Here is a 55,966-nt window from a genome sequence, read left to right on the forward strand (position 1 = left end):
ACAGCCTCGGGGTGCGGATGCCGGGGAGCACCGGAGCGTCCCCGCGCCGCAGCCCCCGTGACCCGACGGTCAGCGGCCGAGTTCGCCCAGGGCGGTGAGCCGGTCGGCGAGTTCGGCGGCCGACGGACGGTTCCTGGCGTCGGCGAGCAGCACGTCCTTGAGCACCTGCTGGAACTCGGGCCAGACCTCGGTGCCGACGAGCGGCGCGGTCCGCTCCCCGACGGCTCCGAGCAGCGCTACCGGTCCGGCGGACTTCCGGTCGATGCCGACCGCCTCGTAGTCCAGCGGCCAGTCTCCCGTCACGGCCGTCCACAGGGAGGCGGCGAGGGCGTACACGTCGGACGCGAAGCTGGTGAGCACGGGCTGGCTGCCGACCGTGATCTCGGCGGCCGGCTCGGGCGCGGTGAGGTGCGCCATCGTTCCCCGGAACGCCGACCAGGGCGTCTCGCCGAGATGGCGGGCCCACGCGAAGTCGATCAGTCGTACGCCGTCCACGGTGCGGATGACGTGGGCGGGTTGGAGGTCCCCGTGCATCCAGCCATGCCCGTGCAGCTCCGCCACCGCCCGGGCGACGTGCACGGGGGCCGGACTGCCCATCGCGGTGCAGGGAGTCCCCCGAGGCGATCAGCTGCTCTCGCAGCCACTTCGGGCCGCAGCCGTACAGCTGGTCGAGGACGACCAGCCCCAGCCCAGTGCGGTACCGAGCGGAGACTCCAGGGAGCGCCGTGCGGATCAGCCTCTTCAGCATGGCCTGATACTCAGGCCCGGTAGTAGTCGGCCCACATGAGGTCCCCGAAAGAGGGGAGGCCCCGCCCCGTGGCTGCCTGGGAAGGCCATGGGGCGGGGCCTGAGCCCGCCGGAGGGGGGGAGACCGACGTGGGTGGTGCGGGATGGGTCAATGCGTTTCGTAGTCCTGGACGCCGTCTCAGACGGCCGGTGCGGCGGTTGGCTCGGCTTGGGTTACGCCGGGGCCGGGGGGAGGTTCGTGAGGGCACGCCGGGCCTGATCCCGTGCGCGGAAGCCGAGGCTGATCAAGGTGATGCTCTCGCCGACCCCGAGCGGCGTCCGCCCGTGTGGCGTGAGTGCGCCGTCGAAGACGACACTGCTGCCCGCTCCGAGGTCGCATTCGAGGTAGCCGGCGGTGCTGATGAAGACGGTGGTGCTGGCCTTGTCCGCTTGGGTGGGGCGGGTGCGCTGGAGGCAGATGATCAGGTTGGCCTCGCCGAACCCTGCCTCGTCCAGGTGGAAGTCGAGGGACTGCCCTTCCGTGTAGCCGATGTAGACGCCGGTGTGCGGCTGCTCGACGGCGAGGCCGGTGAACCGCGCTACGAGCGCGGCCAGGTCGACCTGGGTGGCGAACTGGTTCGCGGCCTCGCCGACGGCCGCGTTCCGCTTGCCGTTGTGCAGGTATCCGTCGGTGAAGAGAGCCTTCTCGGCCTCCGCCGCCATGGCGGCGACCGGCTCGGCGGGGAACGGGTGGTCCCGCAGGTGCCGGGGCTGCATCCGCTGGTGGGCGGCGAGACCCCGCACCTGCTCTCTAATGGCGGGGAACCCGGCGTGCCACTGCGACGGGTCGGCGACGCTGGTACGGGTCTGTAGCCACGCCGTCCACCGACGACTCCACTCGTTCGGTGCCGCTGCGGGGGTGCTGCCGAGCAGGGTGTCGACCCGGTCGAGTGCGGCTTGCGTGGACTCGACCAGTTCGGTGTTCCCCTTGGCGATCCGCAGCCGCAGCGCCTCTTGCAGGTGCGTCCGGGCGCCGGTGAGGTCGCCGCGTTCCGTGAGGTGCTTGCCGGTGTGCTGGAGCGCGAAGTCGAGGAGTTCCGGGCACGTGCCTCGCGCGGTGTCCAGGGCGCTGCGGTAGAACGTCTCCGCGGTCTCGATGTCGCCCGCGTAGCGGTGGGCGTCGCCGAAGTTGAGTTCGGTGGCGATGACGGCCCGGACGTTCCCGCTGGTGATGGCGAGTTCGAGCGACTGTCGGAGGGACGTGTGTGCCTCGTCGTAGTTCCCGAGGCTCATCTGGGCGATGCCGATCCACCGGGTCAGGACCCGGGTCCGGTCGGGATCGGGGCTGGTGGCCAGTTCCTCTCGAAGCCCCTGCAATGCGGTGGTCAGCTCGGCCCGGTCGGTGGGGACCATCCGCAGGTCTGCGTCTTGTCTGATGAGGTGCTGGAGCACTGGGCCCTCCCTCGTTCGGTTGCGGTCAGCCTGGCACTACAGCTGGTCGATCTGCTGGCGCAGGCCGGTCAGCAGGTCTGCCCCGTGCGGGGTGAAGTGCGCCCCCAGGATTTCGAGTTCGCGCATGAGGTAGCGGGCGGCCGGCAGCCCCTCGTCGTAGGCGCTCCGGAAGCACGCACGTTCGTCGGCGGTCAGGTCGTCTCGGTCCAGCTCGGTACGGCGGAAGCGCAGCAACTGGTTGTCGACGCAGGTGGCGTGGAAGGCGCGGTCGATCTCCCAGAACTGGTTGCGGGCGACGCCCTGCCCGGCCCGCCACGCGATCTCGATCTTCGGTGAGGTCTCGGACGAGTACCCGTCGGCGAAGACCTGGTGTTGGTGGATGTGCAGGGCGATCGACTGGTGCGTTCCCTCGTGCAGCAGGTTCTCCGCCAGGAAGAGGGGGGACGGCTCCGGGCTGAGGGTGTTCGGCGGGATGTGGTGCCGGGCCTTGGCGTAGCGGACAACCTTACACCTGGGCACTGAACTGCGGGTTTCCGGCGAATGGCAGGTGTGGCCGGTAGCCGGCTCCAGAGGGCGGGCATGATGGTTCAGCTCGGACCGGTCGCGTCCGGGGGCTCGTCGACTTCCATCCAGACGATCCTTGTACGGGACGAGTAGCCGTAGCGGTTTGACAGCGCCATGGCCGGCAGCGTGGCTGCCTCGGCGTCTCGGTCACTGTTGCTCTGCCAATGCAACCGGTAGCCGCCCCCGTCCAACCGGGACAGCCTCACCTCCTGCCCCGTGATGCCCTTGATCCGCTGGGCCAGCGTGAACGCCTTCATCCCCGCGCCCATTCTTCCCTCCAAGGTGAAGGCCCCGCCCGCGGGCCTCGGGGGGTGCGCGCGGACGGGGCCGGTCGGTGTGTGGCGGCCGAGCAGCCGTCGCCGATTCGGCGAGCGGTCAGGGAGCGTGGCCCCAGAGCGGACGGCTCCTGGCCCTCGACCACGTCCGCAGGCCACCGGTCTGGATGCGCCCGCCGCCGGTGCTCTTGCTCCGGCCCAACTCGATGCGCTACTCCTCCGGTTGCCCAGGGCGTCCGTCGAGCGGGTCGGGTGGGCCGGGTCAATTCCGGGACGTGATGACCAGACGGAGGCTCAACCCCTCCCGCCACAGCTCGACCGTGCGGGGCGGGGTCACCCGGAGCCACCGCAGACGGCCGGGCTTCCGGTCGTCCCGGTCGAAGTCGACGCCACCGACCACCAGCAGGACCAGGACGGCCAAGAACAGTAGGTGTCCGCTCACGGATCACTCCCCGTCCCAACGGCCCGGGGTCACGAGCACGTGGTCGCCCGTGGTCCGCAGGAACGACCTGTGGGCGGTGTCGGCGGTGTGCTGGGCCATCGCCTTGTTCAACGCCACCATGTCCAGCGGCACGTCGGAACTGGTCCACGCGCAGGCCCCGTTCGGCCCGCCCTCGCATCGCGCGCTGCCCACCGTCGACCTCTCGTCGTCATGGGCCACCTTGAATTCCCGGAACCGGAGCACCCCCGATCCCGTGCTCACTCGCCCACCTCCCCAAGTGGGTGGCCGGTACCGCCGCTGTCGAAAGCCCCGGATCGCGGGTAGTCGTCGTTCACGGACACGGGTTTCCTCACTCGAATCACTCGAAGATCCAGCGCCAGTCAGCGGCGCGATTCGCTCGCAACTCCCGGGCACGGGCCCTCAGGAGGCGCATGGTGTCGGATTCGGTGGGTTTCCGGGCCGGGCCGGACCCGACCGTCCCGGCGGCTGACGAACCGTCGTCCGACGTGGTCGGCGGGGCCGTCCCGGGAAGGTCGTCACCCACGCCCACCGCCCCCGGGGAACCCGCACTCGCCCCGGTGCCGTTGCCGGAGGATCTTCACGTCCAGGAGCAGGGACTCATTGGTGTACCTGCCCGCCGAGTCCTCCGCTCTCCTCGCCGCCGCCGCCATCACCGCCAGCTCGGCGCAGCGCGCACAGCGAGGCCCGACCGAGGCGACAGTTCTCCTGCCCTGCTTCTCGGCGGGACGCCCCGCCACCGTGGTCTCACGCAACAACGCGCACCAACTCCCCACCGGGGTGCGCCGGGCAACCGGGGCACACGTACCGGTACCCCCTCGCCCGCCGCTCCGCCTCCCCCACCCGGTAGTCGGCCGCCATCTGCGCCATCTGCGCCCGCGTCGCCCTACCACCGGGCCGAACGGCGCGCTGCTCCCTGCTTCCCTCCGGCATCGTCCTGCCTCCCGTCCACCGGCACCTGCTTGCCTGTCAGCAGGACCGTAGGGATTGGCCGGAGCGGGTCGCCACGAAATTCCACGGGATTCCACGCGAATCGGCGCAGCTCAGGCGATGCCCCGCCCGGCCCGCCGGAGCAAGTCGCGCGCGGCGGCTCCGTAGACGGCCTGCTCAGCAAGCTCGGCGAACGTGTTCGCATAGGTGCTGATCTCGGATGGTCGAGTGATCGTCAGGTAGCCAGAGACAAGCTCCACGTTCACCTGTGCAGCATCGAAGATCCAGAAGCCTTCCACCGGCATGCGCACCCGACCGACTGCCATCGGGATGATTCCGAGGCTGACGTTCGGCAGGGCCGCGACCGTAGCGAGGTGGTCGAGTTGCCCACGCAGCACTTCGGCGTCACCGAGACAGGATTGCAGCACCGACTCCTCCGTCAGGAAGGCAAATTGGTGGTCGCCCTCGTAGAGGATGCGTTGCCGGTCCATTCGGGCGGATACGGCGGCGTCGACGTCGTCCACGGCAACTCGACGGCGCTGAACGGCGCGGAGCACCGAGGTCGTGTAGGCCCGGGTTTGGAGCAGGCCGGGTACCAGCCACGAGGAGTAGGCCCGGAACCGGCGGGTGCGGTCGAATAGCGGAAGGACGGCCAGCTGAGCCTGTTTCAACCCGGCCCGCTCCATGCGCCGCCAGTCGATGAACATGCCGGTGACGGCCCGGAGGGAGGCGATCAGGTCAGCCGCCCGCTCGAGCACCCCGCATGCCTGGCACCACTGCTGGACGTCCTCTTCTGAGGGAGGGGTGTGGGCGTTGAGCAGACGGCTGACCTTGGACGGGTACCAGCCACAGGCGGCGGCCAACTCCTGGCCGTTGAGCCCGGCGTCCCGCTGTATCTCGCGGAGCTGAGCGGCGAGAGCCTGCCGGGCATGCTGGACGCTTGACGATGATGTTGCAGCCACGGTGAGAGCAGATCAGCGCGGCCGGTAGTCCTCGTGCGGTACAGCCCGGTCCCACACCGCCTCGAACGCGGAGCCGCACAGGCCGGCCAGCGCCGGATCGGTCAGGTACTCGCGGCCGTCCTGGTCCAACTGGCCCTCTCCGGTGAAGTGGTGGAGCAACACCGTCTCACCGTCGAACACCCAGAAGTCCGTACCCGGCAGGGCCAGGCCCACCGTGTTCCGTCTCGGCAGCCACCGGACCTGCTCGCCAGCCGCCACGTTGGCGAACGTGCCGTCGTACTCGTACCGGACGTAATCGCTGATCGGCTCGGACACGATCCGGGCCCGCCGAACGACGACACCCCGGCCGACCGCTTCGGCCACTACGTCGTGCCATGAGTTCCACCAGGTGGCACGATCGGCCTGGTCCAGCCGCTTGCCTCCCTTCCAGGCAATGAACTCCGGGTCGTCCAGCATGTATGCGTCGCGCCAGATCGTCGGCGACTCGTCGGTAGGGGTGTTGGGGGTGATGCCCACAAACTCTAGATCCACGTTGGCCTCCACTGCCTAGCTGATTCCACGTGGTTCCAAGGATGCGGGCCGATGGTGCCCCTGTCAGGCGTATCGCGTCCTGATGGACTGTCAGGTGGTGGCACCAATGATCCGACGGTCTGTCAGGGCCACGCAGGGTCTATGGCCGACGGAGCGGGGGGTGACGGGGCCGGAACGAGAGAAAGGCCCCGCTCCGCCTCCGGGGTGGGGCAGGGCGGGGCCACGGGGCGCTCGTCGGTTCGAGGCTGCGGCGGTCGGGTCAGTGCCGTCCCCAGTGGCGGGCCGGCGCGGCGTCGCGGGCGCTGTACCCGCGCGGTGCGGTTTCCGGCTGGGGGGCGGGAGACGCAGGATGCGGTCGGCGGCGGTGCGGTGGCGTTCGGCTTGGGCGATGGCGGGGTGGATGACCTTGACTCCGGTGCGCATGCCGCCGTCGATCGTCCGGCTGTCGCAGTGCACCTGGTCTTCGAGTGCTTCGGCTTCGGCGAGCAGGGCGGTGGCGTTGTCGAGCAGGACGACGTCGAAGATCAGCCGCTTTCCGGCGTCCGGCACCCCGACCCGGTACCCCTCCTAGGCGGCGAACGCCCGGCCGCGGCTCTCCTGCGCGTCCACGGACGGCTCGCGCTTGTGGCTGCCCTTCCGCAGTTTCTTCGACGTGCGGCGTGTCCCACCTCTGGTCAGGCCATGCTCACCCGCAACATGTCGTGCGCGAGCGAGAAGGCTGTTCCGTCAGCCTTGGCGCGGAGGTAGCGGAGGTTGCTGGGGGAGAGGTGGACGCCGGTGGGGACGCGTTCGGTGATGGTGATGCCGAGGGCGGTGAGTTGGGCGGCCTTGTCGGGGTTGTTGCTGAGCAGGCGGATCGCGGGGGCGGCGAGGGTGGTGAGCATCTGGGCGGCGGGGGTGTAGTCGCGGCCGTCCTCGGGGAGGCCGAGGGCGGCGTTGGCCTGGTAGGTGTCGAGGCCGGAGTCCTGGAGGGCGTAGGCGTCGAGCTTGTTGTAGAGGCCGATGCCGCGGCCCTCCTGGCGGAGGTAGAGCAGGTAGCCGCCCGTCTCGGCGATCCGCTGGACGGATTCGCGCAGCTGGGGGCCGCAGTCGCAGCGGGCGGAGCCGAAGACGTCGCCGGTGAGGCACTCGGAGTGCAGGCGCACCAGCGGGGCGGCGGTCGGGGACGGGTCGCCCAGGGCGAGGGCGAGGTGTTCGGCGCCGTCGGCCAGGCCGTGGAAGGTGTGCACGTCGGCCTCGACGCGGTAGCCGTCGCCGAAGGCGAGCGGGACGCGCACGCGGGAGCGCACGGTGGCGGCGGGGAGCTGTCGGCTGGTCTCGGGGTGCGTCATGTCGGGTCCCTCCGGGGCCGCGGGTGGTGGTCGCCTGCGCTCGCGGTCCGGTACGAGCCGTCACCAGGTTGTTCAAATTCGAACCGGATCGTGCTCGCCCGACGCTACACCGTGGTTCCAATTTGAACAACCGGCTTTCCCGGCCGCATTCCCCCGTCCCGCCCGTCCCGCCGTTCGTACGGACGCGCCGCCCGCGCGGACGCACCGCCCTCCCGTTCGGCCCACCAGCCCCCGGCTACCCGTCGGTATCCCGGCAAGGTGGAGGGGTGAGGCGGAGGGGCGGAGCGCGGGCCCGTCCGCGGCAGAGCGGTGCAGAGCGACCCTGGAGATGAACCGACCGTGAAGATCACCCAACCGAGCCCCGGCGCGCCCTGCTGGGTGGAGCTCGCCACCAAGGACCCGGCCGCCGCGAGGGCCTTCTACCACGAGCTGTTCGGCTGGCGCGCCGAGGCGGTGCCGGAGGAGGGGGCGGCGGGCTACAGCCGGCTCTACCTGGGCGAGCAGCTCGTCGCCGGGCTCAGCGGCCTGATGCAGCCCGACCAGCCCACCGCGTGGACCATCGGCTTCCACACCGCCGACACCGACATCACCGCCGACGAGATCGCCGACGCCGGCGGCAGGCTGATCGCCGGGCCGATGGACGCCCTGGACTGGGGCCGGTTCGCGGTCGCCGCCGACCCCGCCGGCGCGGTCTTCTCCACCTGGCAGCCCGCCGCGATGCGCGGGGTCGACGTGCGCGACGAGCCCGGCTCGCTCGGCTGGGTCGAGCTCGCCACCCGCGATCCGCGGGCCGCCGCCGAGTTCTACGGCCGGGTGTTCGGCTGGAGCGTCAACACCGGTGAGATGTACACCGAGTTCGGCCTGGGCGGCCGGGACTTCGGCGGCATGATGGACATGTCCGACCAGTTCCCGGCCGAGGTCCCGCCCTACTGGATGCCGTACTTCGCGGTCGCCGACGCCGACCTCGGGGCCGAGCGCGCCGCCCTGCTCGGCGCCACCGTCACCCTCCCGCCCACCGACGTCCCCGACGGGCCGCGGCTGGCCGTCCTGCGCGACCCGCAGGGCGCGCTGTTCGGCATCCACGTGGTGGAGCCGGGCGACCGCGAGTAGCGCGGCGGGCGCGGCTCAGACCCGGGCCGCGGGCGCGGCTCAGACCCGGGCCGGGGGCGCGCCGGTGGGCGCCGAGGACGGCGGCGGGCCCGGGCGGCGGCGCTCGCGCAGCAGCGGCCCGGCGGCGGTCGCGGCCGCCGCCAGCACCACCGCCAGCGCCGTCAGCGGCACCCAGTCGCCCAGCCGGACGTACCAGGTGCGGGCCGCCGGGTCGGCCAGCGCCAGCCGGACCGTCGCCGCGCCGGTCTCGTCGGTGCCCAGCCGCACCAGCCGCCGGCCCTGCGCGTCGTACGCCACCGACTCGCCGGTCAGCGCCGCCTGCACCACCGGCCGGCCGGTCTCCGCCGCCCGCAGCGCGCCCAGCGAGGCGTGCTGGGCCGGGGCCCAGGTGGACTGGAAGGTCGAGGTCGCCGACTGGTAGACGATCAGCGCGGCGCCCTGCTGCGCGCTGGTGCGCGACAGGTCGGGGAACGCCGACTCGAAGCAGATCAGCGCGCCCACCGGCAGCGGACGCCCGTCCCGGTCGGCCACCGGCAGCAGGTGCACCGAGCTGCCCGGGGCCCGGTTCTCGCCCGCCGCCGCGCTCACCCCGGCGATCCAGCCCAGCAGCGGGCGCAGCGGGATGTACTCGCCGAACGGCACCAGCCGGATCTTCCGGTAGCGCGCCACCAGGCCCGAACCGTCCACCAGCACCGCGTCCTTGGAGATCCGGCCGTCGGCCTTCCGGGCGTCCTCGCCGACCAGCAGCTGCGCGCCCGTGGTGCGCGAGAGCGCCGCCAGCCGCTGCACCGTCGCGGCGTCCCGGTCCAGGTCGTCGGTGGTCGAGCTCTCGCCCCACACCACCAGGTCCACCGGGCTGCCGACCAGGCTCCGGGTGATCTTGACGTTCGCCTCCAGCCGGGCCTGCTCGTCCGCGGTCGAGCCGACCTGGACGAGCGCCACCGACGCCGAACCGGAGGTCGCCGGGGCGGCCTGCTCGGCGAACGCCAGCGGGCCCGCCAGGGCGACGGCCAGCGCGGCCGCCCCCGCCGCCGCGCGCAGCCGCAGCTCGTGCGCGCACAGCAGCACCAGCAGCGCCGTGTTGACCGCGACCAGCGCCCAACTCACCAGCCACACCCCGCCGATCGAGGCCAGGCCGAGCACCGCCGGGTGCTCCCACTGGGTGGCGCCGAGCAGCGCCCACGGCCCGCCCAGCGCGCCCCAGGAGCGGACGAACTCGGCACTCACCCACACCGCGGGCAGCACCGCGAGCGCCGCCGCCGCCCGGCGCGGCGCCGGCTCGCCGTGCAGCAGCCACCACGCGGCCAGGCCCAGCGGCGCCTGCAACGCGCCGAACAGCACCGCCAGGACGGGCAGCGCCGGGCCGATCGACGGGATCAGCCAGTACATCCCGGTCAGGATGAACCCGGCGCCGAACCACCAGCCGCGCACCGCCGCCTCGCGCGGCCCGTCCGCCGCCCGCATCAGCAGCAGGCCGGGCACCAGCGCCGCCCAGGCCAGCCAGGCCAGGCCGACGCCGGGGAAGGTCAGGACGGGCAGTGCGCCCGAGGCCAGCGCGCCGTAGCGGGCGGGTCGGGTGAGTGCGGTTCGCAGGCTCATGCGGAGATTGTCCGCCCGGGAGGGCGGGAAGACACCCCTATTCGATCATCGGCATGTCAGGGACGCCCCCCTCATGCCCCGGTCCCGCGGACTCACTCGCCCTCCAGATCACCTTCCGTCTCCAGCAGCACCTGCCGCAGCTCGTCCAGCAGCGCCGCGTCCGGCTCCGCCCACAGGCCGCGCCCCGCGGCCTCCAGCAGGCGCTCGGCGATGCCGTGCAGGGCCCACGGGTTGGCCTCGGCGAAGAACTCGCGGTTGACCGGGTCGAGCACGTACTCCTCGGTCAGCTTCTCGTACATCCAGTCGGCGACCACCCCGGTGGTCGCGTCGTAGCCGAACAGGTAGTCGACGGTCGCGGCCATCTCGAACGCGCCCTTGTAGCCGTGCCGCCGCATCGCCTCCAGCCAGCGCGGGTTGACCACCCGGGCGCGGAAGACCCGGGCCGCCTCCTCGGTCAGGGTGCGGGTGCGCACCGTCTCGGGGCGGGTCGAGTCGCCGATGTACGCGGCCGGGCTGCTGCCGGTCAGCGCCCGGACGGTGGCCACCATGCCGCCGTGGTACTGGAAGTAGTCGTCCGAGTCGGCGATGTCGTGCTCGCGGGTGTCGGTGTTCTTCGCCGCCACCGTGATCCGCCGGTACGCGGTCTCCATCTCCTCGCGCGCGGGCCGCCCGTCCAGGTCGCGCCCGTACGCGTAGCCGCCCCACACCGTGTACACCTCGGCCAGGTCGGCGTCGGTGCGCCAGTCCCGGCTGTCGATCAGCTGGAGCAGGCCCGCGCCGTAGGTGCCCGGGCGGGAGCCGAACACCCGGACGGTGGCCCGGCGTTCGTCGCCGTGCTCGGCCAGGTCGGCCTGCACGTGGGCCCGGACGAAGTTCTGCTCGTCCGGCTCCTCCTGGCGGGCGGCCAGCCGCACCGCGTCGTCCAGCAGCGCCACCACGTGCGGGAAGGCGTCCCGGAAGAAGCCCGAGATGCGCAGCGTCACGTCGATCCGCGGCCGGCCCAACTCGGCCGCCGGGATCGGCTCCAGGCCGGTCACCCGGCGCGAGGCGTCGTCCCACACCGGGCGCACGCCCAGCAGGGCCAGCGCCTCGGCGATGTCGTCGCCCGCGGTGCGCATCGCCGAGGTGCCCCAGAGCGAGAGGCCCACCGACGGCGGGAACCGGCCGTCGTTGTCGGCCCGGTAGCGCTCGACCAGCGAGGCGGCCAGCGCCTGGCCGGTCTCCCAGGCCAGCCGGGACGGGACGGCCTTCGGGTCCACCGAGTAGAAGTTGCGGCCGGTGGGCAGCACGTTGACCAGCCCGCGCAGCGGGGAGCCGGACGGGCCGGCCGGGACGAAACCGCCCTGGAGGGCGTGCAGCACCGCGTCCAACTCGTCGGTGGTGGCGGCCAGTCGGGGCACCAGCTGGGCCGCCGCGAAGTCCAGGACGTCGGCGACGGCGGACGGCAGCCCGGCGGCGACCTTCTCCACCGCGGCCGGGTTCCAGTCCTCCGCCTCCATCGCCTCCACCAGCGCGCGGGCCTTCGCCTCCGCCGCGTCCGTCGCGCCCAGCGACAGCGCCGCCTCGTCCAGGCCCAGCGCCTCGCGCAGGCCCGGCAGCGCGCTCACGCCGCCCCAGATCTGCCGGGCCCGCAGGATCGACAGCACGATGTTCACCCGGTCGGTGCCCGCCGGGGCCTGGCCCAGCACGTGCAGGCCGTCGCGGATCTGCGCGTCCTTCACCTCGCACAGCCAGCCGTCGACGTGCAGCAGGAAGTCGTCGAAGCCGTCGTCCTCCGGGCGCTCGTCCAGGCCCAGGTCGTGGTCGAGCTTGGCGGCCTGGATCAGCGTCCAGATCTGCGCCCGGATCGCGGGCAGCTTCGCCGGGTCCATCGCCGCGATGTTCGAGTGCTCGTCCAGGAGCTGCTCCAGGCGGGCGATGTCGCCGTAGGAGTCGGCGCGCGCCATCGGCGGCACCAGGTGGTCGACCAGGGTGGCGTGCGCCCGGCGCTTGGCCTGGGTGCCCTCGCCCGGGTCGTTCACCAGGAACGGGTAGACCAGCGGCAGGTCGCCGAGCGCCGCGTCCGGGCCGCACTCCGCCGACAGCGCCGCCGTCTTGCCCGGCAGCCACTCCAGGTTGCCGTGCTTGCCCAGGTGCACCACCGCGTGCGCGCCGAAGCCGCCGTCCGCGCGGTCCGCCGCGATCCACCGGTAGGCCGCCAGGTAGTGGTGGCTGGGCGGCAGGTCCGGGTCGTGGTAGATCGCCACCGGGTTCTCGCCGAAACCGCGCGGCGGCTGGATCAGCACCAGCAGGTTGCCCGAGCGGATCGCGGCCAGCACGATGTCGCCGTCCGGGTTGTGCGAACGGTCCACGTACAGCTCGCCCGGCGCCGGGCCCCAGTGCTCCTCCACCCGCTCGCGCAGCCCCTGCGGGAGGGTCGCGTACCAGCGCCGGTAGTCGGCGGCCGGGATGCGCACCGGGTTGCGCGAGAGCTGGTCCTCGGTCAGCCACGCCTGGTCGTAGCCGCCCGCCTCGATCAGCGCGTGGATCAGCGCGTCGCCCTCGTGGCCGCCCTCGGTGCCGGTGTCCAGGCCGGGCAGGCCGTCGCCCAGGTCCATGCCCTCCGCGCGCAGCCGCTCCAGCAGCCGGATCGCCGACGCCGGGGTGTCCAGGCCCACCGCGTTGCCCACCCGGGCGTGCTTGGTCGGGTACGCGGACAGCACCAGGGCGAGCCGGCGCTCGGCCGCCGGGGTGTGCCGCAGCAGGGCGTGCCGCACCGCGATGCCCGCGACCCGCGCCGCCCGCTCCGGGTCCGCCGCGTAGACCGTCAGGCCGTCCTCGTCGACCTCCTTGAACGAGAACGGGACGGTGATCAGCCGGCCGTCGAACTCCGGCACCGCGACCTGCGTCGCCGTGTCCAGCGGCGACAGGCCGTCGTCGCTGTCCTCCCACCGGGCCCGCGACCAGGTCAGGCAGAGCGCCTGCAGGATCGGCCGGTCCAGCGCCGCCAACGCGCCCGCGTCCCAGGCTTCTTCGTCCCCGCCCGCCTGCGCGTCCGCCGGGCGGGTGCCGCCCGCCGCCAGCACGGTCGTCACGATCGCGTCGGCCGCGCCCAGCTCCGCCAGCAGCTCCGGCTCCGCGCCGCGCAGCGACGCGCAGAAGTACGCCCTGGCCCGCGCGCCCCGGTCCTCGACCGCCCGGCAGAGCGTCTCGACGAACGCCGTGTTGCCACTCATGTGGTGCGCCCGGTAGTACAGCACCGCGACGACCGGGCCCTCGCTGGTGCGCGCCTCCCGCTCCAGCGGACCCCAGGCCGGGGCCGAGGCCGGGGGCGCGAAGCCGTGGCCGGTCAGCAGCACCGTGTCGGACAGGAACGCGCCCAGCTCCGCCAGGTTCGCCGGACCGCCGTGCGCCAGGTACACGTGCGCCTCCGCCGCGATGCCCGCCGGGACGGTCGACAGCTCCATCAGCTGCGCGTCCGGCGCCTGTTCACCGGTCAGCACCACCACCGGGCGCGGCCCCGCCAGCAGCGCGTCCAGCCCCTCCTGCCAGGCCCGGCGCCCGCCCAGCAGGCGCACCACCACCAGCTCCACGCCCTCCAGCAGCGCGGGCAGCTCCTCGGGCGACAGCCGCGCCGGGTTGCCCCAGCGGAACGGCACCGGGCCGCTCGACGCCCGGGCGCTCAGCAGGTCGGTGTCGGACGTGGACAGCAGCAGGATCATGCGGAGGCCCTCCCGGGCGTCTCGGACAGCTCGGACAGCGCGGGGCGGACGGCGTGGGGCAGCCCAGCACGGGCGGCGTGGGACGGCCCGGCGACGGCGGGCGCCCGCCGGGGCACGGGCATGCGGCAGCGCATGGAACAGCCTTCCTCGGGGTCCTCGCCCCGGGCGGTGGAGGACGGCCGGAGTTCCTGGCTCCCGCGGCTCACTGAGCCGCGGTCACAGTGGCGGGACCGCCCCGGATTCGCACCGGACTTCCTCCGCTGTGCCGTCGCTGGCAGCGGACGCCCCGAGAGGCGCCCGGCAGCATCGTACGGGGTGATCGGCCCCCGGGGGAGTGTGACCTGTGACGCTGACCGAAACCCGACCGTCCGCACCCCCGCCCCCGGACCGCCCCGCCCTGAGCTGCGCAATCGCCCGCCCGGCCGGACCGCGGGTGTGACCCACGAGCGGACCGCGGGTGTGACGCACGAGGCGGTGGCGCGTCCGCACCCGATGGGTATGCTCGCCGCCATGCCACCCACACCCGACGCCGCCCAGGCACCCTCCGTCGGGCCCGACCGAGGCCGCGCCGACGCCTGCCCCGGCGCGCTCCGCCTGCACCCCGCCGAGGACGGCAACCTCGCCCGACTCCGGCTGCCCGGCGGGTTTCTGACGCGCCGTCAGCTGCTCGCGGTCGCCGACGCCACCGACGCCCTCGGTGACGGCGAGGTCGAGATCACCTCGCGCGGCAACGTCCAGCTGCGCGGCCTCGCCGACGGCTGCGCCGCCGACCTCGCCGAACGGCTGCGCGCCGTCGGCCTGTTGCCCTCCGACACCCACGAGCGCGTCCGCAACGTGGTCGCCTCGCCGCTCGCCGGGCTCGACGGGCGGGGCGTCGGCGGCGGCGAGATCGCGTACTGGGTACGGGAGTTGGACCGGGCGCTGTGCGCCGCGCCGTGGGCCGCCGGGCTGTCCGGCAAGTTCCTGTTCGCCCTCGACGACGGCCGCGGCGACGTCGCCGCGCTGAACGCCGATGTGACCTTGATCGCAGTCGGCGCCGGCCGCGCCCTGCTCCGCCTCGGCCGGGCCCGCCGCGCCACCGCCGTCGACGCCCCCGTCCCGGCCGCGCTCGACGCCGCCCGCCGCTTCCTCGACCTCGCCGCCGGCCGGGCCTGGCACCCGCGCGAGCTCCAGGCCGAGCTGCCCGAGGGCGACGTCCCGCTGCCCCCGTTCGCCGGGGAGCCGCCCGCGCTCGGCGCGGTGAGGGCGGCAGGTGCGGTGGGCGCGGTGGTCGGCGGCCTCTCGGTCGGCCTGCGGTTCGGGCGCGCGAGCAGCGCGCAGTGGCGGCTGCTCGCGGCGGCGCTGGGCGAGGCGGCGCTGGGCGAGGGGGCTCCGGACGAGGGGGCTCCGGGCGGGGGGGCCCGGGACGGTGAGGGCCCGCGGGCCGCCCGGCTCACCCCCTGGCGCGGCGTCGTGCTGCCCGGCGCCGACGGCTCCTGGCTGGCGCGGCTGGCCGACGCCGGATTCCGCACCGCCCCCGGCGGCCCCTGGGAGGGCGTCACCGCCTGCACCGGCCTGCCCGGCTGCGGGAAGTCCCTCGCCGACGTCCGCGCCCAGGCCGCCCGGGCCGTCGCCGACGTCCCCGCCGAGGGGCTGCCCGTCCACTGGTCCGGCTGCGCCCGCCGCTGCGGACACCCCGCCGGCCGCTGGGTCGACGTGCTGGCCACCGCGGCCGGACACCGCGTCACCGTCGACGGCACCGTGCGCGACACCGAAGAGAACGAAACGGCCGAGGCAGTCGCCGAAGCCCGGAACACCCCATGGCGGAGGCCCAAATGATCGACTACGAGAAGGACGGCGCGGCCATCTACCGCCAGTCCTTCGCCACCATCCGGGCCGAGGCGGACCTCGCCCACCTGCCCGCCGACGTCGCCCGGGTCGCCGTCCGGATGATCCACGCCTGCGGCATGACCGACCTGGTCGACGACCTGCTCTGGTCGCCGAACGCCGTCGCCGACGCCCGCCGCGCCCTGCTCGACGGCGCGCCGATCCTGTGCGACGTCAACATGGTCGCCAGCGGGGTGACCCGCAAGCGGCTGCCCGCCGACAACGAGGTGCTCTGCACCCTCACCGACCCCGCCGTCCCGGAACTCGCCCGCGCCATGGGCACCACCCGCAGCGCCGCCGCGATGGAACTGTGGCTGCCCCGGCTGGAGGGTGCGGTCGTCGCCGTCGGCAACGCCCCCACCTCGCTGTTCCGCCTGCTGGAGCTGGTCGAGGCGGGCGCGCCCCGGCCCGCCGCCGTGATCGGCGTCCCGGTCGGCTTCATCGGCGCCGCCGAGTCCAAGCAGGCCCTCGCCGACCACCCCTCCGCCCTGGAGCACCTGGTGGTCCGGGGCCGCCGCGGCGGCAGCGCGATCGCCGCCGCCGCCATCAACGCGATTGCGAGCGAAGAAGAATGACGGACAGTCAGCAAGGCGGCCGCGGCGTCGGCCGGCTGTACGGCGTCGGCGTCGGACCGGGCGACCCCTCGCTGGTCACCGTGCGCGCCGCCGAACTCATCGGCAAGGCCGACGTCATCGCCTACCACTGCGCCCGGCACGGCCGCTCGCACGCCCGCGCCATCGCCGAACGGTACCTGACGGGAAGTCAGCTCGAAGAACGGCTGATGTACCCCGTCACGGTGGAGACCACCGACCACCCCGGCGGCTACCGCGGCGCGCTCGACGACTTCTACCAGGAGGCCGCCGCCCGGCTCGCCGCCCACCTCGACGCCGGACGCGACGTCGTCGTCCTCGCCGAGGGCGACCCGCTGTTCTACGGCTCCTACCAGCACATGCACAAGCGGCTCGCGCACCGCTACCCGACCGAGGTCGTCCCCGGCGTCACCTCGATCAGCGCCGCCGCCGCCCGGCTGGGCACCCCGCTGGTCGAGGCCGAGGAGATCCTCACGATCATCCCCGGCACCCTCCCCGAGGAGGAACTCGCCGCCCGACTCGCCGCCACCGACTCCGCCGTCGTCATGAAGCTCGGCCGGACCTTCCCCGCCGTTCGCCGCGCCCTGGAGCGCACCGGCCGACTGGCGGACGCCCGCTACGTCGAGCGTGCCACCATGGACGGCGAACGCACCGGGGCGCTCGCCGAGATCGACCCGGAGAGCGTGCCGTACTTCTCGGTCGCCGTGCTGCCCAGCAAGGTCGCCGCGCTCGACTCCGCGGGGCGGCCCTTCGCGGCCCCGGCCCAGGACGCCCCGGTCCAGGACGCCTCGGCCCGGCATGCCTCGACGCAGGACGACTCGGAGGCGGTCGGAGAGGTGGTGGTGGTCGGGACCGGTCCCGCCGGGCCGCTCTGGCTCACCCCCGAGGCGCGCGGCGTCCTCGCGAACGCCACCGACCTGGTCGGCTACACCACCTACCTGGACCGGGTGCCCGTCCGCGCCGGGCAGGTCCGGCACGGCTCCGACAACAAGGTCGAGGGCGTCCGCGCCGAGTTCGCCCTGGAGCTGGCCCGCCGGGGCCGCCGGGTCGCCGTGGTCTCCTCCGGCGACCCCGGCGTCTTCGCGATGGCCACCGCCGTCCTCGAAGCCGCCTGCGAGGACCCCTACCGGGACGTCCCCGTGCGGGTCCTGCCCGGCATGACCGCCGCGCACGCCGCCGCCTCCCGGGCCGGGGCGCCGCTCGGCCACGACTACGCGGTGATCTCGCTCTCCGACCGGCTCAAGCCCTGGGAGGTGATCGCCCGCCGGCTGCGCGCCGCCGCCGAGGCCGACCTGGTCCTCGCGCTGTACAACCCCGGCTCCAAGTCCCGTACCACGCAGGTCGGTTCGGCCCGTGACCTGCTGCTGGAGTACCGCTCCCCGGAGACCCCGGTGGTGCTGGCCCGGGACGTCGGCGGCCCCACCGAGCGGGTCCGCACCGTCGAACTCGCCGCGCTCGACCCGGCGGACGTCGACATGCGCACCCTGCTGCTGGTCGGCTCCACCCAGACCCGGTGGGTGCGGCGCGGCGGCGGGGCCGAGGTGGTGTGGACGCCGCGCCGCTACCCCGAGGGGTAGCGGGGGCGGGGTGGTCGGCGGCGCGTCAGGCGGGGCGGGCCCGGCAGCGGTCCAACTGCCGGACCCAGTCGGCCGCCCCGGCGACGTCCGGGGCGGTGCGCACGCCCTCCGGGGCGGCCGGGCGCTGCACCACGACCACCGGCAGGCCCAGTTCGCGGGCGGCGGTCAGCTTGGGGGCGGTGGCGGCGCTGCCGCTGTCCTTGGTCACCAGCACCTCGATGCGGTGCGCGCGCAGCAGCGCGCGCTCCCCGTCCAGGGTGAACGGGCCGCGCTCCAGCAGCACTTCGGTGGCGGCGGGCATCGGCGGCTCGGGCGGCTCGACCGAGCGGGCCAGGAAGGTCAGGCCGTCCAGGTGCGCGAAGGCGGCGATGCCCTGGCGCCCGGTGGTCAGGAACACCCGGGTGCCGAGCGCGGGCAGCGCCTGCGCGGCGGCGGCCAGGCTCGGCACCGGGTGCCAGCGGTCGCCGTCCTGCGGGGCCCAGCCGGGGCGGCGCAGCGCCAGCAGCGGGGTGCCGGTCCCGGCGGCGGCCAGCGCCGCGTTGCGGCTGATCCGCTCGGCGAACGGGTGGGTGGCGTCCAGCAGCGCGTCCACGGCGTGCGCGCGCAGCCAGGCGGCCAGGCCGGACGGGCCGCCGAAGCCGCCGATCCGGACCTCCCCGACGGGCAGCCGGGGCCGGGCCACCCGCCCGGCCAGCGAGCTGGTCACCCGCAGCGCCGGGTCGGCCGCCAGGACGTCCGCCAGCCGGCGGGCCTCGCTGGTGCCGCCGAGGATCAGGACGTGCATGACGGGCTCCCGGGGCCGCTGTGGTCAGGACACACCACCCTAACCGGGCGGTCGGGACGGCCGGCGTGGGACGGTGGGACGGTGGGAGCGGGGCAGGGTGGACGAGTCGACGAGGGCGGACAGAGCGGTGAGCGGTGAGGTGCGGGACGGCGCTCCGGCGGCCGGTGGCGGGGCGGCCGAGGGCGGGCGCCGGGGCCAGTTGCGCAGCAGCGGGCTGCGGCCCGGCTGGACCACGGGGGCGTGCGCGACGGCGGCGACCAAGGCGGCGTACACGGCCCTGCTCGGCGGCGGCTTCCCGGACCCGGTGGTGATCACGCTGCCGAAGGGGGAGCGGCCCGCGTTCGCGCTGGCGGTGGAGGAGGTCGCGGCGGGCCGGGCCAGCGCCGGGGTGGTGAAGGACGCGGGCGACGACCCGGACGTGACGCACGGCGCGCTGGTGCGCGCCACGGTGCGGCCGGGCCCGGCGGGCAGCGGGGTGGTGTTCCGGGCCGGTCCGGGGGTGGGGACGGTCACCAAGCCGGGCCTGCCGCTGGCGGTCGGCGAGCCGGCCGTCAACCCGGTGCCCCGGCAGCTGATCCGCGAGGTGGTCGCCGAGGTGGCCCGGGAGTTCGGGGCGTCCGGCGACGTGGAGGTGGAGCTGTCCGTCGACCGCGGCGAGGAGATCGCCCGGCACACCTGGAACCCGCGGCTGGGCATCCTCGGCGGCCTGTCCATCCTCGGCACCACCGGCGTCGTCGTCCCCTACTCGTGCTCGGCCTGGATCGACTCGATCCGCCGGGGCATCGACGTGGCCCGGGCCGCCGGGCACACCCACGTCGCGGGCGCGACCGGCTCGACCTCGGAGAAGGTGGTGGTCGCCGAGTACGGCCTGCCCGAGGACGCGCTGCTCGACATGGGCGACTTCGCCGGGGCGGTCCTGAAGTACCTGCGCCGCCACCCGGTGCCGCGGCTGACGGTCTGCGGCGGCTTCGCCAAGCTCTCCAAGCTCGCCGACGGCCACCTCGACCTGCACTCCGGTCGCTCCCAGGTCGACAAGGGCCGGCTCGCCGCGCTGGCCCGGGAGGGCGGCGCGACCGAGGAGCTGGTCGCGCGGGTCGCCGCCGCCAACACCGCCCTGGAGGCGGTGCAGTCGTGCGCGGCGGCGGGCGTCCCGCTCGGCGACCTGGTGGCCGAGCGGGCCCGCGCCGCCGCCCTCGGCGTGCTGCTCGGCGCGCCCGTCACGGTCGACGTGATCTGCATCGACCGCGCGGGCACGATCGTCGGCCGGGCCGCCCCCGCCGGGCCCTGAGCGAACCCGGCGGGCCGTCGGTTCCCGTTCGGCGCACGCTGCCCGCGTACCGCCGCGCGAAGGCCCCCGGTCCGCGCGGGGCCGGGGGCCTTCGCGGCGCCGGGGTCAGCCGGTGACGACGGCCTGGGCGTCGATCTCCACCAGCATCGGCTCCTGCGGGAGTTCGACGAAGATCGTGGTGCGGCAGGGCTTCACGCCGCCCGGCGCGATGTTCTCCTCGATGAACTGGGCGTACACCTCGTTCATCAGCGGGAAGTCGGCCCGCTTGGTCAGGTAGACGCGGAACATCACCACGTCCTCGATGCTCGCGCCGCCGGCCTCGACGATCGCCTTGACGTTCTCCAGCGTGCGCCGGGTCTGCGCCTTCACGTCGCCGTGGTACAGGTAGTCGCCGGTCGCCGGGTCCTGCGGGCCCTGGCCGGAGACCTGCAGGATCGGGCCCTTGCGCACGCCCTGGGAGAACATCCAGGCCGGGGCGGGCGCGCCGTCGGTACGGACCTCGATCTTGTCGCTCATGCGTCTTGCTCCAGAAGGTTGGTGACGGATCGTCAGTGGACGGTGCCGCGGGCCGGGAGGCCCGCGTCGGCGGAGATCGCCCGGGTGCAGGCGAGCAGCTGGGGGAGCAGGTCGAGCACCTGCTCGTAGCGGAGGACCACGTCCGGCACCGAGATCGACGCGGCGGCCACCACCCGGCCCGAGGCGTCCCGGATCGGCGCGGCCACGCAGTTGATGAACGCCTCGTGCTCGGCGTGGTCCTGCGCCCAGCCCTGCGCGGCGACCTGGTCCAGCTCGGCCAGCAGCGCGTGCGGGCTGGTGATCGTGCGCGGGGTGTGCACGGTGAACTCGATGCCGTCGACCACCCGGCGGCGCTCGACCGGCGGCAGGTCGGCCAGCAGCACCTTGGCCACCGCCGTGTTGTGCAGCGCCGCCCGCAGCCCGATCCGCGAGTACATCCGCACCGGGTGCCGGGAGTCGTACTTGTCGATGTACACCACCTCGCCGCCCTCGTACGCGGCCAGGTGCACGGTCTGGCCGGTCGCCGCGTTCAGCTCGGCGAGGTGCGGGGCGGCGGTGCGCCGGATGCCGCGCTGCTCCAGGGCGAGGCTGGAGAGCGCGAACAGGCCCGCGCCGAGGTGGTAGCGGTACTGCGCGTCGCGGTGGACGAAGCGCTCCTCCTCCAGGCTCTGCAGCAGCCGCAGCACGGTGGTCTTGTGCACGCCGATCAGGTCGGCCAGCTGGTCGAGGGAGCGTTCGCCCTCGCCGAGTTCGGCGAGCAGGCGCAGGGCGCGGGTGACGGTCTGGCTCATGGGTGTCCCGAGTGTTCTTCGAGGGTGCCGGGAGGGGGGTTCGGGCGGTCGGCGGGTCGGCGGGTCGGCGGGGTCAGGGTGCGGGGACGGGCCGGGCGGCCGGGGCGGGCAGGGCGGGGGAGTCGATGCCGGACGCGGAGACCCGGGTCGCCGCCCAGTCCCGCTCGTCGGCGGCCAGCAGCGCGGCCACCGTCCGGGCGTCCGGCAGCGCGCCGTGATCGGTGGGCGCGGTCAGCGCGCCGGCCGCCGCCAGGTGGCCCAGCCGCAGCCGGGAGCGCTGGTCGAGGCCGCGCAGGGTGCCCGCCAGGTAGCCGGCCGCGAACGCGTCGCCCGCGCCGGTGGGCTCCACCACCTCGACCCGCAGCGCCGGTTCGGTGACCGCGCCGCCGTCCCGGTCGAGCGCGGTGACCAGGTGCCCGGAGTCCTTGACCACCAGGGTGGCGGGGGAGGGGAAGCGGCGGCGCAGCGCCCGCGGGTCGCCGGCGCCGAACGCGTCCTCGGCCTCGTCCGCGCCGAGCAGCAGCACGTCCGCGGCGTCCAGCAGCTCCGGCAGCACCGCCGGGTCGCGCAGGCGCCACAGCGCGGGGCGCCAGTTGAGGTCGAAGGAGACCAGCCGGCCCGGGCGGCGGCGGGCCAGCAGGGCGCGCACCAGGGCCAGGCAGCCGTCCGACAGCGCGGGCGTGATGCCGGTCAGGTGCAGCAGCGGCGCGGCGTCCAGCAGCGCGGCGGCGGCCGGGTCGTCCAGCAGCGCGGGGGAGAGCGCGGAGGCGGCCGAGCCGGTGCGGTAGTAGTGCAGGCGGGAGCGGCCCGGGCCGAGGTCGTGCGGCAGGCCGGAGCCGCCGGTCTCCTTCAGGTACACGCCGGTGGGGCGGTGCGGGTCGACCGCGACGGCCGACACGTCCACGCCCACCGCGGCCAGGTCGCCCGTCAGGCGGCGGCCGAAGCCGTCCGCGCCGACCCGGCTGATCCACGCCGTCGGCACGCCCAGCGCGGCCAGCGCCGCCGCCACGTTGGACTCGGCGCCGCCCACCGAGGGGCGGAACGCGCCGACGGCCTCGAACGGCCCCGGCCGGTCGGGCAGCAGCACCGCCATCGACTCGCCCAGGCACACCGCCCGGGCGGCGGCCGCCGCACCGCCTTGATCCGCCATCAATCCCGCTCCCTCGCCCTCGGGCCCGTGCCCCGCTCCCGCCGCCGGGGGCCCGCGCGGACCGGCGCTCGGCGGTGAGCCCGGTGCTGCGTGCCTGGTGGGAGGGGTGGACGAGCCGCGTCGCGGTCCGTTGACCGCCGTCCGGCGTGAATGCTAGAACCGTATCACCAACATGCGCAATAGAGGTTGCGCATGTTGCAACTCCCCAGCTCGCAGGCGGGTCGGGGTTCGAACGGAGGCACGGCGATGGGCGAGACGGTGGACCGGGCGGACGCGGAACGGCAGTCGGACGCGGAACGGCGGCCGGGTGCGGAGCGGCGCGCGGACGCGGGGCGGCGGGCGGGCGCGGAGCAGCGCGCGGGCGCGGAACGGCGGTACTTCGCCGACCCCGCCCAGGGCCCCGGCATCGACCCCGCCGCCGTCGCCGCCCTCGCCGACGAGACGCTCGACTTCCGCTTCAAGGCCGTCCCCGCCGCCGCCCACGGACTGACCGTCCGCGACTGGCTCGCCACCCGCCCCGCCCTCGACGGCCTCGGCACCCCCCTGCTCACCCTCGACGCCGCCGCCCTCGACCACAACCTGCGCACCATGGCCGCCTGGTGCCGCGACGCGGGCGTGCTGCTCGCCCCGCACGGCAAGACCACCATGGCCCCCGCCCTCTGGCAGGCCCAGCTCGCCGCCGGAGCCCACGCCGTCACCCTCGCCAACCTCCCCCAGCTGCGGGTCGCCCGCGCCTTCGGCGTCCGGCGCCTGCTGCTCGCCAACACCCTGCTCGACCCCGCCGGACTCGCCTGGATCGCCGCCGAACTCGACCGCGACCCCGGCTTCGCCTTCACCTCCTGGGTCGACTCCGCCGACAGCGTCCGGCAGATGGGCGCCGCCCTGCGCGCCGCCGGAGCGCGGCACCCCGTCGAGGTGCTGGTCGAACTCGGCGGCCCCGGCGGCCGCACCGGCGCCCGCGGCGTCGACGCCGCCCTCGACGTGGCCGCCGCCGTCCTGGCCGCCCCCGCCCTGCGGCTGGCCGGCGTCGGCGGCTACGAGGGCGCCCTCGCCCACGACGCCTCCGCCACCGCCCTCGCCGCCGTCCGCGGCTACCTGCGCGACCTCGCCGACCTGCACCGCCGCCTCGCGCCCGACTACCCCACCCGCACCCCCGTGGTCACCGCCGGCGGCAGCGCCTACTTCGACACCGTCGCCGAGGAGTTGACCCCGCTGGCCGAGCAGGTCCCCGGCACCGCCGTGGTCGTCCGGGCCGGCGCCTACCTCGCCCACGACGACGGCTTCTACCGCGGCATCTCCCCGCTCGCCCGCGCCACCGGCGCCACCCCGCTGCGCTCCGCCCTGCACGGCTGGGCCCGCGTCGTCTCCCACCCCGAACCAGGACTCGCCCTGCTCGACGCCGGGAAGCGCGACCTCCCCTTCGACGAGGGCCTGCCCGAACCCCAACTCGTCCGCGGCGGCGGCCCGCTGGCCGCCGCGGCCGCCGTCACCGCCCTCAACGACCAGCACGCCTTCCTGCGCGACGCCGGACCGGCCGCCCCCGTCGGCGCCGTCCTGCGGCTGGGCCTGTCCCACCCCTGCACCGCCTTCGACAAGTGGAGCCTCATCCCCGTCCTCGACCACGCCGACGCCGAACACCCCCGCGTCGTCGACCTGGTCCGGACGTACTTCTGATGGCCGACCTGCTGCTGCGCGCCGCCACCGTGGTCGACGGCACCGGCGCCGACCGCTACCGCGCCGACGTCACCGTCACCGACGGCCGCATCGCGGAGATCGGCCGCGCGGGGAAGGAGCTGACGGGGCGTCAGGTGATCGACGCCAACGGGCTGGTGCTCGCCCCCGGCTTCATCGACATGCACGCCCACTCCGACCTGCGGCTGCTGCTCGAACCCGACCACCCCTCCCGGATCACCCAGGGCGTCACCCTCGAGGTCCTCGGCCAGGACGGCCTCTCCTACGCCCCCGTCGACGACACCACCCTCGCCGCGCTGCGCCGCCAGCTCGCGGGCTGGAACGGCGACCCCGCCGACGGCGAGTTCGACTGGAACTGGCGCACCGTCGCCCAGTACCTCGACCGCCTCGACGCCGGGGCCGCCGTCAACACCTGCTACCTCGTCCCGCACGGCACCGTCCGGATGCTCGCCATGGGCTGGGACAACCGGCCCCCCACCGAGCCCGAACTCGCCCGGATGGGCGAACTGGTGGACCGGGCGCTGGCCGACGGCGCGGTCGGCATGTCCACCGGCCTCACCTACACCCCCGGCATGTACGCCGACACCGCCGAACTCGTCGCGCTGTGCACCGTCGTCGCCGCCCGCGGCGGCTTCCACGCCCCGCACCAACGCTCCTACGGGGCGGGCGCGTTGGAGGGCTACGCGGAGATGGTGGAGATCTCCCGCCGCTCCGGCTGCCCGCTGCACCTCACCCACGCCACCATGAACTTCGGCGTCAACGAGGGCCGGGCCGGCCAGTTCCTCGCCCTGGTCGACGCCGCCCTCGCCGACGGCGTCGACCTCACCCTCGACAGCTACCCCTACCTGCCCGGCTCCACCACCCTGGCCGCCCTGCTGCCCAGTTGGTCCACCGAGGGCGGCCCCGAGGCCACCCTCGCCCGGCTCGCCGACCCCGCCGCCCGCGAGCGCATCCGCGCCGACGTCGAGGAGTGCGGCAGCGACGGCTGCCACGGCGTCGTCACCGACTGGGACACCATCCAGGTCTCCGGCGTCCGGCACAGCGCGCTGTCCGCCGTCGTCGGCCGGAAGGTCTCCGAACTCGCCGCCGAGCAGGGCCGCACCGGCACCGAGGTCTTCTTCGGACTGCTGCGCGCCGACCGGTTGGGCACCACGATCCTCCAGCACGTCGGCCACGAGGAGAACGTCCGCGCCATCATGCGCCACCCCGCGCACACCGTCGGCAGCGACGGACTGCTGGTCGGCGCCCGCCCGCACCCCCGGGCCTGGGGCACCTTCCCCCGCTACCTGGCCCGCTACGGGCGCGAGTTGGGCGTCCTCACGCTCGAACAGGCCGTCGCCCGGATGACCGGCCGCCCCGCCCGCCGCCTCGGCCTCGACCGGCGCGGCCTGATCCGCCCCGGCCACCACGCCGACCTGGTCCTGTTCGACCCGGACACCGTCCGCGACACCGCCACCTTCGACCGGCCCCGGCAGCCCGCCGAGGGCATCCGGCACGTCCTGGTCAACGGCGTCCCCGCGCTCACCGACGGCGAGCCCACCGGCGACCTGGCCGGCCGGGCCCTGCGGCGCGGCGCCGACCGGAAGGTCCGGGCGGCGACCTGACGCATCGTCACTTCCACCGGCGGGACGCCCCTTCGGCCCCGCCACCCCCAACGACCAGCACGGAAAGAGGAATGGCCAGGATGGGAACCGAAACGACCGAACTGCGCGCGGCCCTGGCCCGGCAACCGGTGATCGCCGTGGTGCGGGCCCCCGTGATCCCCGACGCGGTCGCGCTCTGCGAGGCGCTCGCCGAGGGCGGCATCGCCTGGACCGAACTCACCTTCACCACACCGGACGTGACCCGCCACCTGGCCCGGGCCGCCGGGGCCGGCTGCCGGATCGGCGTCGGCACCGTGCTCACCGCCGACCAGGCCCGGGCCGGGATCGCCGCCGGGGCCGGCTTCCTGGTCACCCCCGGCCTGCGCCCGGCCGTCGCCGACACCGCCCGCGCGGCCGGAGTCCCGGTCGTGATGGGCGCGTTGACGCCCAGCGAGGTCGCCGACGCCGTCGACCTCGGCGCCGCCGCGGTCAAGATATTCCCCGCGAAGGCGTTCGGCCCCGGCTACTTCAAGGACCTGCGCGGCCCCTACCCCGACGTCCCGCTGGTTGCCTCCGGCGGCGTCAACGCCGACAACGCCAGGGCCTTCCTCGACCACGGCGCGCTCGCCGTCTGCGCCGGGACCGACGTCGTCCCGCCGCAGGCCGTCGCGGACGGCGACTGGGCCGGGATCACCCGCCGCGCCAAGGAGTTCACCGCCTCGCTCGGCTGAGCGGGGTCACTCGCGGTCGGCGGAGGCGGCGGGTGCCGCCGTCGGGGCGGTGGCCGGGGCGGTCGCCGGACGGTGCTCGGCGGCCAGGGCGAGAACGCGCTCCACGGACCAGTGGTCGGCCGCGTGGGTGCCGTAGTGCGCGGCCAGGACCAGGCCGTCGGCGGCGATCAGGAAGTCGGCGGGCAGGCCCAGCCGCCCGCCGACCGGGCGGGAGGACGGCGGCCGCTCCCGCCCGCGCAGCACCAGCGGCACGCTGCGGGCCACCCCCCGCGCCATCGACGGCCACGCCCGGGGGTCGAGCAGCGCCCGCGCCCCGCGCTCGACCCCGTACGCGCGGTACAGCCGCCGCTCCGGATCGGCCAGCAGCGGGAACGGCAACCCGTCGGCGTACGGCCGCAGTTCGGCGGCGGGCGAGTGGAACGCGACCACTTCCCGCACCCCCGCCGCGCGCAGCTCCGGGTGGCGGACGGCGAAACCGCGCAGGTGCAGGTTGCAGATCGGGCAGCCCGCGAAACGGCGGAACTGCAGGTGCGTCAGGCCGCCCGCCGGCACCGGCGGCAGGGGCGTGTCGGCGGCGTCGGTGGCGGGCAGGGCGGGGGCGGCGGTACCGGTCCGAAGTCGGGACACGTGGGCTCCTCGTAGGTGTAGACCGTACGCCAAAACTGTAGGCGTATGCCGTACGCTGTCAACCCGTGCCCCGCCCGCGCTCCCTGACCACCCGCCAGATCGCCGCCGCCGCCCTCGCCGTGATCGACCGCGACGGCCTGCCCGCCCTCTCCATGCGCACCGTCGCCGCCGAACTCGACCGCCGCACCATGGCCCTCTACCGCTACGTCGAGGACCGCGAGGAGCTGGAGTGCCTGGTCGTCGACCTCGCCCTCGGCCCCGTCCTCGACCGCGCCGCCCGCGAACCCGCGGCGCCCTCCCCGCGGGCCCGGCTGCTCGCCCTGCTGGACCTCATGCGCGAGGCCGTCGGCGCCCACCCCGGCGTCCTGCCGCTGGCCGTCCGGCACCACGGCGGCTGCCTGCCCGCGCTGCGCTGGCGCGAATGGCTGCTGGAGGCCCTGGCCGACGCCGGACTCGACGCGCCGCGCCGCGCCGCGGCCCTGCACGCCCTGGTCGCCTACGTGATCGGCGAACTCGAACTGGAGCACCAGGCCGCCGCAGCCGCGGACTCTGCGGCCGACCCCGGCGGCCCGCTCGTCCCCGAGACCTTCCCCCTGCTCTCCGCCGCCCTGGCCGCCCGCGACGCCACCGACCCCGCCCGGGCCTTCACCGACGGCGCCCGCACCGTCCTCGACGGCCTCGGCATCCGCTGATCCTGCGCCCTGGTGGTGGTTCTCCGCCGCGGGCGGGTGTCTCAGTCGAGGGCGCTCCAGCCGTGGTCGAGGAGGTCGAAGGCGCGGACGATGGCGCCCCGGATGTCGGGGTGGGACTGGATGGCCCGGGGTGCCTCCAGGGCGAAATGGGCCAGGGCGGTGCAGGCCGGGTCGTCGGCGGGGCGGCCGCTCTGCTCGGCGATGACCGCGGCGAGCGCGGCGGTGTGGCGCAGCCACATGGCCTGCTGGTAGTCGCGCAGGGCCGGGGTGGAGTCCACCAGGGCGGCGAACGACGGGAAGCGCGGGTCGCCGCCGGCGCCGGCCCGGCGGTGGCGCAGGGCGTGGTCGCACAGGGCGGCCGGGATCGACCGGCCGGGGGGCCGCTCGCGCACGGCGGCGAGCAGGTCGGCCTCCAGGTCGGCCTCCTCGTCGAAGACCAGCGCCTCCTTGACCGGGAAGTGCTTGAACAGCGTGGTGGTGGAGACGTCCGCGGCGTCCGCGATCTCGCGGATGCCGACGTCGTCGTAGCCGCGCTCCAGGAACAGGCGCAGCGCGGCGTCCGCGATGGCCTGGCGGGTGGCGGCCTTCTTGCGCTCGCGGCGCCCCGGCGGGGCTGGGGGCGGGGGTGGTGGCGGAGGGGACGCGGGGCTCGGCGGGGGCTCGGGGCTCGGTGGGGGTGGCGGAGGCGGTGGGGTGTCGGGCATGGGGACATCCTACCCGCCGGGTTCACTCGGTCAAAAAGTTGAGTCGTTGCACTTTTGTACCCGGTGTGGTCTGCTGGAGCTGCGGCCCCGTGGAGCGTCAACGCCCCGGCCGCCCCCACACCCCCTGCCCGGTCGCCCGGCACCGCCGTGCGCCCGTCCGGAAGGAGCACCACCATGACCACCGCACCCGCCTCCACCACCCCGTCCGGCCCGCCCGTCCCCCGCATCGCCATCGTCGGTGCCGGGCCCGGCGGCCTGACCTGCGCCCGCATCCTGCAGCGCCACGGCATCGCCGTCACCGTGTACGACCACGACCGCGGCCCCGACGCCCGCGACCAGGGCGGCACCCTCGACCTGCACGAGGACAACGGCCAACTCGCCCTGCGCGAAGCCGGACTGCTCGACGACTTCTTCCGCCTCGCCCGCGCCGAAGGGCAGGAGATGCGCCAACTCGACGCCCTGACCGGGGAGATCGGCTTCCACCACGTCCCCGAGGACGGCGAACGGTTCAAGCCCGAGATCGACCGGGGCCAGCTGCGCGACCTCCTGCTGCGCTCGCTCGCCCCGGACACCGTCCGTTGGGGCCGCACCCTGCGCTCGGTCGAGGGCCCCGCCGGCGGCCCCCGCCGCCTGCACTTCGCCGACGGCACCACCGTCGAGGCCGACCTGGTGATCGGCGCGGACGGGGCCTGGTCCACGGTCCGCCGCGCGCTCTCCCCGGCCACCCCCCGCCACACCGGGATCAGCTTCCTCGAAGCCTGGTTCCACGACGTCGACCGCCGCCACCCCGAACTCGCCGCGCTGGTCGGCCCCGGCAGCGCCTCGGCGGCCGACGGCGAACGCGGACTGTTCGCCCAGCGCAACAGCGGCGACCACATCCGGGTCTACGTCATCCAGCGCGCCCCCGCCGACTGGATCGCGCAGGCCGGCCACACCGTCCAGGACACCGACGCCCTGCGCGCCCTCCTCCTGGACCGCTACCGCCGCTGGTCGCCCGCCCTGCGCCGACTCCTCACCGACAACGACGGCCCCTACGTCGACCGCCCGATCCACGCCCTGCCCGTCCCGCACACCTGGACGCCCGACCCCGCCGTCACCCTGCTCGGCGACGCCGCCCACCTCATGCCCCCGCTCGGCGTCGGCGTCAACCTCGCCATGTTCGACGCCTGCGAACTCGCCCTCGCGATCGCCGGACACGACACCCTCGCCGAGGCCGTCCGCGCCTACGAGGCGACCATGCTGCCCCGCTCCGCCGACATGCAGCGCCTCCTCGACGGCGCCGCCGACGGCCTGCTGTCCGACGAACCGCACCAGGAGGAGCCGCAGGAGGGTGAGCCGCACCGGGGGGAGCCGGAGCCGCGGCCGTCCGGCGGCGCGTCCGAACCGTCCGGCGTTCGCTGAGGCGTCGCCGAGCCCCCGTCGAGCCGTCGCCGAGCCGTCGCCGGGCGGGGAGCGGCCCTGTTCAGCGGGCCCGGGTGGTCGAGTACAGGTGGCTGTCGCGGAACTCCATCGCGGCCAGTGTCCGGCCGACGATGATCACCGCGGTGCGCAGCACGCCCGCAGCCTTGACCTGGACGGCGATGTCGCCGAGCGTGCCGCGCAGCACCAGTTCGTCCGGGCGGCTGGCCATGGCGACCACCGCCGCCGGGCAGTCCGGTCCGTAGTGCGGCAGCAGCTCCTCGACCACGCTGTCCACGTAGCGGGCCGCCAGGTGCAGCACCAGCAGCGCGCCGCTCCTGCCCAGCACGGAGAGTTCCTCGCCGGGCGGCATCGGCGTCGCCTGCCGGGCCACCCGGGTCAGGATCACCGTCTGGCCGACCGTCGGCACCGTCAGCTCGCGCTTCAGCGCGGCGGCCGCCGCCGCGAACGCGGGCACCCCCGGCACCACCTCGTACGGGATGTCCGCCGCGTCCAGGCGGCGCATCTGCTCGGCCATCGCCGAGAACACGGACGGGTCGCCGGAGTGCAGCCGGGCCACGTCCTGGCCCGCGCGGTGCGCGCTGACGATCTCGGCCAGGATCTGGTCCAGGTCCAGGTTCGCGGTGTCGACCAGCCGGGCGTCCGGCGGGCAGTCCGCCAGCAGCTCCGGCGGCACCAGGCTCCCCGCGTACAGGCACACCCCGCAGCGGGCCAGGGTGCGCTGGCCGCGCACCGTGATCAGATCGGCCGCGCCCGGACCGGCACCGATGAAATAGACCGTCACTTCGCTCCTCCGAGAACTCCGACAACCTCGTCCGCACCGGCGTCCGCACCGGATTCGCCTGCGTCCGGACCCGCGCCCCCGCCGCCCTTGACGACGCTCCACTGGGTCACCGGCATCGCCTGCCGCCACCCCGTGAACCCGCCCACCGGCACCGCGTGCGCCACGCCCAGCTTCACCAACTCGCCGCCGTGGCGCCGGTACCACTGCGTCAGCAGCGCCTCCGACTCCAGCGTCACCGTGTTCGCCACCAGCCGCCCGCCGGGCCCGAGCGCCGACCAGCACGCCTCCAGCAGCCCCGGCACCGTGAGCCCGCCGCCGATGAACACCGCGTCCGGACGGCCCGGTTCGGTCTCCAGCCCGGCCAGCGCCCGCGGCGCGGCCCCCGTCACGACCCGCAGCCGGGGCACGCCGAGCGCCGCCGCGTTGCGGACGATCCGCTCCGCCCGCGCCCGGTCCCGTTCCACGCACACCGCCCGGCAGGTGCGGTGCGCCCGCAGCCACTCGATGCCGATCGACCCCGAACCACCGCCGACGTCCCACAGCAGCTCGCCCGGTGCCGGGGCGAGCGCCGCCAGCGTCGCGGCCCGGACGTGACGCTTCGTCAACTGCCCGTCCGACTCGAAGAGTTCGTCCCGCAGGCCGGGAACCAGCTGCTGCCGGGGGGCGTCCGCCGCGACGGCCGGATCGAGGACGCACTCCACCGCCAGCACGTTCAGCGGATCGCCCGGCGGCAGCGACCAGCCCGCCGCCACCCCCTCGCGCACCGCCTCCGCCGGACCGCCCAACTGCTCCAGCACCCGCACCCGGCTCGGTCCGAACCCGCGCTCCGCCAGCACCCGCGCCACCCGCGCGGGCGTCGACGCGTCCGCGCTCAGCACCAGCAGCCGACGCCCCGGGTACAGCGCCGCGTGCAGGGACGCGACCGGCCGGCCGACCAGCGTCACCACCTCGGTCTCCTCCACCGGCCACCCCAACCGGGCGCACGCCAGCGACACCGAGGACGGATGCGGCAGCACCCGCAGCGACTCCGCCGGGACACCGCACTCCAGCAGCGTCCGCCCGATCCCGTGGAACATCGGGTCACCGCTGGCCAGCACCGCCAGCCGCCGCCCCGCGAACCGCTCCAACAGCCCCGGCACCGCCGCCCGCAACGGCGACGGCCACGGCACCCGCTCCGCCGCCACCCCCTCCGGCAGCAGCCCCAACTGGCGCCCCCCGCCGAGCACCACCTCCGCCGCGCCCAACGCCTCCCGCGCCGCCGCCGAGAGCCCCGCCCAGCCGTCCGCACCCACCCCGACGACGGTGATCGCAGACACGCGCAACTCCTCAGGGCTCGGGGACGGGGCAGCCGCAGCCTACCCGCAACCGGCCGCCGTACCCCCCGCGAGCTGCGGAGATCCACCGTGCGACATTGGCCACACCGGGCGGGGCGGGCCACCGGCGCGGGCGCGGGCGTGCGCGCGGAAGTCCGCTGCGCGAAAAGCCTGTTGGAGCAACGGGCGGTTCTAGGGTTGGGTGGGGGGTGATCGAATCCAAGAGACCTGACGGGGGACTCCGCGTGCGGACAAGAGCGGGAGGGGTGGCCCTCGCGGTCGCCTGCGCGACATTGCTGGCCGGCTGCGGTGGCGGCGGCAGCGGTGCGGACTCACCGGGCCGGAACGGCGACCCGGCCGTGGGGCGCGGGAAAGCGGCGGTCGTCCTCTCGGCGGAGCAGCTCCGGGTGGCCGCGCCCCTCGGCGACGCCCTACCCGACGGGCTGGGCGGGGGGATGGGCGGCACGGACATCTTCGAGGGCCAGAAGGCCGCCGACCGGTGCGGCTCGGAGACCGGCACCGCCTGCTCCGGGCTGGTGGCGGCGGGTCTGAGCGGATACACCACCCACCCGGGGGACGGCGACGTCTTCTGGGACGCCTTCTCCTTCGACACCCCCGAGGACGCGCAGGTGGCCTGGAAGGCCATGGCCGCCGGCAAGCGGGAGGAGGAAGCGTCGTCCGACCCGCAGCCGCTGGAGGTCTCCGCGGACGCGGACGAACTCGACGCCTACGGCCTCCCGCCCTCGCACGACTACTCCAGCGGGCAGGACATCGAGATCCACGACGCCAAGGTGATGATGCGGATCGGCGGGGTGGTCGTCCTGCTCACCGGCTACGACATGCCCAACTTCGAGCTCATCCAAGGGCTCGCCACGGTGGCGGCGGATCGCGTGGCCAAGGTGGCCCAGGGCAAGAACCCCGACGCCTGAGCCCCGCCCCGCACTGCCCCGCCCCGCACTGCCCCGCGCCGCCCCGCCCCGCTCCGCGCACGGTCGCGCGCGGCCGCCGGACCGGGGCGGCGCGCCCGCCAGCGGTGCCGCCCGCGACCCGTTCCGTCGATTTGTCGATCTGTCGGCTCACTGAGGCCGCCCCACTCCGGAGGACCGCAGCACCCATGACCGGACTCTCCTTCCTCACCGCCCCCGGCATGGCGGCAGGGTTCATCGCCGAGACCCGCCCGCGTGCCCACGGCGCGGGCATCGACCCCTACGAGTACGACCGGGTCACCGCGCCGATCGACTCGCTGCTGCACTGGCCGGACGCCTGCCGGGCCGCCGCCCTCGCCCACCGCGCCCGGGCCGAACGGGCCGCCGGGCGCGGCCGGGTCCGCACCGCCGGGCAGCACCACCGCTCGGCGGCCCGCTGGTTCCAGCTCGCCGCCATGCTGCCCGACCCGGACCGGGAGCGGGCCGCCGCCGTCGCCGCGGAGGCGGACCGTTCGATGGGCGACGCCCTCGCGCTGCTCGAACCCCGGGCCCGCCGGATCGAGGGCGAGGGCTACGCGGGGTGGCTCCGCCTGCCGCCGGCAGCGGACGGTGAACGCTTCCCGCTGGTGGTGCTGGTGCCGGGGATGGACTCCTCGAAGGAGGAGTTCCACGGCCCGGCCGACGCGCTGCTCGCCCGCGGGCTGGCCGTGCTGGCCGTCGACGGCCCAGGCCAGGGCGTGCTGGCCGACGGCCCCGTGCTCGGCCCGGACCACCGGCACGCGATCGGCCGGGCCCTGGACCACGCCCTGGCCACCGCCGCCGCTGACCCGGCGGACCCGGCGGACCTGGCGGACCCGGCGGTCCCGGACGGGCCCGGCGACAGCGGCCTGATCGACCCGGAGCGGATCGCGGTGCTCGGGTTCAGCCTCGGCGGCTACCTGGCCGCCGCCGTCGCCGCCCACGACCCGCGGGTCCGAACGGCGGCGCTGGTCAGCGGCCCGTACCGGCTGGACTGGGACGCGCTGGTCCCGTTCGTCGTCGCCACCCTCTCCCGGCGCTGCGGCGGCACGTCCGCCGCCCGCGCCTTCGTCGAGCAGCTCGACCTGGCCGCGCTGGCCCCCCGACTGCGCGACCTGCCACTGCTGTTGGTCGACGGCGGCCAGGACCGCATCCCGGGCGTCACCAACGCCGAGGCCCTCACCGCCGACCTCCCGCACGCCGAACTGCTCCACGTCCCGCACGGCAACCACCTCCTCGGCAACGCCCTGCCGGACTGGCTCCCCGACACGGCCGACTGGCTGGCGGACGCCCTGACGGCGAAGCGCTGAACCGCCCCCGACCGCACGGACGGCGTGGCGCCTCCGCCCCGGCGCTCTCCAGGCCCGGCCTCCCGGGCCCCGGTCGGGGTGCGAGCACGAGGGGATGCGGAACGAGGTGCGGACCTTCGTCGCGGCGGGCCCGCTCCCGGCCACGGACGCTGACCCGGACCCGGACCCGGAGACGGACGCGGACCCGGAGGAGCGCGACCGGCGCGGTCGGCAACTGGAGGACATCCCCCGGCCGGTCACGGCCGAGGAGGCGACCGCGCCGGCGGCCTGCTCCGGCCCGGACGACTGCTGCGGCGTCGCCCGGACGCTGCTGCACCTCATCGAGACGGCACCCGGCCCGCCGCCCGCCGCGCCCGCGCCCGACCCGGCCCTCGGAGAGGACGACTGGCAGCACGTCCTGCACCGGCGCCGGGGGCGGTCCGGCGGGGACCCGGACTGACCGCCACCCGGGTCGCGCGTCCGTCCCGGTGCCCGATCCGCCGGGCGGGGCGGGGGAGTCGGCAGAATGCGGGGGATGGAGCCACCGCTGCTGTACCTCGACGTCGACGGCCCGCTGATCCCGTTCGGCGGGCCGGCCGGCTGGCACCCGGAGCACCTGACGGAGCGCCGGATCCGCGACGTGCTGGGGACGGCGCCGGGACACCCGCTGCTGGCCCGGCTCGACCCCCGGGTCGGCGCGCGACTCGCGGCGCTGCCCTGCCGCCCGGTGTGGGCCACCACCTGGGAGCACGCGGCCAACGACTGCGTCGCCCCGCTGCTCGGCCTGCCGCCCTGGCCCGTCCTGGAGGAGCCGGACGACCCGGACCGGCCGGACCTCCCGCCGGGAGTGCACTGGAAGACGCCGCTCCTGCTGGCCCACGCGGCCGGCGCGGCGTTCGCCTGGGTCGACGACGAGATCGGCCCGCCCGACCGTGCCTGGCTGGCCACCCGCCACCCCGGCCCCGCCCTCCTCCTCCGGGTCGACCCCCGGACGGGCCTGACGGACGACGACCTCACCACCCTGGACGACTGGCTGCGCGCCCCGACCTGAGCGGTGGGGGCCGTGGGTCAGTCGCGGCCGGGGACGGGGTTGTCGGGACGGTCGAGCCAGGCGGTGTGGGCGTCGGGGGTGACGGTGAGGCCGAAGCGGTCGTGTTCGGGCCGGCCCTGGTCGTCCCACCAGCGGTAGGCGGCCTCCACCTCGTCCCACAGGCGGCGCGGTCCGGACTGGTACACCTCGTACTCGGTGCGGTCCCGCTCGTGGTCGACCGAGGCCCATGACTGCTTGTCGCGACTGTAGATCCACAGCGTGTACGCATCCCGGTCGTAGCGCTCCGCCCGCCAGAACGCCCCCGGGACGCCCAGGCCGATGACGAACTGCCGGAACCACTCGCCGGTGTCCCGCGGCGACAGCGTGGTCGTGCTCCTCACGCCGTCCGCCGGCCATGGCACCCTGTGCAGGTACTCATCGAACGGCGGTCGTTCGGTGCGCTGCTGACGGATCCTCATGAACGCGGAGCCGCCGGTGAAGCCGCCGACCGCCCGGGTCCCTTCCCCGTTCACGGTCAGGCGGACGATCTGTTCGCCGCCGTACTCCGTGCCGAACGGAGCGACGATCACCGCGCCGGGGGCCGACTGTTCCAGCCACGCCGCAGGGATCTCCAGCAGCGAGCACGTGGCGATGATCCGGTCGTAGGGGGCGCCCGTCGGCCATCCGGCCCGTCCGTCGGCCTCGACCACGGTCGGCGCGAGTCCGGCCCGGCGAAGGTTCTCCCGCGCGCCGCGCGCGACGTCCGGGTCGAATTCGATGCTCACCACGTTCGGGCCGCCGAGGCGGTGGGCGAGCAGACCCGCGTTCCATCCCGTGCCCGTGCCGATCTCCAGCACCCGGTCACCCGGGCGAACGCTCAGGTCCCGGAGCATCGAGACCACCATGGTCGGCATGGAGCTGGACGAGCTGGGGACGCTGCCGAGGCCGTCGCCCTCGTGCCGGCCGTCGTCCCACTGCGTGGTCAGCGGGATGTCCGAGTAGACCGCGTTCCGCCACGCCTCGGGATCTTTCGACCGGTGGACGACCGGGTTCTGCTTCGTTCCGTTCGCGATGCCGGGCCAGATGCGGTCCGGGACGAACAGTTCCCGGGGCACGGCCTCGAACGAGGGAAGCCAGTCCGATCGCAGCGCGCCGCCGGTCACCAGCGCGGAGGCGAGCCCCCGGGGGCCCACCTCCTCGGGTGCCTCGCCGTTCACCTGCCGCCCGCCGGGTTCCGGCCGTCCGAGGTGTTGCCGCCCTCGTCCGAGCCGCCTCCGCCGTGCCCGGAGCCCTTGTTGCTGTCGTCCTGCTGCTTGCCGCCGTCACCGGAACCGGTGCCGCCTCCGTGCTTGCCCATGCCGCTGCCTCCGTGCTGGTCGTGCCCGGCGGGCGGTTGCCCGCCGGGGTGAGGACTGAGGAACCCGGCCATCCCCTGGGGGCACACTCCCTGTCCTCTCGCCACCGGTCCGTTCTCCTCCGCCCGAGTGACGCGGGTACGTGACAGACCGTAGGGACCTCGGTGCGCCGCGTTCAACGGAGTTGCGCCCGATTGCGGCGCCATCACTCCAAGGAAGCGGCGGCAGCAGCGATCAATGCCCTGGCTTTCACCCCGTGCACGGCCATACCGGACAGTCCGGCGAAGGCCCGGACGTAGTCCGCGACCTCGCTGGGTTGGAGCACGTTCACCTTCGCCGTCAGGGTCTCCACCACCACTCGGCGGTCGTCGAACAGGTAGAAGGCTTCCAGCGGCCAGATGGCACGGGCGCAGCCGGCCGGGATGATGCCGATGGAGACGGCCGGAAGCGACATCAGGGTGAGCAGGTGGCCGAGTTGGGCGGACATGTCCTCCGCGCTGCCGATCCTGGTCCGCAGCACGCACTCTTCGATCAGCACGGAGAACCGACGTCCCCCCGTGTACATGAGCCGCGCTCGTGCCAGCCGTGCCGGAACGGCCGCCGCAACGTCGTTCGGGGTCCCCTGGAAGTCCGTGATGGCTTGCATCAGCGCCGTTGCGTACCCGGCCGTCTGGAAGAAACCGGGCAACACGTTCGAGACGTAGATGCGGAAGCGTCTCGTGCGCTCGTAGTCGCCGATCACCTTCTCCTGAGCGAGCCTCAGGCCGGATCGGTTCCGGCGTCTCCACTCCTGGTACATCGAGTCGGCAGCACGGGACGCGGCGATCAGGTCCGGGATTCGGCCGGGGGCTCCGCAGGCGGTGCACCAAGCCCTGATGTCCTCCTCCGACGGAGCGGACTTGCCGGACTGGATGCGAGACGTCTTCGCGGGGTGCCAACCGCACCGGGCGGACAGCTCACCCCCCTTGAGCCCGGCATCCTTGCGGATCTCGGCCAGCTGTTCCGCGATGGCCTTCCGTGCTGCGACGACGCTGGACGAAGGCGACGATGGCATGTGCTGTCCACCCGGTGGTTCGGAGCCGGCTCAGACCTCGAAGTCCGCGTGGGGGACCGCCCGTTCCCACACGGCTTCGAACGCCTTCGCGCACAGGCCCACGGTGGCCGGCTCCTCCGTCATCACGTGGCGGGGGTGAGCCCACGCGCCGTCGCCGGTGAACAGGTTGAACCGCACGATCCGGCTGTCGAACAGCCAGAAGTCGGCACCTGGCAGTGCCAGGTCGAGCGCCCGGATCCGAGGCAGCCATCGGATCTGCTCACCGGCCGCGATGTTGGTGAACGTGTGGGAGTGCTCGTAGCGGATGTACTCGGTGACGGGCTCCGACACGATCCGGGCACGCCGGATCGTCACCCCGCGGGCGATGGTTTCCACCACGAAGTCGTGGAACGGATGCCACCACTCGGACCGGTTCTCCATCGCGTACCGGTGCCCGGCCTTCCACGCGGCGAACTGCTCGACCTCGTCGGCGATGCTGTACTGATCACGCATCTCCAGGTGCACGGCCGACTTCTCCGTCTCCCGGAGCAGGGTTCTGAAGTCCGGCGCGTTCGATTGCATCGCAAGCCTTCCTGATGAAGGGGATCATCTGCTCGGGGATGCCGATCACGGACTCGTGGGCAGGTACGCCGACCCGGTGACCGGCCACCCACTCGGTCTCGCTGACCTCCACGAACTCGGCCCCCGTGAGGGTGTCGCCCTGGACCACGAGCCGGCGTCGAGTCAGGTCCGCCCAGACCGTGGGGGAGCCCTCCTCGTTGGTCTCAGGGTCGATTCCGAAGAACTCCAGGCCCATGGACACGTCTCCTGTCACGTTGCCGGCCCGTTGTCGGCCCGGGCGCCGCCGTGACCTCAGCATCCAGTGTCCAAGGCCGAGTTGTCAGGCATTTCGCTTCCTGCCACCCCGACAGTGGGGCAGTCCTCGGCCGCCGAAGGCCAGATGTGGTCATCGCGGGGTGTCGCCCGGGGTGGGGCCGCCGAGGTGGCGGTTGCGGGTGGCGCGGGCGGTGAGGCGGGCGGGGGTGGGGAGGGCGGCGAGTTCGGTGAGGGTGGTGGTGATCGCGGTGGCGAGGCGGTCGCGCAGGTCGGCGGGGTCGGGGGTTTCGGGGATCACCTGGTCGACCAGGCCGGTGGCGGTCAGGTCGGTGGCGGTGATGCCCTGGGCGCGGGCGAGTCGGGGGGCGTGGTCGCCGTCGCGGTGGACGATCGCGGAGGCGCCCTCGGGGGGCAGGGGGGCCAGCCAGGCGTGCTGGGCGGCGAGGACCCGGTCCGCGGGCAGCAGGGCGAGTGCGCCGCCGCCGCTGCCCTGGCCGAGCAGGACGGCGAGGACGGGGGTGCGCAGCCCGACCAGGGTGGTCAGGCAGTGGGCGATCTCCAGTGCCACGCCGTCGAGTTCGGCCTCGACGGAGAGTTCCGCGCCGGTGGTGTCGACCACGGTGAGCAGCGGCAGCCCCAGTTCCTCGGCGATCCGGGCCTGGCGCCGCACCGCGCGCAGATCGGCGGCGGTGACGGGGAGTTCGGGCCGGTCGGGGCCCCGGCGCTGCTGGGCGACCACCATGACGGGCCGTCCGCCGATCAGTGCCAGGCCCCGGACCAGCGCGCTGTCCCCGTCCAGCGGGAGGAACAGGTCGGCGGTGTGGTGCAGGAGTTCGAGCGCGGAGAGGCGGTCGGGGCGGCGGCTGAGCAGCACCGACTCCCAGGCGTCCGACGGCACGGCGGGGGCGGTCGGAACGGTGGGAACGGTGGGAACGGCGGGAGGGGCTGCGGGGGAGGGGGAGGGGGAGGGAGCGGGCCGGGAGGTCGGGCGGGCGGTGAGGACGGTGAGGGCGCGGGAGAGGAAGACGCGCAGCCGTTCGGGCGGGACGATGGCGTCCAGCCGGCCGTGGGCGGCGAGCGTCTCGGCGCGCTGGACGGTCGGCGGCAGCGGTTCGCCGCGCAGTTCCTCGTACACCCGGGGGCCGAGGAAGCCGAGCCGGGCGCCCGGCTCGGCGAGCACCAGGTGGCCGAGGGTGCCCCAGGAGGCGAACACCCCGCCCATGGTGGGGTTGCGCAGGTAGGTCAGGTAGGGGAGCCCGGCGGCGCGGTGCGCGTGGACGGCGGCGGTGACCCGGACCATGCACAGGAACGCGGCCGAGCCCTCCTGCATCCGGGTGCCGCCGGAGACCGGCAGGGCGAGCAGCGGCAGGCGTTCGGCGGTGGCGCGCTCCACGGCGCGGGTGATCCGTTCGGCGGTGGCCACGCCGATCGAGCCGCCGAGGAACCCGAACTCGCCGGCGACCAGCGCGATCGGCCGCCCGTCCAGCAGGGCCCGCCCGGTGAGCACGGCCTCGTCCAGGCCGGTGCGCTCGCGGGCCCGGGCCAGCGCGTCCCGGTAGGCGGGGTCGGCGTACTCGGCGGTGACCGGCTCGTCCCAGCTGTGCAGACTGCCGGGGTCGACCAGCAGATCGAGGAGCTGACGTGCCGTCACCGGGAGCCTCCGTCACGGGCGAATCGGGCAGGGCGCGGGGGCGGGCCGCGCCACCGAGGCTAGCGGGGCGGCGGGGCCGTCGGCGGGTGCGCCGCACGGTGGTGAGCAGGATCACCGGGCCGTGCGGCGGGATGCCGCGGGCGGGCTCGCCGCCGACGTCCACCACGAGGTGTTCGGCCCCGTCCTGCGGCTCGGCCGGGACCGGCCGGACGCCCCTTCCCGTGGGCCCGGCTCCGGACGCGTCCGGAGCCGGGCCCCGCCGGTCACAGCGCGGCCGTGATCGCGTCCCACAGCCCGACCCGGGCCCGCAGCGCGGTGCGGACCGTCGCCGCGCACTCCTCCCAGCGCTCGGTGTCGTCGCCGCACAGGTCGATCAGCATCTGCATCGCCATCGGGGTGTGCTGCTCGCCGTCCACCTCGATGTGCCGGGCCAGGTAGTCCTTGAAGACGCTCAGCCGGCCCTCGGCGTCGTCGATCCGGACCACCTGCTCGAACATCTCCGGGATCAGGTCCTCCCGGCCGAACGCGAACGCCGCGGCCTGGCAGTGCACCGGCGCGTCCTCGATGATCCGGAACGTGACGGCCGCGAACTCGGCCGCCGCCTCCGGGATCTCGGCCGTCTTCGCGGCCTCCGCGACCGACCGGCCGGCCCGGATCGCGTCCAGGAACGCCTCGACCGGGGCGGTGTCCGCGCCCGCCCTGGCCATGCCGTCCAGGTACAGCTCGAAGTGGCTGATGTAGCCGTCGCCGAGCTCGTCGCTCTCCTCGACCAGCACGATCTCGTTGATCAGCCGGCGGCTCGCGGTCGGACCGTCCGGCAGCCACGGCAGGGTCACACAGGTGAGCTGCCGCTGGAGGCACTTGAGCAGGGACATGAAGTCCCAGACGGCGAACACGTGGGTCTGCTGGAAGGTCCGCACCTTCTCCAGGCTGTCCAGCGACAGGTACATCGGGTGGGACACCACCTCGTGGCGGACCTCCTCGATCGACTCGCGCAGGGCGGTCAGGCCGGGGTGGCTGCGGTCCCAGTGGTAACGGTCGCTCATGGCTGCTCTCCTCTGTGGTGTGGTGCAACGGGGGTACGGCGGGGGTACGGCGGGATGCGGCGGAGGCAACGCGGGTGGACGTTGCGGTGGTCCGGTGGTGGACAACGACCGCCCGGAGGCGGCGGTTACGCGGGAACGGTCGTGGCGGGAGCGGTCACTTCAGGACGGCGCGGATCGCGTCCCGCAACTGCTCGGCGCTCGGCTGCAGGGCCCGGTCCAGGGCGAGGGCGAACGGGAGGACCGCGCCGTCGGGGCGGGTGACCCGGCGGGGCGGGGCGAGCAGCCGGCACTCCTCGGCGGCGACCGCCAGCACCTCGGCGGCGAAACCGGCGAAACGGTTGGAGTCGTCGGCCACCACCAGCCGCCCGGTGCGGTCCAGCGACTCCACCAGGGCCGCCCGGTCCAGCGGGTACAGGGTGCGCGGGTCGAGCACCTCCACCGACACCTCGTCCGCCAACTCCTCGGCCACCGCCAGCGCCTGCTGGACCAGGTGGCCGACCGCCAGCACCGTCACGTCCGAGCCCCGCCGGGCCGTCCGGGCCTCGCCCAGCGGCAGCGGGGCCAGCGGCGCCGTCACGTCCTCCCGGACGCCCAGCGCGCCCGCCGGGGCGAACAGCACCACCGGGTCGTCGTCCGCGATCGCCGAACTCAGCAGCCCGTACGCGTCGGTGGGCGTCGCGGGCACCAGCGTCTTGATGCCGACGTGCGCGAACAGGCCGTACGGGTGGTCGGAGTGCTGGCCCGCCCAGCCGCTGCGCGAGCCCGAGCCCGGCACCACCACGGTCAGCGGCACCCGGGCCTGACCGCCCGTCATCAGCGAGAACTTGTGCGCCTGGTTGGCGAGTTGCTCGAACACCAGGAACAGCAGCGACGGGATCTGCAACTCGATCACCGGCCGCATCCCGGTCAGCGCCGCCCCGATGCCCGCCGAGGTGAACGCCTGCTCCGACAGCGGCACGTCCACCACCCGCTCGGCGCCGAAGCGCTTCTGCAGGCCCAGCGTCAGACCGGCCAGGCCCGCGCCGACGTCCTCGCCGAACACGCACACCGCCGGATCGGCCTCCAGCGCGTCCGCCAGCGCCCGGTTCATCGCCTTGGCGTACGACAACAGCGTCACAGTGCCGCTCCCGACCGGGGCCGCAGCCCGCTCGCGTACAGGTGGTCATTGGCCGTCACCGGATCCGGCTCCGCCGAAGCTAGCGCGAACCGCGCCGCCCTGGAAAGGAGTTCGACAATCTCCCGGTCGATCGCGGCGGCCTCCCCGGCGGGCAGCGCGGTCGCCAGCGGGTCGCGCTCCCGCCAGGACGCCACCTCCTCGGCCGTGCGGTACGACAGCCGGAAGCGCCGCTCCATGGTGTGGTGCGCCTCGAACCGGTACGTCAGGCACTCCAGGAACGACGGCCCGCCCCCCGCGCGCGCCCGCTCCACCGCCCGCCCGGCCGCCGCCCGGACCGCCTCCACGTCCATCCCGTCCACCGTCTCGGCCGGGATGCCGAACGCCTCGGCCCGGCCGCAGGCCGAACCGCCCACCGCCGCGCCGGCCGGCAGCGTCGTCGCGTAGCCGTTGTTCTCGCAGACGAACACCACCGGCGCCCGCCAGATCGACGCCAGGTTCAACGACTCCAGCAGCACGCCCTGGTTGAGCGCGCCGTCGCCGAAGAACGAGGCCACCACGGTGGGTTCGCCGCGCCGCCGGGCCGCCCAGGCCGCGCCGACCGCGATCGGCGCGCCCGCGCCGACGATGCCGTTGGCGCCCAGGATGCCCAGCGAGAAGTCCGCGGCGTGCATCGACCCGCCCCGGCCGCCGTTCAACCCGCCGACCCGGCCCAGCAGTTCGGCCAGCAGCCGGGCCGGGTCGGCGCCCTTCGCCAGCACGTGCCCGTGCCCGCGGTGGGTGGAGGTCAGCCGGTCGGCCGGCTCCAGCGCGGCGCACACGCCGACCGCCACCGCCTCCTGCCCGATGTACGGGTGGGTGCCGCCGACCACCAGCCCGGCGCGCACCCACTCCAGCGCCAGCTCCTCGAACGAGCGGATCAGCCGCATCGTCCGGTACCGGCCCGCCGGGTCCGCCAGGTGCGGCAGGCTCACCGGCCCGACCGCCACAGCACCGGGCAGAACTCCGGGTCCGCGTAGTCCGGTCGGCCGTCCGCGTCCCGCCGCACCACCGCGTCGTGGTTGTACACCACCGGCGAGCCGTCCGGCCGCAGGTACGAGCGGTAGCGGTTCGAGCCGTCCTGCAGGTGCAGCGACACCGCCCGGCGCGGCTGCGCGGACCGGTTCGGGCCCGAGCCGTGGTAGGTGCGGCAGTGGTGGAAGGAGACGTGCCCGCGCGGGATCTCGATCGGCACGGTACGGACCTCGGTGCCGTTGAACTCGGCGTTCTCGAGCAGCAGTTGCTCCAGCTCGGAGCGGTCCCGGGCGGCGAAGTGCCGGGTCGAGTCGTCGCCGCCGGGGCGCTCCTCCCAGCGGTGGCTGCCGTCCACCATGGTGATGGTGCCCATCTCCTCGGTGCAGTCGTGGAACGGCAGGAACGCGGTCAGCATCCGCTGCGAGGTGGAGGTCTGCCAGTAGTGCTTGTCGAAGTGCCACGGCACCACGTTGCTCGGCTCGCCCGGCACCGGCGGCTTGTAGATCAGCGTGGCCTGGAACAGCCGGATCTCCTCCGCCTGCGCCAGCCGCGCCGCGACCGCGCCCAGCAGCGGCTTGCGCAGGATGCGGCCGATCTCCGCGTGCTCGTAGTGCACGTAGTCGTTGTGCCGCTGCACCGGCCCGTCCGACGGCCGCCAGGACGCCAGGTGCGGCGGCCGGGCCGGGAGTTCGCGGTCCCGTTCGCCCGCGTAGTAGCGCTCGGTGGCGGCCTGCAGCGCGTCCAGCTCGGCGTCGGAGAACAGCCGCCGCGACAGGTACCAGCCGCGCTCCGCGTACTCCAGCACCTCCTCGACGGTCGGCAGCAGCGCCGACTCCTCCTCGGTCAGCTCGAACCGGTCGATCGCGGTGGTCACGTGGGCTCTCCTCTGCTCAGCTGTCCGCGGTGGCGCGCTCGCGCTCCACCGCCTCGTACAGGGCCTTGATGTTGGCGGTGCCGAAACTGCCGGCGCCGCGCCGCTCCACCAGCTCCAGGAAGAAGGTCCGGCGCGGGTGGGTGGAGCGGGCGAAGATCTGGAACAGCTCGCCGCCGTGGTCCCGGTCCACCAGCACGTGGGTGTCCCGGAGTTCGGCCACCGGGATGGCCGTCGGGCCGAGCCGGGACTCCAACGCCTCGTAGTACGCGCCCGGAGTGCTCAGGAACGCCACCCCGCGCCCGCCCAACTCCCGCACCGCGGCGGTGATCGACTCCGTCGCGTACGCCAGGTGCTGGACGCCCGCGCCGCCGTGGGCCGCCAGGAAGCCGTCGATCTGGCCGGATGCCCGCGAGGTGTCCGGCTCCAGCAGGGTGAAGGTGACCGTCCCGCACGGGCTCTGCACCACCCGGGAGTCCATCGCCTGGTCGCCGACCTCCACGTACTCCCGGAACACCTCCCGGAAGCCCAGCCCGTCGACCGCCCACCGCACCGAGCCGTCCAGCTGTCCGCCCGGCACCACCACCGCCACGTGGTCCAGCGACAACAGGGCGCCGTCGCCGGGGAGTTCGCCCGCCGGCAGCAGGTCGTCCGGGCCGACGAAGCGCAGCGCCAGGTCGCCGAAGCCGGAGACCGTGCCCGCCCCGTCCGGCCCGGCTCCGTGCGCCCCCGCCCCGTCCGCCCGCTCACCGTCCGCCCGCTCACCGTCCGCCCGCTCACCGTCCGGCCACTCACCGTCCAGCCGTTCACCGCCCGCCGCCAGCGCCCGTTCGGCCGCCGCGACCGCCGACGCCCGGTCGGCGTGCCGCAGCGCGATCACCGCGACGCCGTCGCCGTGCCGCCGCACCCAGGCGGCCACCGGGTGGTCGGCCTCCACCGCCGAGGTCAGCAGCACCCGGATCGAGCCCTGGTGCGCCACCACCTGCGCGGTGCCCGGAGCGGCCCGGTCCGGCTCGCTCAGCGTGAAGCCCCAGTCGTCGCGCAGCCGCGCGGCGTACTTGTGGGCGTCCTCCACGTACAGTTCGGTGTACGCGATGCCCGGCACGGTCATGAGTCCCCTCCGAGGTGCTTGGCCGTGATGCTCGGCGGGCCGAACAGCAGGCTCAGGTTGTGGCCGCCGAAGGCGATCGAGTTGGACAGGGCGTGGCGCACGACACCGTGCTCGGCCGCGCCGCGGACGTGCCGCAACGCGCAGGCGTCGTCCGGCTGTTCGAGGTTCAGGGTGGGCGGGATCAGGCCCTCGGCGACGGCCAGCGCCGACACCGCCGCCTCCACCGCCCCGCCCGCGCCCAGCAGGTGGCCGGTGGCGCCCTTGGTCGAGCTGACCCACGGCTGGTGGTCGCCGAACACCTCGCGCAGCGCCGCGGCCTCGGCCCGGTCGCCCAACTTGGTGCCGGTGCCGTGCGCGTTGACGTAGTCCACCGCCGACGGCGCCAGGCCCGCCGAGCGCAGCGCGGCCCGCATCGAGGAGACCGCGCCCGCGCCGTCCGGACGCGGCATGGTCGGGTGGTGGGCGTCGGTGGCCGCGCCCCAGCCGGCCAGCGCGGCGTACGCGGAGGCACCGCGAGCCGCCGCGTGCTCGGCGCGCTCCAGTACCAGGACGGCGCTGCCCTCGCCCAGCACGAAGCCGTTGCGGCGGGCGTCGAACGGCCGGGACGCCTGCGTCGGGTCGTCCCAGCCGGCGGCCAGCGCACGGGAGTTGTCGAAGGCGGCGGCGATCGTCGGGTGCAGCGGGGCCTCCGCGCCGCCGCACACCACCACGTCCGCCTCGCCGCCGCGGATCAGCCGCAGGCCCTCGGCGACCGCCTGGGCGCCCGCCGCGCAGGCGGTGATCACGGCCGAGCTGTAGCCGCGGATGCCGTGCGCGATGGCGATCCGGGCGGCCGCCATGTTCGACAGCATCCCCGGCAGCAGGTACGGGCTGACGGCGGCCCGGCCGCGCTCGCGCCGCCCGGCGGCCTGCTGCTCGTAGCTCTCCAGCCCGCCGCCGCCGGTGGCCAGCACCACCGCGACCCGCTCCGGGTCGGTGTCCTGACGGACCGTCAGCTCGGCGTCGGCGAGGGCGTCCTCGGCGGCGGCCAGCGCGAGCAGCAGGAAGCGGTCGGCGACCCGGGTCTCGGTCGGCGGCAGCACCTCGGTGGCCGGGACGTGCGGGGCGATGCCCGCCACCCGCAGCCAGCCCGCCGCCGGGTGGTCCGGCGGCGGGGCGACCAGCCCGGAGCGGCCGGCCGCGAGCGCCCGGTAGACCTCCGGCACGGCGCGGCCCAGCGGCGTCACCCAGCCGATCCCGGTGACCTGCGCGGTGACGGCGGCGGGGCTGGTGGTGGTGGTGGCGGTGGCGGCGTCGGGGGCGTTCACGGCGCGCCGGTCCCGGCCCCGGTGGCGATCCCGGTCCCGGTCCTGGCCCCGGTGGCGATCCCGGCCCCGGCCCCTGCTTCGGCCAGGTGGCGCTGGCGCAGCAGCACCTTGCGGACCTTGCCGGTCGGGCCGAGCGGGATACGCCCGTCCGGGACGGCCAGCACGGTGCGGACCGCGGCGGCCACGTGCGGCTCCAGGGCGGCGAGCACCTCGGCGGTGCGGTCGGCGTCCTGGTCGGCGGCCGGGTCGAGCTGGAGCAGCACGTCGGCGACGGTCCGCCCGCCGTCGCGGAAGGCGACCACGGTGCAGTCGTGCACGTCCGGGCAGGAGGCCAGGACGCGCTCCTCGCTGGCGGCGGTGTGCAGGCGGCGGCCGTCGCCCAGGTCGACGGTGTCGACGGCCCGGTCCACGTGGTAGTAGTAGCCGTCCTCGTCGCGGTACACCAGGTCGCCGGTGAGGAAGTAGTCGCGGACCCGGGTGCGGTGGGTGGTCACCGAGTCGTTCCAGTAGCCGGGGGACAGGGTGGGCGAGCGGGTGCCCAGCTCGCCGACCCGGCCCGGGCCGAGCTCGTTGCCGTCCGGGTCGAGGACCGCGCAGTCGACGAAGGCGTGCGGGCGGCCCACGCAGCGGCCGTAGCGCTCGGAGTCGACGGTGTGGGTGATGAAGAAGTGCGAGTGGCCCATCTCGGAGGAGCCCAGGCCGTCGATGAACACCGACCCGGCGGCGCGGACCCGGCCCTGCCGGGTGGCGGTCTCGCGCGAGCCCTGGGCGACCAGGCGGCGGATGTGCGCCTCGTGCGCGCAGTCGCCGGTGTTCCACCACAGGCCGACCGAGGAGAGGTCGCGGGCGGACAGGTCCTGCCGGGCCAGGTCGGCCCAGGTGGTGGCGAAGCCGTACACGCCCAGCGGCTGCCAGCGCTCGATCGCCTCCAGCACCGCCGGGCCCGACTGTTGGGAGATCAGGTGCAGTTGGGCGTCGAAGCTGAGCGCCAGGTTGACCGCGATCAGGGTGGCGGCGTGCGCGGCGGGCAGCGCGCTGAGCACCCGGTCGATGCCCTGCGGCCGGGGCAGCAGCAGGCGGTGGCGGATCGCCGCGTACAGGCTCTGGTGCGAGTGCAGCACCGCCTTGGGCAGGCCGGTGGTGCCCGAGGAGTGGGTGATCGCGACCGGGTCGGTGGGCCAGTGCCGGTACGGTTCGGGCGCCGACTCCGGGTCGCCGTCGGCGAGTTCGGCGGTGTCGGCGAGGACGGGCGCGCCGAAGTCCACGTCGGCCAGGGCCTTGGCGTGGGCGGCGTCCGCGAGCAGCCCGACCGCGTTCAACCGGCGCAGGTAGCGGGCCGAGGTGTCCGCGTCCAGCGCCGGGTTGAGCAGGGCCGGGATCGCGCCGAGCCGGCTCAGCGCGAGGAAGCACAGCACCTGTTCGGCCGCGGCGGACGCCTGCACGGCGACCGGGTCGCGGCGGCGCACCCCCCGGGCGTGCAGGGCGGCGGCCCGGGACCGTACCGCGAGGTCGAGTTGACGGAGCGTCAGGGCGGTGCCCGCCGGGTGGCCGTCGACGGGGGTGTCGAAGGTCAGGGTCGGCGAGTCCAGGCCGAGGCCCTGCTCGACCCGGGTGGTCAGGACGTTGCCGGCGCCGACGGAGCTGTCGGCGGACAGCACGGCGCGAAGGGTGCGGAGGCTCATCGTTCCCGTTCTCTTCTCGTGGTGCGGGAAAGGGGGCGGGCTCCCCCGGCGGGGGCCGCGGTGCCGCGAGGGGCGGGTGCGGGTGTCAGGGGGCGAGCAGGACGGCGGTGGCGCGGTCGGGCGGGCCCTGGACGGCGGTGATGGCGAGCACCTGCTCGGCGTCGCCGTCCTCGATCAACAGGGCGGCCCGCTCGTGCAGTTCGCGCTCCTCCTGGAAGCCGGGGCCGAGCGCGACGACCGGGCCGTCCAGCTGCCAGCGGGCGGCCAGGTGGCCGAGCACCGCGTTCGGGTTGGACTGGAAGAACAGCAGCGGGGCGACCCGCTCCCCGGCGGCGGTGGCCCGGGCCAGCGCGTCCGCCGTCCCGGTGTCGCCGCTCGGGCTGGCCAGCAGCAGCGCGGTGCGCGGCGCCCCGGCGGCCGGGGGCGGGCCGTAACGGGCGCGCAGGCAGCGCTCGGCGGTCTCGGCCACCAGCGGGCTGAACGAGGACTCCACGAAGCCCGCGATGGCGGGCAGTTCTTCCCCCGGCCGGTCCGGCCAGCGGGCGGCGGCCAGCACCCGCAGCGGCCCGGCGAGAACGCGCGCCGCCGCCGACGGGGACGGCGACGGGGACGGGGACGCCGGGTGCGGGTGGCCGGGAACGGCGACGGCAACGGACACGGGAACGGAGACGGCAACGGACACGGGGACGGGGACGTGGTCGGGGAGGACGGCGGGTCTCGGGGCGGTCATGCGGGAGTCACCAGGGGTGCGGGCCGGGCGGCGGCCGGACGGGAACGGACGGGGAGGGCGCGTCGGTGCGGGTGGCCGGGGCGCGGGGTCATGCGGGGGCCACCAGCAGCGCGGTGTTGGCGCCGCCGAACGCGGCGTTGACGGTCAGCGCCAGGCCGGGGGCGGCCGGGCGGGGTCGGTCGAGCACCAGGTCCAGCGGGCAGCCCGGGTCGGGGGCCTGCCAGCCGGCGTTCACCGGCAGCGACCCGGCGCCCAACACGCCTACGGTGACGGCGAGTTCGAGCAGGGCGGAAGCCTCCAGGGCGTGGCCGTGCACGGACTTGGTGGAGCTGACCGGCGGGGTGCCGGTCGGGAAGACGGCGCGCAGCGCGGCGGCCTCGGCCAGGTCGCCGAGCTTGGAGCCCGCGCCGTTGGCGTTGACGTAGCCGATCGCCTCCGGTGCGGCGCCCGCCCGGTCGAGCGCGCCGTGCACCGCCCGGGCCAGGCCGGTGCCGTCGGGGTGCGGTCGGCAGACGTGGAAGGCGTCCCCGGTCCGGGCCCAGCCGGCGATCCGGGCGAGCGCCCGGCCGCCGCGCCGGCGCAGGGCCGGTGCGGACTCCAGGACCACGGCGACCGCCGCGTCGCCGAGCAGCATGCCCCGGCGGCCCAGGCTGAACGGGCGGACGGCGCCGTCCCCGGCCAGCGCCCGGCCGGCGTCGAACACCGCGAAGGTGTCCGGCTCGACCAGGTACCCGGCCGCGACCAGCACCCGTTCGCGGCGCCCGGAGGCGATCAGCGCGGCGGCGTCGGCGACGGCGCTGGACGCCGCGACGCACGCCCCGGTGTAGACCCGGGGCCGCAGCCCGGTCCGTTCGGCGACCTCCGCCGCGACCGGACCGGCCCGCCGGTCGCCGTGCAGGGCGAGCAGCAACTCCTCGTCCGCAGGCGGCTGTTCGAGGTCGACCGGGCCGGAGAGCGCACCCGCCTCGGCGAGCACCGCGACCAGCTGGTCGGCCAGCCGGGGCGAGCCCGGCCCGGTGGCGGCCCGGTCGGTGCGGTGCGCGGCGGTGCCGAAGCGTTCCACCGGGGTGAAGGCCGGCCGCCCGGCGAGCACGCCGTCGGTGAGCGCCGCGAGCCCGGCGCCGAACGCCGAGCGCACGCCGATGCCGCCGACCAGGACGGCGCGCCGCGGCGGACCGTTCCGGAGCGCGGTCGCGGACGTGGCCGCGCTCACGGACGTGGTCGCGGAGGCGGACGGGGTCATGGCGCGGCGGCCCCCGCCTCCGTGGCGGCCTCGACACCGGCCGTGGCACCGACACCGGCACCGGCCGTGGCGCCGGCACCGGCCGTGGCGCCGACACCGGCCGTGGCACCGACACCGGCCGTGGCCCCGGCCGGGGCGGCGGCGAGCTGCGCGTCGAGCGCGGCGACGGCGTCGTCCACCGTGCGGATGGCGTCCAGCCGTTCGTCGTCCAGGTCGACCTGCACGCCGTAGGTCTGTTCGGCTTGGGCGATCAGCCAGGCCAGTTCCAGCGAGCCCAGGTGCTCGTCGACCTGCTCGGGGGAGCGGTCGCCGTAGCGGGCGAGCATGGCCAGCGCCTCGGCCCGGCCGAAGCGCGTGCGGGCGTCCGTGCTCATCAGGCGGTGCTCACCGTGGACTTGGCGACCCGGGCGGCGACCTCGGCGCTGAACTCGTCGATGGTCATCAGCGCGGTGGACTCCATGTCGTCCAGCTCGAAGCGGATGCCGAACTCCTCCTCGACCTGCACCGCGAGGTCGGCCAGCGCCAGCGACTCCAGGTCGAGGCCGGCCGGGCCGAGGTCGGTCTCCGAAGTGACCTGCGAGACGTCGTAGTTCATCCCGGCCAGGGCGGTCAGGACGAACGTGCGGATCTGTTCCTGCATGGACGGACTCTCTCCAGTGCGTCGGGGAGGGAAGGGGAGTGGTTTCCGGGCAGGGCACGCCGACGGACGGGCGGACGGTGTCTGGAGCCGTCCACCCGGCCGGTGACGGCCGCACCGGAAGGGGAGGGAGGAACGCGGGACGAGCGGGACGAGCGGGACGAGCGGGAGGGGTGGATCAGCGGGCGGCGTCGGCCTGTCGGCGCAGGGCGGCGGCGTCCCGCAGCAGCTTCCCGGTGGCGGTCCGGGGCAGCCGCGGCATCAGGTGCAGCCGGCGGGGCAGCTTGTAGCCCGCCAGCTCCTTGCCCAGCAGTTCGCGCAACTGCTCGGCGGGGCCGCCCCGTTCGGACGGCGCGGAGGTGACGCCCTCGGCGGTCGCGGCGTACGCCTCGATCGCGCCGTCGGCGAACAGCACCACGGCCTCGACCACACCGGGGAGCCCGGTGAGGGCCTGCTCGACCTCGTTCAGGTCGACCTTGAGGCCGCCGATGGAAATCTGTGAGTCGCGCCGCCCGAGCACGGTCACCAGGCCGGTGCCGTCCTCGATCAGCGCGGCGTCGCGGGTGTGCAGCAGGCCGTCCGACCAGCGGGTCGGGTCGGTCGGGCCCAGGTACGGGGACCGCTCCCGGGCGATGTGCAGCTCGCCGCCCGCGACGGACAGTTCCATGCCGTGGACGGGTGCCACCGCGGGGTGGTGGTGGCCGTTCAGGTCGGTGGCGATCACGCCGGTCTCGGTCATCCCGTACATGGTGCCCAGCGGGACTCCGAACCTGGCCCGGAACGCCGCGGGCAGCTGCGGGCGGACGAGTTCGCCGGCCACCACCATCCGCCGCAGCTGCGGCAGTTCGGGCGGCGCGGCGGCCGAGGCCAGCAGCTCGGCGTGGAACGGTACCCCGATCACGGTGGTCGGGGCGCCGCCCTCGGCGATCGCGGCCAGGATGCCGGTCGGGGTCATCCGCTGCGGCACCACCAGCTCCACGCCCGCGTGCAGGGCGTGCAGCAGTCCGCCGACCAGGCCGAGCACGTGCACCGTCGAGGACAGCAGCACGGTGCGCTCGCCGCGGGTCGGGAACTCCGGGAGCCGGGCGTAGCGGTCGAGTTCGCGCAGCAGGTCGGCGGCCGTCCGGGCGATCACCTTGGACGGGCCGGTCGAGCCCGAACTGAGCTGCACCAGGGCGTGCTCGGTCGCGGCTTCGGCACCCCCCGGCAGCGACCGGAACTGCGGTCGGCCGTCGGCGAGTTCGGCCAGCACCCGGGGGTGCAGCCGGTCCACCGCGCGGTCCACCTCGACGGCGGTCAGCCGGTGGTCCAGCAGGATCGCCTGGGCGCCGGAGCGCCAGACGGCCAGCAGGACGGCGACGAACTCCGCCGACGGCGGCATCCGCAGCGCCACCGTCCCGCGTTCGCCGAGCCCGGCGGCGGCCAACTGCCGCTGCCGTTCGGCCACCAGGGCCCGCAGGGTGCCCCTGTTCACCGGAGCGCCGAAGCGCAGGCACGGTTCGCCGTCCGGTCCGGCGAGTAACTGCTCGTCCACCCAGTCCGCGGCGACCGTGCCGCCGCGCACCGGGGTTGGGGTAAGCGTCAACGCAACTCCACGCGCTCGTGTGGGAAGCAAGGTTCGGAAGTTGTGATGCTTCAGTGTGGAACCCCCGTCGGTGCCGACCTTTGCACGGGAGCGCATCAAGGGTCAAGGTCTATACCAGTGGCGGACTGCCCCCTACGCTGTCCCTCGTTTTCGCACGAGTTGACGGAACATCAGGAGGTTCGGACGCGATGGTTCCGCTCACCCTGGCGGAGCACGGCGCGCTGGCCAAGGCCCGGCTGCCCGCCGTGATCTGGGACTTCTTCGACGGAGCGGCCGGGTCCGAGTGGACCGCCGAGGCCAACCTGGACGCCTGGCGCCGGTACGTGCTGCGCCCGCGCGTCCTGGTGGACGTCTCGGCCCCCGACTGCGGCACCGAGCTGTTCGGCGACCGGCTGGCCGCCCCGTACGGCGTCGCCCCGATGGCCTACCACGGGCTCGCCCACCCCGACGCCGAGTGCGCCACCGCCCGGGCCGCCGCCGGGGCCGGGGCGCTGCTGGTCACCAGCATCTTCGCCGGGTGCACCCTGGAGCGGATCGCCGAGGCCGCCCCCGGCGCGCCGCGCTGGCTCCAGCTGTACTGGCTGCGCGACCGCGAGGCGCTGGCCGGGATCGTCCGGCGGGCCGAACGGGCCGGCTACCGGGCCCTGGTGCTCACCGTCGACGCGCCCAGGGTCGGCCGCCGGCTGCGCGACCTGCGCAACGGCTTCGCGCTGCCGCCCGGCATGACCGCCGCCAACCTGGCGCCCCGGCTCACCAGCGCCGCCGGGCAGGCCGCGCCCGGCCGCTCCGGCATCGAGGAGCACTCCCGGCAGCAGTTCGACCCGACGGTCACCTGGGCCGACCTGGCCTGGCTGCGGCGGCGCACCGAGCTGCCGCTGCTGCTCAAGGGCGTGCTCACCGCCGAGGACGCCAGGCTCGCCGTGGAGCACGGCGTGGACGGCCTGGTCGTCTCCAACCACGGCGGCCGCCAGCTCGACGGCACCCCGCCCGCGCTGGACGCCCTGGCCGAGGTGGTGGACGCCGTCCCGGCCGACCACCCGGTGCTGGTCGACGGCGGCCTGCGGCACGGCTCCGACCTCGCCAAGGCGCTGGCCCTGGGCGCCCGCGCCGCGCTGGTCGGCCGACCCGTGCTGTGGGGCCTGGCGCACGGCGGCGCGGACGGCGCCCGGGCGGTGCTCGACCTGCTGCGCGAGGAACTGCTCGACACCATGGTGCTGGCCGGTCGGCCCACCCTCGCGGACCTCGACCGCGGCGCGCTCGCGCCCTGGCCGGCGGCCCCGCAGACGTACCGCTGAGCGCGCGTCCCTCTCCTTATATATAGGGGCCGTGACGGAGCACCGACAAATCATGTGAAAGAGAACGGAAGAACCCCCCGTGACGCACACCGAACCCCGCGCCTCCGACACCCCCGCCAGTACCGCTCCCGGACCGGTCGGCACCCCCTCCGGGACCGCCGCGCCCGCCCTGACCGCGACGTCCGCCGCGCCCGCCGCGGAGCTGTTCGCGGACTGGGACTGGGAGGACCCCGACGGCCTGGCCGCCCGCACCGACGCCTTCACCGAGGACCTCGCCCGGTGCGCCGCGATCGAGCTGGTCCGCCCCGAAGTACCGCACACGCACCAGGACTTCCGGGACCTCGGCGTCACGGGCGTCGAGTTCGCCGCGTTCCGCACCCGCCACCCGCAGGGCCTCGGCACCGACCTGGTCGGCCTGCACACCGACACCGAGGAGACCCGCCCCGGCCCGGTCTACCGGATCGACGGCACCAGCCTGTACACCCGGCTGGACATCGGCGCGCCGCTCCCGTTCGCCGACCACAGCGTCGACTGGGTGTACGCCGAGCACCTGATCGAGCACGTCCCGCTCGACACCGCCGTGCGCTGGCTCGCCGAGGTGCGCCGCGTCCTGCGCCCCGGCGGCCTGCTCCGCCTCACCACCCCCGACCTGGCCCGGTACGTCGAGGGCTACCTCGACGACCGCGAGCAGTTCTTCCGCCGCCATCGCCGCCGCCTGCGCACCATGCGGGTCGGGCCGCCGATGCCGGAGCGGCGGGCCTTCATGCTGAACCAGATCTTCTACCACTTCGGCCACCGCTGGATCTACGACGAGGCCGAGCTGCGGTACGTCCTGGACCGGGCCGGCTACGGCGCGTTCACCGTCGTGCGGCAGGAGTTCCAGACCGGCGCCCGACCGGACGTCGCCGCTCTCGACACCGCCTTCCGCAAGGACGAGTCGATCTACCTGGAGGCCGTCGCCCCCGGAGGACCGCGCTGATGCCGCTGCACCCCCAGGCCGAGGCGGTGCGGGCCCGCCGCGCCGCCGCCGGCACCCCGCCGCTGTACACCCGCACCCTGGCCGAGGCCCGCGCCGCCGACCTCGCCGACCTGCGCGCCGCCACCGGCGCCGGCGAACCCGTCCACCGGGTCGAGGAGTCCACCGTCGAGGGCCCCGGCGGCCCGCTCGCGCTGCGCCGCTACCGGCCCGCGCCGCGCCCGCAGGACGCCCCACCCGGCCCGGCCCTGCTCTACCTGTACGGCGGCGGCTGGGTGCTCGGCTCGCTGGAGACCGGCGACCCGGTCTGCCGTGCGCTGGCCAATGCCACCGGCGCCGACGTGTTCGCCGTCGGCTACCGGCACGCCCCCGAGCACCGCTTCCCCGCCGCCCTCCACGACTGCTGGGCCGCCCTCGACCGGATCGCCCGCCAGGCCCCGCAGTGGGGCCTCGACCCGGCCCGGATCGCGGTCGGCGGCGACAGCGCCGGCGGCAACCTGGCCGCCGCCCTCACCCTGCTGGCCCGCGAACGCGGCGGTCCCGCGATCCTGCACCAGCTGCTGGTCTACCCCAACACCGACCACCGCGTCCCCGCCGACGGCGAGGCCGACCCGGCGCTGTTCAACCGGCACTCGGTGGCCTGGTACTGGTCGCACTACCTCGCCGACCCGGCCGACGGCGCGAACCCGCTGGCCTCCCCGCTGCGCGCCCCCTCGCTGGCCGGCCTGCCGCCCGCCACCGTGATCACCGCCGAGTACGACCCGCTGCGCGAGGAGGGCGAGGAGTACGCCGAGGCCCTGCGCGCCGCCGGCGTCCCCGTCGAACTGCGCCGCTACCACGGCATGCCGCACGGCTTCTTCGCCATGCCCGGCCTGCTGGACGACGGCCGCCGCGCCCAGCTCTTCGCCGCCGAACGACTGGTGGCGGCCTACCGGACCGGCGCGGCGGAGGGCGCCCGATGACCAGGGTGCTGCACCTCGCCGACCTGCACGGCTCGCTGTCCGACCCGCTGCTGGACGCGATGACCTTCCTCAACGAGGTCACCGCCCGCTACCCCGAGGCCGTCTCCTTCGCCCCCGGCCGCCCGTACGAGGAGTTCTTCGACCCGGCGGACGTCCCCCGCCACCTGGAGACCTACCTGCGCCACCTGCGCGAGGAACGCGGCCTGACCGACGGCCAGGTCCGCCGGGAGGTGTTCCAGTACGGGCGCACCAAGGGCCTGATCGCCCCGCTGATCGCCCGCGCGCTGGCCGCCGACGAGGGGATCGACACCGACCCCGAGGCGCTGGTGGTCACCGTCGGCGCCCAGGAGGGCATGCTGCTGGTGCTGCGCGCCCTGTGCGCCGGACCGGACGACGTGCTGCTGGTCTCCGCGCCCTGCTACGTCGGCGTCACCGGCGCGGCCCGGCTGCTCGACCTGACCGTCCACCCCGTCCCGGAGGCCGGGCGGGACGGCGGCCTCGACCCC

At 75.2% G+C, this 55,966-nt stretch carries 56 protein-coding genes and 1 riboswitch (1 of these 57 running past the window's edge); of the genes, 18 read left to right on the forward strand and 38 right to left on the reverse strand.

Annotated elements, in window-relative coordinates; all coding sequences use genetic code 11:
• Positions 1-69: 69 nt before the first annotated feature.
• From ACIQVD_RS10275 to ribA, 10 genes are all read right to left on the reverse strand, one after another.
• Complete coding sequence (locus ACIQVD_RS10275) at positions 70-597, reverse strand: hypothetical protein (protein ID WP_402287588.1); 528 nt, start codon at positions 595-597, stop codon at positions 70-72.
• A gap of 363 nt (positions 598-960) precedes the next feature.
• Positions 961-2,139 (reverse strand): tetratricopeptide repeat protein, encoded by a 1,179-nt coding sequence (locus tag ACIQVD_RS10280; protein ID WP_402287590.1) that lies wholly within the window; start codon positions 2,137-2,139, stop codon positions 961-963.
• 75 nt (positions 2,140-2,214) lie between these two features.
• A complete protein-coding gene (locus tag ACIQVD_RS10285; protein WP_402287593.1) occupies positions 2,215-2,697 on the reverse strand; it encodes a hypothetical protein in 483 nt (160 codons plus the stop codon).
• Positions 2,698-2,765: 68 nt separating this feature from the next.
• Positions 2,766-2,999: a hypothetical protein gene (locus ACIQVD_RS10290; protein WP_402287595.1), complete on the reverse strand. Its 234-nt coding sequence runs from the start codon at positions 2,997-2,999 to the stop codon at positions 2,766-2,768.
• A 280-nt stretch (positions 3,000-3,279) separates the two neighbouring features.
• Positions 3,280-3,459, reverse strand: a complete 180-nt coding sequence (locus ACIQVD_RS10295; protein WP_402287598.1) for a hypothetical protein — start codon at positions 3,457-3,459, stop codon at positions 3,280-3,282.
• A gap of 3 nt (positions 3,460-3,462) precedes the next feature.
• The gene (locus tag ACIQVD_RS10300; protein ID WP_402287600.1) at positions 3,463-3,720 is read right to left on the reverse strand and encodes a hypothetical protein; all 258 of its coding nucleotides are present in this window, start codon (positions 3,718-3,720) and stop codon (positions 3,463-3,465) included.
• An 800-nt stretch (positions 3,721-4,520) separates the two neighbouring features.
• Entirely contained in the window at positions 4,521-5,369 is an 849-nt protein-coding gene (locus ACIQVD_RS10305) for a helix-turn-helix domain-containing protein (RefSeq protein WP_402287602.1), read from the reverse strand.
• A 12-nt stretch (positions 5,370-5,381) separates the two neighbouring features.
• Positions 5,382-5,912, reverse strand: a complete 531-nt coding sequence (locus ACIQVD_RS10310) for a DUF6879 family protein (protein WP_402287605.1) — start codon at positions 5,910-5,912, stop codon at positions 5,382-5,384.
• A 78-nt stretch (positions 5,913-5,990) separates the two neighbouring features.
• Positions 5,991-6,449, reverse strand: coding sequence for a hypothetical protein (locus ACIQVD_RS10315; protein ID WP_402287608.1), 459 nt, complete (start codon positions 6,447-6,449; stop codon positions 5,991-5,993).
• A 125-nt stretch (positions 6,450-6,574) separates the two neighbouring features.
• Positions 6,575-7,231: a GTP cyclohydrolase II gene (ribA, locus tag ACIQVD_RS10320; RefSeq protein ID WP_400679272.1), complete on the reverse strand. Its 657-nt coding sequence runs from the start codon at positions 7,229-7,231 to the stop codon at positions 6,575-6,577.
• Positions 7,232-7,570: 339 nt separating this feature from the next.
• On the opposite strand from ribA, the gene ACIQVD_RS10325 reads away from it, so the two are divergent.
• Positions 7,571-8,341, forward strand: coding sequence for a VOC family protein (locus tag ACIQVD_RS10325; protein ID WP_400679274.1), 771 nt, complete (start codon positions 7,571-7,573; stop codon positions 8,339-8,341).
• A gap of 39 nt (positions 8,342-8,380) precedes the next feature.
• Here ACIQVD_RS10325 and lnt read toward each other — a convergent pair whose 3' ends face one another.
• Entirely contained in the window at positions 8,381-9,940 is a 1,560-nt protein-coding gene (lnt, locus tag ACIQVD_RS10330; protein WP_402287611.1) for an apolipoprotein N-acyltransferase, read from the reverse strand.
• Positions 9,941-10,032: 92 nt separating this feature from the next.
• Positions 10,033-13,641, reverse strand: coding sequence for a cobaltochelatase subunit CobN (gene cobN, locus ACIQVD_RS10335; RefSeq protein ID WP_402287613.1), 3,609 nt, complete (start codon positions 13,639-13,641; stop codon positions 10,033-10,035).
• Between the two features lie 186 nt (positions 13,642-13,827).
• Positions 13,828-13,892, reverse strand: a riboswitch (cobalamin riboswitch).
• A gap of 259 nt (positions 13,893-14,151) precedes the next feature.
• On the opposite strand from cobN, the gene ACIQVD_RS10340 reads away from it, so the two are divergent.
• The 3 genes from ACIQVD_RS10340 to ACIQVD_RS10350 are packed head-to-tail and all read left to right on the forward strand — an operon-like array spanning position 14,152 to position 17,674.
• Positions 14,152-15,459, forward strand: a complete 1,308-nt coding sequence (locus tag ACIQVD_RS10340) for a hypothetical protein (protein ID WP_402287616.1) — start codon at positions 14,152-14,154, stop codon at positions 15,457-15,459.
• A complete protein-coding gene (locus ACIQVD_RS10345; RefSeq protein WP_400679920.1) occupies positions 15,456-16,082 on the forward strand; it encodes a precorrin-8X methylmutase in 627 nt (208 codons plus the stop codon). Before ACIQVD_RS10340 ends, ACIQVD_RS10345 begins: the two co-directional genes overlap by 4 nt.
• Entirely contained in the window at positions 16,079-17,674 is a 1,596-nt protein-coding gene (locus ACIQVD_RS10350; RefSeq protein ID WP_402287618.1) for a precorrin-2 C(20)-methyltransferase, read from the forward strand. The genes ACIQVD_RS10345 and ACIQVD_RS10350 overlap by 4 nt, the downstream gene beginning before the upstream one ends.
• Positions 17,675-17,699: 25 nt before the next feature.
• Here the strand turns inward: ACIQVD_RS10350 and ACIQVD_RS10355 are convergent, their stop codons facing one another.
• Positions 17,700-18,458, reverse strand: a complete 759-nt coding sequence (locus ACIQVD_RS10355) for a cobalt-precorrin-6A reductase (RefSeq protein ID WP_400679286.1) — start codon at positions 18,456-18,458, stop codon at positions 17,700-17,702.
• Positions 18,459-18,585: 127 nt separating this feature from the next.
• Here ACIQVD_RS10355 and ACIQVD_RS10360 point away from each other — a divergent pair, with 127 nt between their 5' ends.
• Positions 18,586-19,746: a cobalt-precorrin-5B (C(1))-methyltransferase gene (locus tag ACIQVD_RS10360; RefSeq protein ID WP_402287620.1), complete on the forward strand. Its 1,161-nt coding sequence runs from the start codon at positions 18,586-18,588 to the stop codon at positions 19,744-19,746.
• Between the two features lie 105 nt (positions 19,747-19,851).
• Here the strand turns inward: ACIQVD_RS10360 and ACIQVD_RS10365 are convergent, their stop codons facing one another.
• The 3 genes from ACIQVD_RS10365 to ACIQVD_RS10375 all read right to left on the reverse strand — a co-directional run bounded on the left by ACIQVD_RS10365 (position 19,852) and on the right by ACIQVD_RS10375 (position 22,203).
• Entirely contained in the window at positions 19,852-20,262 is a 411-nt protein-coding gene (locus ACIQVD_RS10365; protein ID WP_402287623.1) for a RidA family protein, read from the reverse strand.
• A 32-nt stretch (positions 20,263-20,294) separates the two neighbouring features.
• Positions 20,295-21,053, reverse strand: a complete 759-nt coding sequence (locus ACIQVD_RS10370) for an IclR family transcriptional regulator (protein ID WP_400679293.1) — start codon at positions 21,051-21,053, stop codon at positions 20,295-20,297.
• 73 nt (positions 21,054-21,126) lie between these two features.
• A complete protein-coding gene (locus ACIQVD_RS10375) occupies positions 21,127-22,203 on the reverse strand; it encodes a sugar kinase (RefSeq protein WP_402287625.1) in 1,077 nt (358 codons plus the stop codon).
• Between the two features lie 246 nt (positions 22,204-22,449).
• On the opposite strand from ACIQVD_RS10375, the gene ACIQVD_RS10380 reads away from it, so the two are divergent.
• From ACIQVD_RS10380 to ACIQVD_RS10390, 3 genes are all read left to right on the forward strand, one after another.
• A complete protein-coding gene (locus tag ACIQVD_RS10380; protein WP_402287628.1) occupies positions 22,450-23,877 on the forward strand; it encodes an alanine racemase in 1,428 nt (475 codons plus the stop codon).
• Positions 23,877-25,499 (forward strand): amidohydrolase family protein, encoded by a 1,623-nt coding sequence (locus tag ACIQVD_RS10385; RefSeq protein ID WP_402287630.1) that lies wholly within the window; start codon positions 23,877-23,879, stop codon positions 25,497-25,499. Before ACIQVD_RS10380 ends, ACIQVD_RS10385 begins: the two co-directional genes overlap by 1 nt.
• Positions 25,500-25,579: 80 nt before the next feature.
• Positions 25,580-26,209 (forward strand): bifunctional 4-hydroxy-2-oxoglutarate aldolase/2-dehydro-3-deoxy-phosphogluconate aldolase, encoded by a 630-nt coding sequence (locus tag ACIQVD_RS10390; protein ID WP_402287633.1) that lies wholly within the window; start codon positions 25,580-25,582, stop codon positions 26,207-26,209.
• Between the two features lie 6 nt (positions 26,210-26,215).
• On the opposite strand, the gene ACIQVD_RS10395 is transcribed toward ACIQVD_RS10390, so the two are convergent.
• Positions 26,216-26,836 (reverse strand): peroxiredoxin-like family protein, encoded by a 621-nt coding sequence (locus tag ACIQVD_RS10395; protein ID WP_402287635.1) that lies wholly within the window; start codon positions 26,834-26,836, stop codon positions 26,216-26,218.
• Positions 26,837-26,901: 65 nt separating this feature from the next.
• Here ACIQVD_RS10395 and ACIQVD_RS10400 point away from each other — a divergent pair, with 65 nt between their 5' ends.
• Positions 26,902-27,528, forward strand: coding sequence for a TetR/AcrR family transcriptional regulator (locus ACIQVD_RS10400; RefSeq protein ID WP_402287638.1), 627 nt, complete (start codon positions 26,902-26,904; stop codon positions 27,526-27,528).
• Between the two features lie 41 nt (positions 27,529-27,569).
• On the opposite strand, the gene ACIQVD_RS10405 is transcribed toward ACIQVD_RS10400, so the two are convergent.
• Complete coding sequence (locus ACIQVD_RS10405; protein ID WP_402287640.1) at positions 27,570-28,232, reverse strand: TetR/AcrR family transcriptional regulator; 663 nt, start codon at positions 28,230-28,232, stop codon at positions 27,570-27,572.
• A gap of 174 nt (positions 28,233-28,406) precedes the next feature.
• On the opposite strand from ACIQVD_RS10405, the gene ACIQVD_RS10410 reads away from it, so the two are divergent.
• Positions 28,407-29,633: an FAD-dependent oxidoreductase gene (locus ACIQVD_RS10410; RefSeq protein ID WP_402287643.1), complete on the forward strand. Its 1,227-nt coding sequence runs from the start codon at positions 28,407-28,409 to the stop codon at positions 29,631-29,633.
• A 61-nt stretch (positions 29,634-29,694) separates the two neighbouring features.
• Here the strand turns inward: ACIQVD_RS10410 and cobM are convergent, their stop codons facing one another.
• Positions 29,695-30,435 (reverse strand): precorrin-4 C(11)-methyltransferase, encoded by a 741-nt coding sequence (cobM, locus tag ACIQVD_RS10415; RefSeq protein WP_402287646.1) that lies wholly within the window; start codon positions 30,433-30,435, stop codon positions 29,695-29,697.
• Complete coding sequence (gene cbiE / locus ACIQVD_RS10420) at positions 30,432-31,751, reverse strand: precorrin-6y C5,15-methyltransferase (decarboxylating) subunit CbiE (protein ID WP_402287648.1); 1,320 nt, start codon at positions 31,749-31,751, stop codon at positions 30,432-30,434. Before cbiE ends, cobM begins: the two co-directional genes overlap by 4 nt.
• A 404-nt stretch (positions 31,752-32,155) precedes the next feature.
• Between cbiE and ACIQVD_RS10425 the strand changes: the two genes are divergently transcribed.
• The 4 genes from ACIQVD_RS10425 to ACIQVD_RS10440 all read left to right on the forward strand — a co-directional run bounded on the left by ACIQVD_RS10425 (position 32,156) and on the right by ACIQVD_RS10440 (position 35,032).
• Complete coding sequence (locus ACIQVD_RS10425) at positions 32,156-32,677, forward strand: hypothetical protein (protein WP_402287651.1); 522 nt, start codon at positions 32,156-32,158, stop codon at positions 32,675-32,677.
• Positions 32,678-32,862: 185 nt separating this feature from the next.
• Positions 32,863-34,002, forward strand: coding sequence for an alpha/beta hydrolase family protein (locus ACIQVD_RS10430; protein WP_402287653.1), 1,140 nt, complete (start codon positions 32,863-32,865; stop codon positions 34,000-34,002).
• 94 nt (positions 34,003-34,096) lie between these two features.
• Positions 34,097-34,441 (forward strand): hypothetical protein, encoded by a 345-nt coding sequence (locus tag ACIQVD_RS10435; protein WP_402287656.1) that lies wholly within the window; start codon positions 34,097-34,099, stop codon positions 34,439-34,441.
• Positions 34,442-34,516: 75 nt separating this feature from the next.
• Entirely contained in the window at positions 34,517-35,032 is a 516-nt protein-coding gene (locus tag ACIQVD_RS10440; protein ID WP_402287658.1) for a hypothetical protein, read from the forward strand.
• A gap of 17 nt (positions 35,033-35,049) precedes the next feature.
• On the opposite strand, the gene ACIQVD_RS10445 is transcribed toward ACIQVD_RS10440, so the two are convergent.
• The 18 genes from ACIQVD_RS10445 to ACIQVD_RS10530 form a co-directional block, all read right to left on the reverse strand.
• Complete coding sequence (locus tag ACIQVD_RS10445; RefSeq protein ID WP_402287661.1) at positions 35,050-36,228, reverse strand: methyltransferase domain-containing protein; 1,179 nt, start codon at positions 36,226-36,228, stop codon at positions 35,050-35,052.
• Positions 36,225-36,368, reverse strand: a complete 144-nt coding sequence (locus tag ACIQVD_RS10450) for a hypothetical protein (RefSeq protein ID WP_400679332.1) — start codon at positions 36,366-36,368, stop codon at positions 36,225-36,227. Before ACIQVD_RS10450 ends, ACIQVD_RS10445 begins: the two co-directional genes overlap by 4 nt.
• A 203-nt stretch (positions 36,369-36,571) precedes the next feature.
• Positions 36,572-37,420 carry a helix-turn-helix domain-containing protein gene (locus ACIQVD_RS10455; RefSeq protein ID WP_402287665.1) on the reverse strand — a complete coding sequence of 283 codons (849 nt, stop codon included), beginning with the start codon at positions 37,418-37,420 and terminating at the stop codon, positions 36,572-36,574.
• Positions 37,421-37,450: 30 nt separating this feature from the next.
• A complete protein-coding gene (locus ACIQVD_RS10460; protein ID WP_402287666.1) occupies positions 37,451-37,981 on the reverse strand; it encodes a DUF6879 family protein in 531 nt (176 codons plus the stop codon).
• Positions 37,905-38,216 carry a hypothetical protein gene (locus tag ACIQVD_RS10465; protein WP_402287669.1) on the reverse strand — a complete coding sequence of 104 codons (312 nt, stop codon included), beginning with the start codon at positions 38,214-38,216 and terminating at the stop codon, positions 37,905-37,907. The genes ACIQVD_RS10460 and ACIQVD_RS10465 overlap by 77 nt, the downstream gene beginning before the upstream one ends.
• Before the next feature lie 150 nt (positions 38,217-38,366).
• The gene (locus tag ACIQVD_RS10470; protein ID WP_402287672.1) at positions 38,367-39,887 is read right to left on the reverse strand and encodes a carboxyl transferase domain-containing protein; all 1,521 of its coding nucleotides are present in this window, start codon (positions 39,885-39,887) and stop codon (positions 38,367-38,369) included.
• Positions 39,888-40,150: 263 nt separating this feature from the next.
• Positions 40,151-40,933: a DUF3050 domain-containing protein gene (locus ACIQVD_RS10475; RefSeq protein ID WP_100839400.1), complete on the reverse strand. Its 783-nt coding sequence runs from the start codon at positions 40,931-40,933 to the stop codon at positions 40,151-40,153.
• A gap of 154 nt (positions 40,934-41,087) precedes the next feature.
• A complete protein-coding gene (locus ACIQVD_RS10480) occupies positions 41,088-42,050 on the reverse strand; it encodes an alpha-ketoacid dehydrogenase subunit beta (protein WP_400679343.1) in 963 nt (320 codons plus the stop codon).
• A complete protein-coding gene (locus tag ACIQVD_RS10485; RefSeq protein ID WP_199527965.1) occupies positions 42,047-43,021 on the reverse strand; it encodes a thiamine pyrophosphate-dependent dehydrogenase E1 component subunit alpha in 975 nt (324 codons plus the stop codon). Before ACIQVD_RS10485 ends, ACIQVD_RS10480 begins: the two co-directional genes overlap by 4 nt.
• Complete coding sequence (locus tag ACIQVD_RS10490; protein WP_402287675.1) at positions 43,018-43,935, reverse strand: phytanoyl-CoA dioxygenase family protein; 918 nt, start codon at positions 43,933-43,935, stop codon at positions 43,018-43,020. The genes ACIQVD_RS10485 and ACIQVD_RS10490 overlap by 4 nt, the downstream gene beginning before the upstream one ends.
• 16 nt (positions 43,936-43,951) lie before the next feature.
• Complete coding sequence (locus ACIQVD_RS10495; protein ID WP_402287677.1) at positions 43,952-45,043, reverse strand: VOC family protein; 1,092 nt, start codon at positions 45,041-45,043, stop codon at positions 43,952-43,954.
• Positions 45,040-46,350 carry a beta-ketoacyl-[acyl-carrier-protein] synthase family protein gene (locus ACIQVD_RS10500; protein ID WP_402287679.1) on the reverse strand — a complete coding sequence of 437 codons (1,311 nt, stop codon included), beginning with the start codon at positions 46,348-46,350 and terminating at the stop codon, positions 45,040-45,042. The genes ACIQVD_RS10495 and ACIQVD_RS10500 overlap by 4 nt, the downstream gene beginning before the upstream one ends.
• Positions 46,347-48,032: a class I adenylate-forming enzyme family protein gene (locus ACIQVD_RS10505; protein WP_402287681.1), complete on the reverse strand. Its 1,686-nt coding sequence runs from the start codon at positions 48,030-48,032 to the stop codon at positions 46,347-46,349. The genes ACIQVD_RS10500 and ACIQVD_RS10505 overlap by 4 nt, the downstream gene beginning before the upstream one ends.
• Positions 48,033-48,117: 85 nt before the next feature.
• Positions 48,118-48,762, reverse strand: coding sequence for a hypothetical protein (locus ACIQVD_RS10510; protein ID WP_402287683.1), 645 nt, complete (start codon positions 48,760-48,762; stop codon positions 48,118-48,120).
• Between the two features lie 88 nt (positions 48,763-48,850).
• Positions 48,851-49,975, reverse strand: a complete 1,125-nt coding sequence (locus ACIQVD_RS10515; protein ID WP_402287686.1) for a beta-ketoacyl synthase N-terminal-like domain-containing protein — start codon at positions 49,973-49,975, stop codon at positions 48,851-48,853.
• 26 nt (positions 49,976-50,001) lie between these two features.
• Entirely contained in the window at positions 50,002-50,379 is a 378-nt protein-coding gene (locus ACIQVD_RS10520; RefSeq protein ID WP_402287688.1) for a hypothetical protein, read from the reverse strand.
• Positions 50,379-50,645 carry an acyl carrier protein gene (locus tag ACIQVD_RS10525; protein WP_100839394.1) on the reverse strand — a complete coding sequence of 89 codons (267 nt, stop codon included), beginning with the start codon at positions 50,643-50,645 and terminating at the stop codon, positions 50,379-50,381. The genes ACIQVD_RS10520 and ACIQVD_RS10525 overlap by 1 nt, the downstream gene beginning before the upstream one ends.
• A 175-nt stretch (positions 50,646-50,820) precedes the next feature.
• Entirely contained in the window at positions 50,821-52,227 is a 1,407-nt protein-coding gene (locus tag ACIQVD_RS10530) for a class I adenylate-forming enzyme family protein (protein ID WP_400679364.1), read from the reverse strand.
• Positions 52,228-52,415: 188 nt separating this feature from the next.
• Here ACIQVD_RS10530 and ACIQVD_RS10535 point away from each other — a divergent pair, with 188 nt between their 5' ends.
• From ACIQVD_RS10535 to ACIQVD_RS10550, 4 genes are all read left to right on the forward strand, one after another.
• The gene (locus ACIQVD_RS10535) at positions 52,416-53,522 is read left to right on the forward strand and encodes an alpha-hydroxy acid oxidase (protein WP_402287692.1); all 1,107 of its coding nucleotides are present in this window, start codon (positions 52,416-52,418) and stop codon (positions 53,520-53,522) included.
• A 79-nt stretch (positions 53,523-53,601) separates the two neighbouring features.
• A complete protein-coding gene (locus ACIQVD_RS10540) occupies positions 53,602-54,501 on the forward strand; it encodes a methyltransferase domain-containing protein (RefSeq protein ID WP_402287694.1) in 900 nt (299 codons plus the stop codon).
• A complete protein-coding gene (locus ACIQVD_RS10545; RefSeq protein WP_402287696.1) occupies positions 54,501-55,460 on the forward strand; it encodes an alpha/beta hydrolase in 960 nt (319 codons plus the stop codon). The genes ACIQVD_RS10540 and ACIQVD_RS10545 overlap by 1 nt, the downstream gene beginning before the upstream one ends.
• Positions 55,457-55,966, forward strand: the 5' portion of a protein-coding gene (locus tag ACIQVD_RS10550) for a PLP-dependent aminotransferase family protein (RefSeq protein WP_402287698.1). The gene runs 927 nt beyond the window's last position; the window shows 510 of its 1,437 coding nt (coding positions 1-510); it begins with the start codon at positions 55,457-55,459; its stop codon lies beyond the right edge, outside the window. Before ACIQVD_RS10545 ends, ACIQVD_RS10550 begins: the two co-directional genes overlap by 4 nt.

It is taken from the genome of Kitasatospora sp. NPDC090308 (genome assembly GCF_044769485.1).
Lineage (GTDB): Bacteria > Actinomycetota > Actinomycetes > Streptomycetales > Streptomycetaceae > Kitasatospora > Kitasatospora fiedleri.

Coding starts and splice junctions, on each gene's coding strand:
- ACIQVD_RS10460 (WP_402287666.1), bottom strand. CDS start 37,981: ATGCAATCGAACGCGCCGGACTTCAGAACCCTGCTCCGGGAGACGGAG.
- ACIQVD_RS10345 (WP_400679920.1), top strand. CDS start 15,456: ATGATCGACTACGAGAAGGACGGCGCGGCCATCTACCGCCAGTCCTTC.
- ACIQVD_RS10370 (WP_400679293.1), bottom strand. CDS start 21,053: ATGAGCCAGACCGTCACCCGCGCCCTGCGCCTGCTCGCCGAACTCGGC.
- ACIQVD_RS10545 (WP_402287696.1), top strand. CDS start 54,501: ATGCCGCTGCACCCCCAGGCCGAGGCGGTGCGGGCCCGCCGCGCCGCC.
- ACIQVD_RS10465 (WP_402287669.1), bottom strand. CDS start 38,216: ATGGGCCTGGAGTTCTTCGGAATCGACCCTGAGACCAACGAGGAGGGC.
- ACIQVD_RS10290 (WP_402287595.1), bottom strand. CDS start 2,999: ATGAAGGCGTTCACGCTGGCCCAGCGGATCAAGGGCATCACGGGGCAG.
- ACIQVD_RS10505 (WP_402287681.1), bottom strand. CDS start 48,032: ATGAGCCTCCGCACCCTTCGCGCCGTGCTGTCCGCCGACAGCTCCGTC.
- ACIQVD_RS10275 (WP_402287588.1), bottom strand. CDS start 597: ATGGGCAGTCCGGCCCCCGTGCACGTCGCCCGGGCGGTGGCGGAGCTG.
- ribA (WP_400679272.1), bottom strand. CDS start 7,231: ATGACGCACCCCGAGACCAGCCGACAGCTCCCCGCCGCCACCGTGCGC.
- ACIQVD_RS10430 (WP_402287653.1), top strand. CDS start 32,863: ATGACCGGACTCTCCTTCCTCACCGCCCCCGGCATGGCGGCAGGGTTC.
- ACIQVD_RS10435 (WP_402287656.1), top strand. CDS start 34,097: ATGCGGAACGAGGTGCGGACCTTCGTCGCGGCGGGCCCGCTCCCGGCC.
- ACIQVD_RS10375 (WP_402287625.1), bottom strand. CDS start 22,203: ATGGCGGATCAAGGCGGTGCGGCGGCCGCCGCCCGGGCGGTGTGCCTG.
- ACIQVD_RS10455 (WP_402287665.1), bottom strand. CDS start 37,420: ATGCCATCGTCGCCTTCGTCCAGCGTCGTCGCAGCACGGAAGGCCATC.
- ACIQVD_RS10525 (WP_100839394.1), bottom strand. CDS start 50,645: ATGCAGGAACAGATCCGCACGTTCGTCCTGACCGCCCTGGCCGGGATG.
- ACIQVD_RS10390 (WP_402287633.1), top strand. CDS start 25,580: ATGGGAACCGAAACGACCGAACTGCGCGCGGCCCTGGCCCGGCAACCG.
- ACIQVD_RS10405 (WP_402287640.1), bottom strand. CDS start 28,232: ATGCCCGACACCCCACCGCCTCCGCCACCCCCACCGAGCCCCGAGCCC.
- ACIQVD_RS10340 (WP_402287616.1), top strand. CDS start 14,152: ATGCCACCCACACCCGACGCCGCCCAGGCACCCTCCGTCGGGCCCGAC.
- ACIQVD_RS10365 (WP_402287623.1), bottom strand. CDS start 20,262: ATGAGCGACAAGATCGAGGTCCGTACCGACGGCGCGCCCGCCCCGGCC.
- ACIQVD_RS10450 (WP_400679332.1), bottom strand. CDS start 36,368: ATGGGCAAGCACGGAGGCGGCACCGGTTCCGGTGACGGCGGCAAGCAG.
- ACIQVD_RS10350 (WP_402287618.1), top strand. CDS start 16,079: ATGACGGACAGTCAGCAAGGCGGCCGCGGCGTCGGCCGGCTGTACGGC.
- ACIQVD_RS10385 (WP_402287630.1), top strand. CDS start 23,877: ATGGCCGACCTGCTGCTGCGCGCCGCCACCGTGGTCGACGGCACCGGC.
- cobN (WP_402287613.1), bottom strand. CDS start 13,641: ATGATCCTGCTGCTGTCCACGTCCGACACCGACCTGCTGAGCGCCCGG.
- ACIQVD_RS10280 (WP_402287590.1), bottom strand. CDS start 2,139: ATGGTCCCCACCGACCGGGCCGAGCTGACCACCGCATTGCAGGGGCTT.
- ACIQVD_RS10495 (WP_402287677.1), bottom strand. CDS start 45,043: ATGACCGTGCCGGGCATCGCGTACACCGAACTGTACGTGGAGGACGCC.
- ACIQVD_RS10475 (WP_100839400.1), bottom strand. CDS start 40,933: ATGAGCGACCGTTACCACTGGGACCGCAGCCACCCCGGCCTGACCGCC.
- ACIQVD_RS10510 (WP_402287683.1), bottom strand. CDS start 48,762: ATGACCGCCCCGAGACCCGCCGTCCTCCCCGACCACGTCCCCGTCCCC.
- ACIQVD_RS10355 (WP_400679286.1), bottom strand. CDS start 18,458: ATGCACGTCCTGATCCTCGGCGGCACCAGCGAGGCCCGCCGGCTGGCG.
- ACIQVD_RS10440 (WP_402287658.1), top strand. CDS start 34,517: ATGGAGCCACCGCTGCTGTACCTCGACGTCGACGGCCCGCTGATCCCG.
- ACIQVD_RS10410 (WP_402287643.1), top strand. CDS start 28,407: ATGACCACCGCACCCGCCTCCACCACCCCGTCCGGCCCGCCCGTCCCC.
- ACIQVD_RS10380 (WP_402287628.1), top strand. CDS start 22,450: ATGGGCGAGACGGTGGACCGGGCGGACGCGGAACGGCAGTCGGACGCG.
- lnt (WP_402287611.1), bottom strand. CDS start 9,940: ATGAGCCTGCGAACCGCACTCACCCGACCCGCCCGCTACGGCGCGCTG.
- ACIQVD_RS10520 (WP_402287688.1), bottom strand. CDS start 50,379: ATGAGCACGGACGCCCGCACGCGCTTCGGCCGGGCCGAGGCGCTGGCC.
- ACIQVD_RS10535 (WP_402287692.1), top strand. CDS start 52,416: ATGGTTCCGCTCACCCTGGCGGAGCACGGCGCGCTGGCCAAGGCCCGG.